The organism is Aquimarina sp. MMG016, from assembly GCF_018100805.1.
GTDB lineage: Bacteria > Bacteroidota > Bacteroidia > Flavobacteriales > Flavobacteriaceae > Aquimarina.
Genome location: NZ_JAGJEA010000014.1, coordinates 57,672 through 115,342 on the forward strand (window position 1 = coordinate 57,672; position 57,671 = coordinate 115,342).

Annotated in this window: 37 protein-coding genes (2 of these 37 cut by a window edge); 16 read left to right on the forward strand and 21 right to left on the reverse strand. The window is 34.2% G+C overall.

Going from position 1 to position 57,671, the window contains the following annotated elements; all coding sequences use genetic code 11:
* Window positions 1-380, forward strand: the 3' portion of a protein-coding gene (gene accD / locus J8M14_RS19775) for an acetyl-CoA carboxylase, carboxyltransferase subunit beta (RefSeq protein ID WP_211076559.1). It extends 481 nt beyond the left edge of the window; the window shows 380 of its 861 coding nt (coding positions 482-861); the start codon falls outside the window, past its left edge; the stop codon is at window positions 378-380.
* A 72-nt stretch (window positions 381-452) separates the two neighbouring features.
* Here the strand turns inward: accD and J8M14_RS19780 are convergent, their stop codons facing one another.
* Entirely contained in the window at window positions 453-1,280 is an 828-nt protein-coding gene (locus J8M14_RS19780) for a hypothetical protein (protein ID WP_211076560.1), read from the reverse strand.
* Window positions 1,281-1,444: 164 nt separating this feature from the next.
* Between J8M14_RS19780 and rpsO the strand changes: the two genes are divergently transcribed.
* The 3 genes from rpsO to J8M14_RS19795 all read left to right on the forward strand — a co-directional run bounded on the left by rpsO (window position 1,445) and on the right by J8M14_RS19795 (window position 6,085).
* Window positions 1,445-1,714 carry a 30S ribosomal protein S15 gene (gene rpsO / locus J8M14_RS19785; RefSeq protein ID WP_201918398.1) on the forward strand — a complete coding sequence of 90 codons (270 nt, stop codon included), beginning with the start codon at window positions 1,445-1,447 and terminating at the stop codon, window positions 1,712-1,714.
* A gap of 229 nt (window positions 1,715-1,943) precedes the next feature.
* Window positions 1,944-4,145: a polyribonucleotide nucleotidyltransferase gene (locus tag J8M14_RS19790; RefSeq protein WP_211076561.1), complete on the forward strand. Its 2,202-nt coding sequence runs from the start codon at window positions 1,944-1,946 to the stop codon at window positions 4,143-4,145.
* Between the two features lie 161 nt (window positions 4,146-4,306).
* Window positions 4,307-6,085, forward strand: a complete 1,779-nt coding sequence (locus tag J8M14_RS19795; RefSeq protein WP_211076562.1) for a polysaccharide lyase 6 family protein — start codon at window positions 4,307-4,309, stop codon at window positions 6,083-6,085.
* Window positions 6,086-6,144: 59 nt separating this feature from the next.
* Here J8M14_RS19795 and J8M14_RS19800 read toward each other — a convergent pair whose 3' ends face one another.
* Entirely contained in the window at window positions 6,145-6,984 is an 840-nt protein-coding gene (locus tag J8M14_RS19800; protein WP_211076563.1) for a hypothetical protein, read from the reverse strand.
* A 189-nt stretch (window positions 6,985-7,173) separates the two neighbouring features.
* Between J8M14_RS19800 and J8M14_RS19805 the strand changes: the two genes are divergently transcribed.
* The 4 genes from J8M14_RS19805 to J8M14_RS19820 all read left to right on the forward strand — a co-directional run bounded on the left by J8M14_RS19805 (window position 7,174) and on the right by J8M14_RS19820 (window position 11,666).
* On the forward strand, window positions 7,174-8,199 hold the full coding sequence (locus J8M14_RS19805; protein ID WP_211076564.1) for a hypothetical protein: 1,026 nt from the start codon (window positions 7,174-7,176) through the stop codon (window positions 8,197-8,199).
* A gap of 115 nt (window positions 8,200-8,314) precedes the next feature.
* Window positions 8,315-9,577 carry a hypothetical protein gene (locus J8M14_RS19810; RefSeq protein ID WP_211076565.1) on the forward strand — a complete coding sequence of 421 codons (1,263 nt, stop codon included), beginning with the start codon at window positions 8,315-8,317 and terminating at the stop codon, window positions 9,575-9,577.
* A gap of 120 nt (window positions 9,578-9,697) precedes the next feature.
* A complete protein-coding gene (locus J8M14_RS19815; RefSeq protein WP_211076566.1) occupies window positions 9,698-10,255 on the forward strand; it encodes an RNA polymerase sigma factor in 558 nt (185 codons plus the stop codon).
* A complete protein-coding gene (locus J8M14_RS19820; protein WP_211076567.1) occupies window positions 10,245-11,666 on the forward strand; it encodes a hypothetical protein in 1,422 nt (473 codons plus the stop codon). Before J8M14_RS19815 ends, J8M14_RS19820 begins: the two co-directional genes overlap by 11 nt.
* A 63-nt stretch (window positions 11,667-11,729) precedes the next feature.
* Here the strand turns inward: J8M14_RS19820 and J8M14_RS19825 are convergent, their stop codons facing one another.
* The gene (locus J8M14_RS19825; protein ID WP_211076568.1) at window positions 11,730-12,395 is read right to left on the reverse strand and encodes a hypothetical protein; all 666 of its coding nucleotides are present in this window, start codon (window positions 12,393-12,395) and stop codon (window positions 11,730-11,732) included.
* A gap of 170 nt (window positions 12,396-12,565) precedes the next feature.
* Here J8M14_RS19825 and J8M14_RS19830 point away from each other — a divergent pair, with 170 nt between their 5' ends.
* The 8 genes from J8M14_RS19830 to J8M14_RS19865 all read left to right on the forward strand — a co-directional run bounded on the left by J8M14_RS19830 (window position 12,566) and on the right by J8M14_RS19865 (window position 21,586).
* Window positions 12,566-13,534, forward strand: coding sequence for a hypothetical protein (locus tag J8M14_RS19830; protein WP_211076569.1), 969 nt, complete (start codon window positions 12,566-12,568; stop codon window positions 13,532-13,534).
* Between the two features lie 161 nt (window positions 13,535-13,695).
* Window positions 13,696-14,559, forward strand: a complete 864-nt coding sequence (locus J8M14_RS19835; protein ID WP_024772554.1) for a sigma-70 family RNA polymerase sigma factor — start codon at window positions 13,696-13,698, stop codon at window positions 14,557-14,559.
* Between the two features lie 209 nt (window positions 14,560-14,768).
* The gene (locus J8M14_RS19840) at window positions 14,769-15,182 is read left to right on the forward strand and encodes a BLUF domain-containing protein (RefSeq protein ID WP_211076570.1); all 414 of its coding nucleotides are present in this window, start codon (window positions 14,769-14,771) and stop codon (window positions 15,180-15,182) included.
* 51 nt (window positions 15,183-15,233) lie between these two features.
* Complete coding sequence (gene rpe, locus J8M14_RS19845) at window positions 15,234-15,896, forward strand: ribulose-phosphate 3-epimerase (protein ID WP_211076571.1); 663 nt, start codon at window positions 15,234-15,236, stop codon at window positions 15,894-15,896.
* A gap of 9 nt (window positions 15,897-15,905) precedes the next feature.
* Entirely contained in the window at window positions 15,906-17,030 is a 1,125-nt protein-coding gene (locus J8M14_RS19850; RefSeq protein WP_211076572.1) for a helix-turn-helix domain-containing protein, read from the forward strand.
* 83 nt (window positions 17,031-17,113) lie between these two features.
* Window positions 17,114-18,883 carry an FG-GAP-like repeat-containing protein gene (locus J8M14_RS19855; protein ID WP_211076573.1) on the forward strand — a complete coding sequence of 590 codons (1,770 nt, stop codon included), beginning with the start codon at window positions 17,114-17,116 and terminating at the stop codon, window positions 18,881-18,883.
* A 151-nt stretch (window positions 18,884-19,034) separates the two neighbouring features.
* Window positions 19,035-20,003, forward strand: coding sequence for a YpdA family putative bacillithiol disulfide reductase (locus tag J8M14_RS19860; RefSeq protein WP_211076574.1), 969 nt, complete (start codon window positions 19,035-19,037; stop codon window positions 20,001-20,003).
* A 74-nt stretch (window positions 20,004-20,077) separates the two neighbouring features.
* The gene (locus tag J8M14_RS19865; protein WP_211076575.1) at window positions 20,078-21,586 is read left to right on the forward strand and encodes a CRTAC1 family protein; all 1,509 of its coding nucleotides are present in this window, start codon (window positions 20,078-20,080) and stop codon (window positions 21,584-21,586) included.
* Window positions 21,587-21,709: 123 nt separating this feature from the next.
* Here J8M14_RS19865 and J8M14_RS19870 read toward each other — a convergent pair whose 3' ends face one another.
* The 18 genes from J8M14_RS19870 to J8M14_RS19950 form a co-directional block, all read right to left on the reverse strand.
* Window positions 21,710-22,423: a Bax inhibitor-1 family protein gene (locus J8M14_RS19870; protein ID WP_211076601.1), complete on the reverse strand. Its 714-nt coding sequence runs from the start codon at window positions 22,421-22,423 to the stop codon at window positions 21,710-21,712.
* Window positions 22,424-22,498: 75 nt separating this feature from the next.
* The gene (locus tag J8M14_RS19875; protein WP_211076576.1) at window positions 22,499-23,362 is read right to left on the reverse strand and encodes a zinc-dependent peptidase; all 864 of its coding nucleotides are present in this window, start codon (window positions 23,360-23,362) and stop codon (window positions 22,499-22,501) included.
* A gap of 287 nt (window positions 23,363-23,649) precedes the next feature.
* Window positions 23,650-24,534, reverse strand: a complete 885-nt coding sequence (locus J8M14_RS23170; protein ID WP_247672712.1) for a glycosyl hydrolase family 17 protein — start codon at window positions 24,532-24,534, stop codon at window positions 23,650-23,652.
* A gap of 36 nt (window positions 24,535-24,570) precedes the next feature.
* The gene (locus J8M14_RS23175; protein ID WP_247672713.1) at window positions 24,571-26,136 is read right to left on the reverse strand and encodes an MFS transporter; all 1,566 of its coding nucleotides are present in this window, start codon (window positions 26,134-26,136) and stop codon (window positions 24,571-24,573) included.
* A 9-nt stretch (window positions 26,137-26,145) separates the two neighbouring features.
* Window positions 26,146-27,630, reverse strand: a complete 1,485-nt coding sequence (locus tag J8M14_RS19885) for a glycoside hydrolase family 30 protein (protein WP_211076577.1) — start codon at window positions 27,628-27,630, stop codon at window positions 26,146-26,148.
* A gap of 3 nt (window positions 27,631-27,633) precedes the next feature.
* A complete protein-coding gene (locus tag J8M14_RS19890; protein WP_211076578.1) occupies window positions 27,634-28,923 on the reverse strand; it encodes a glycosyl hydrolase family 17 protein in 1,290 nt (429 codons plus the stop codon).
* A 28-nt stretch (window positions 28,924-28,951) separates the two neighbouring features.
* Window positions 28,952-32,413 carry a hypothetical protein gene (locus J8M14_RS19895; protein WP_211076579.1) on the reverse strand — a complete coding sequence of 1,154 codons (3,462 nt, stop codon included), beginning with the start codon at window positions 32,411-32,413 and terminating at the stop codon, window positions 28,952-28,954.
* A gap of 123 nt (window positions 32,414-32,536) precedes the next feature.
* Entirely contained in the window at window positions 32,537-34,918 is a 2,382-nt protein-coding gene (locus tag J8M14_RS23340; protein ID WP_211076580.1) for a carbohydrate binding domain-containing protein, read from the reverse strand.
* 120 nt (window positions 34,919-35,038) lie between these two features.
* On the reverse strand, window positions 35,039-35,881 hold the full coding sequence (locus J8M14_RS19905) for a glycoside hydrolase family 16 protein (RefSeq protein WP_211076581.1): 843 nt from the start codon (window positions 35,879-35,881) through the stop codon (window positions 35,039-35,041).
* 11 nt (window positions 35,882-35,892) lie between these two features.
* Entirely contained in the window at window positions 35,893-37,365 is a 1,473-nt protein-coding gene (locus J8M14_RS19910) for a glycosyl hydrolase family 16 (protein WP_211076582.1), read from the reverse strand.
* Between the two features lie 10 nt (window positions 37,366-37,375).
* A complete protein-coding gene (locus J8M14_RS19915; protein WP_211076583.1) occupies window positions 37,376-40,558 on the reverse strand; it encodes a glycoside hydrolase family 2 TIM barrel-domain containing protein in 3,183 nt (1,060 codons plus the stop codon).
* 383 nt (window positions 40,559-40,941) lie between these two features.
* Entirely contained in the window at window positions 40,942-43,719 is a 2,778-nt protein-coding gene (locus tag J8M14_RS19920) for a triple tyrosine motif-containing protein (RefSeq protein ID WP_211076584.1), read from the reverse strand.
* A gap of 253 nt (window positions 43,720-43,972) precedes the next feature.
* Window positions 43,973-49,126 (reverse strand): glycosyl hydrolase, encoded by a 5,154-nt coding sequence (locus J8M14_RS19925; RefSeq protein ID WP_211076585.1) that lies wholly within the window; start codon window positions 49,124-49,126, stop codon window positions 43,973-43,975.
* A 693-nt stretch (window positions 49,127-49,819) separates the two neighbouring features.
* Window positions 49,820-52,087, reverse strand: coding sequence for a beta-glucosidase BglX (gene bglX, locus J8M14_RS19930; RefSeq protein ID WP_247672718.1), 2,268 nt, complete (start codon window positions 52,085-52,087; stop codon window positions 49,820-49,822).
* Between the two features lie 146 nt (window positions 52,088-52,233).
* Entirely contained in the window at window positions 52,234-53,868 is a 1,635-nt protein-coding gene (locus tag J8M14_RS19935; protein WP_211076587.1) for a family 16 glycosylhydrolase, read from the reverse strand.
* A 49-nt stretch (window positions 53,869-53,917) separates the two neighbouring features.
* Window positions 53,918-56,008: a hypothetical protein gene (locus J8M14_RS19940; protein ID WP_211076588.1), complete on the reverse strand. Its 2,091-nt coding sequence runs from the start codon at window positions 56,006-56,008 to the stop codon at window positions 53,918-53,920.
* A 17-nt stretch (window positions 56,009-56,025) separates the two neighbouring features.
* Entirely contained in the window at window positions 56,026-57,498 is a 1,473-nt protein-coding gene (locus tag J8M14_RS19945; protein WP_211076589.1) for a RagB/SusD family nutrient uptake outer membrane protein, read from the reverse strand.
* Between the two features lie 4 nt (window positions 57,499-57,502).
* Window positions 57,503-57,671: the end of a TonB-dependent receptor gene (locus J8M14_RS19950; protein ID WP_211076590.1), read on the reverse strand. 2,870 nt of this gene lie beyond the right edge of the window; 169 of the gene's 3,039 nt are visible here — the last part of the coding sequence; its start codon lies beyond the right edge, outside the window; it ends in the stop codon at window positions 57,503-57,505.

The following is a 57,671-nucleotide window of genomic DNA, read 5'->3' on the forward strand; positions in this document are numbered from 1 at the left end:
TTTCTAAATCAGGAGGAGCTCGTATGATGGAAGCAGCATTATCTTTAATGCAATTAGCAAAAACTTCAGCAAAACTTGCACAATTAGCAGATGCCAACATTCCTTACATTTCATTATGTACAGATCCAACAACAGGAGGTACAACCGCTTCATTTGCTATGCTAGGCGATATAAATATTTCAGAACCTGGAGCATTGATCGGATTTGCAGGACCTCGTGTAGTACGTGATACTACAGGAAAGGAATTACCAGAAGGTTTTCAAACTTCTGAATTTGTTTTAGAACATGGGTTCTTAGATTTTATAACTCCACGCCAAAACTTAAAACAAAAAATAAATCTATATTTAGATTTAATTCTAAACAGACCTTTGGCCAACTAAAAAATGTATTCTTATTATAAAGAATGAAAAAACCGCCTAAAATCAGGCGGTTTTTACTTTTATAAACTATTCTTATAATCTAATCTCTCTTTCTTCTCCTTCACTATTGGTAAATACAGCCAAATTATCACACGATCCATCTCCATAATCTAAAGTTCCACTAAAATTAGTCCTTATTAAATCTACCATTCCACTGACTAAGAACCTACAACTAGCCTCACGACGTAGTGCTGTGGTTATAATTGTACTATGTGTATTACCATTAGCAAAATTAGTTTCCCACGCTCCAGTGATTAAAAATACATTATCACCCCAATTACCATTAAACACACCTTCTACCCATTCTCTAGTTTTGTTTCCGGTTCTTGATGCCTGACTGCCGTCAACGAAAGTGACAGTAAAATCAAGGTTCATAGTATACTGAGGATTACCATTGTTATTAGCCTTCTGCCTGGTAACCGTTTTTGATCCTTCAAATTGAATATCATCGATAGAAAAATCTTGCAGACTATAATTAATAGTTTTAGACATTGCATCAATATCAATTGTATAAGACATAATTATTTTTCCTTTTACAATATGATCACTTCTTACTTCACATCCATCGGATCCAAAATCCAGAGTTACAGTTTTCGAAGTACTGGTTATTTGCACATCTATTGTTGCACAATCCGGTAAATGAGGATGTATTGGTGATTTATTTTCACTTTCTTCATACTCATATGTTTGTAGAACAGCATCACTTAACACTTCGGAAGCATCATCAATTTTAGCAGACAATTCTGCATCTTTAGAATCTATTTCTCCTAATACGTTATCAATATTTTCACTATCATCACATCCCACAAAAACCACTAATAAGAATGCAATCAAACTAAATTTAAAAAAATTGTTCTTCATTGTATTTAATTTTAATGTTACATCTATAAGACTAAACACTTTAGAAAAGGTTTAATTCTAAAACATTTTTTATCAAAAACTATTTCTAACACAATAAAGTATTATATTTGCACGCTAATAGCAGAATGCTATGTATACATAAAAATCATTTAAATAATATTGGAATGTATTTAACAAAAGAAATTAAAGAAGAAATCTTCGCAAAACACGGAAAAGGAAAAAATGATTCCGGTAGTGCAGAAGGTCAGATTGCATTATTTACCCACAGAATTACTCATTTAACTGAGCACTTAAAAAACAATCGTAAAGATTTTAATACTGAGCGTTCATTGGTAAAACTTGTAGGTAAACGTAGAGATTTACTAGATTATCTTAAGAAAAAAGATATCATGAGATACCGTGCAATCGTAAAAGAATTAGGATTAAGAAAATAAGAAAAGAGAGGCTTCGTGCCTCTTTTTTTATTTTATATAGAAGTTTATTAATAAAAACATTCAAACCATTTGGTAAGAATGATGCCTTAGTTTTTCATTGGTCGTACATCAACTACAACAACACAACCTTGTCCGTCCGAGTAAGACGGAAACCAATGTTTAATTAAGCCTGAGATATTTCTAGCTGTTAATATATGGCATAGGATATACAGGTTTGAATCAAAAAATTATGATTCCACAAGTTTATAAAGAGGTTATCGACTTAGGTGACGGAAGACAAATCACCCTCGAAACCGGAAAATTAGCAAAACAGGCTCACGGCTCTGTTGTTGTTCAATCAGGCAAGTGTATGTTATTATGTACAGTTGTGTCTAACTACAAACAAAGTGATGTAGATTTCCTACCCTTAACAGTAGATTACCGTGAAAAATTTGCTGCCTCTGGCCGTTACCCTGGTGGTTTTTTCAAAAGAGAAGCCAGACCAAGTGATGGTGAAGTACTAACAATGAGACTGGTAGACCGAGTATTACGCCCACTTTTTCCAAAAGATTATCACGCAGAAACTCAAGTGATGATTCAACTAATGTCTCATGACGAAGATGTAATGCCTGATGCAATGGCTGGATTAGCAGCTTCTGCGGCAATACAGTTATCAGATTTCCCATTTGAATGTGCTATATCTGAAGTTCGTGTAGGTAGAGTTAATGGTGAGTTCATCATCAACCCAACCAGAGCTCAATTAGATGAATCAGATATCGATATGGTTATAGGAGCTTCCGCAGACTCTGTAATGATGGTAGAAGGTGAAATGGATGAAATTTCTGAAGAGGAAATGGTAGAAGCTATCAAATTTGCACACGAAGCCATTAAAATACAATGTGCTGCACAGATCAAATTGGCTGAAGCTTTCGGTAAAAAAGAAGTTCGCGAATATGATCCTGAAAGAGAAGATGAAGAATTAGCAAAGAAGATTCACGATATGGCATATGATAAAGTATATGCTGTCGCAAAAGCTGGATCATCTAAAAAAGAAAGAGGTTCTGCATTTGCTGAAATAAAAGAAGAAATAGTAGCTACTTTTTCAGAAGAAGAATTAGAAGATTTTGGAGATTTAGTTTCTAAATATTATGCAAAAGCAGAAAAAGCTGCTGTTCGTGATTTAACTTTAAATGAAGGGCTTCGTCTTGATGGTAGAAAAACTACTGATATAAGACCTATCTGGTGTGAGGTAGATTATTTACCATCCACTCATGGTTCTTCTATATTTACAAGAGGAGAAACTCAAGCGTTAGCTACAGTAACTCTAGGAACTTCTAGAGAGGCTAATCAGATTGATATGCCTTCTTATGAAGGAGAAGAAACATTTTATTTACATTATAACTTCCCTCCTTTCTCAACCGGTGAAGCAAGACCAATCCGTGGTACTTCTCGTAGAGAAATAGGGCACGGTAATTTGGCTCAACGTGCATTAAAAGGAATGATTCCGGATGATTGCCCATACACAGTACGTGTTGTATCAGAAGTATTAGAATCTAATGGTTCTTCTTCTATGGCTACAGTATGTTCAGGGACTATGGCATTAATGGACGCAGGTGTACAATTAAAAAAACCAGTTTCTGGTATCGCAATGGGATTAATTTCTGATGCAGATTCTGGAAAATATGCTGTATTATCTGATATTTTAGGTGATGAAGATCACCTAGGAGATATGGATTTTAAGGTAACTGGAACTGCAGATGGTATTACCGCTTGCCAGATGGATATAAAAGTAAAAGGGCTTTCTTATGAAATCTTAGTAAATGCTTTAAAGCAGGCTGCCGATGGTCGTTTACATATTCTTGGTAAATTAACCGAAACTATTGCCAATCCAAATGCTGATGTGAAAGCACATGCTCCAAAAATGGTTACCAAAACTATTCCTGGAGAATATATAGGAGCACTTATCGGACCTGGAGGTAAAGTAATTCAGGAATTACAAAAAGAAACAGGAACTACCATTGTAATTAATGAAGACCCTGTTACTGAGGAAGGAAATGTAGAAATTCTAGGTACAAACCAAGAAGGAATCGATGCGGTATTAGCAAAAATCGATTCGATTACATTTAAACCGGCAGTAGGAAGTGTATATGAAGTTAAAGTTGTCAAGATGCTAGATTTTGGTGCTGTAGTTGAATACATGGAAGCTCCGGGTAATGAAGTTCTACTTCATGTTTCTGAATTAGCTTGGGAACGTACAGAAAATGTGAGTGATGTGGTAAATATGGGAGATGTATTTGATGTAAAGTACTTTGGTATTGATTCTAGAACTCGTAAGGAAAAAGTTTCTAGAAAAGCTTTACTTCCTAGACCTCCAAGACCAGAAGGCGATAAACCAAGAGGTGATAGACCTAAAGGTGATAGAAAACCAAGACCTGGTAAAAAAGAGAACTAGTAATAATACACCGTTATTTATAATAAAACGCCTTCAATTCAGTTGAAGGCGTTTTTCTGTTTTTACAAAAAAATATTGATTTTTCAAAAATGAATGGTATATTTGCTTGGTTAACCAAATTGGTTAACCAATTAAAACAGAAAAAGTAAAGTCCTAAAATCATGAAAAAAAAAGTAAGCAATTTTATGCTAACCTTAGCCTTCATAGCATTTTGCTACCAAGCATCTGCACAAACTGTAAATAATAATGCAGAACTACAAACAGCAATCACCAATGCATCTGCAGGAACGACCATTAGCCTAGCAAATGGAACTTGGACAGACATCATAATTAGCATAAATAAGACTGGCACCTCAGAAAACCCTATAACCATAAAAGCAGAAAATCCTGGTCAAGTATTTTTTGAAGGAAATTCCAGAGTAAGTATGGGTGGGGCTTATATAATTTTTGAAGGAATAATTTTTCAGAACCCATCTGGATTGGTAACAAGTAGCGACAGAATAGATCCAATTATAGAATTTAGAACTTCAAGCAGTAATGAATGCAACAATTGTACTGTAACTAATATAAAAATTGATGGTTATAACGGAACTATATCACAAGAAAAAGATACATTTAAGTGGATTATCGTTTATGGGCAGTTTAATGAAATTAGTTATAGTTCATTTATTGGTAAAAACGGTGTAGGCAGTATTATTAACGACAATAGAAATGCTACTTCTACCGAATTTGCGGAGCCAGACTTCACCAAAATTCATCATAACTATTTTGCAGATCGAACCCCTGTAAACAATGATATTAATGGTCTTAATGATCAGGATGCAATCAGAATTGGTAATAGTAGCACTTCACTTCATCCTTCTAACACCGAAGTATATGACAACTTTTTTAATAATTGGTCTGGAGAGGTAGAAATCATCTCTAATAAAAGTGGGGAGAATAAATATTATAATAATACCTTCAGAGATTATCAGGGAACCCTCACTCTTAGACACGGTAATAATTGTGAAGTATATAATAATTACTTTTTTGCTAATAACAATTCTTTTTCGGGAGGTGTCAGAGTTATTGGCGAAGGTCATAAAGTATACAATAATTATATAGAAGGAGTAAACTCTGATAAACCTGGCGGATCCAATTCCAATGCAACCGGTGGTATAAACATCTCTAATGGAAGATTAAATACAGCTCTTAATGGCTATTATCAAGTTAAGGATGCTGTTATTATCAACAATACATTTGTAAATTGTAATTACGCATTAAGAGTTGGAACTAAAGTTAAAAGTGACTTATCTCTAGCTCCTGAAAATGTTGTTGTTGCCAATAATATCATGCTCAACTCTAGTGACAGTGCATTACAGGAAGTAACATCACCAATCGGAACTTCTATATATGAAGGAAATATAACTCAAAACGGAAATTGGGACCTAACTAATGGAGTTAACAATAATCAAACGGTTAATTCCGGTTTGTTACAACCAGGAACAGATTTTTATCGATTAATTAACGGAAGTGATGCAATTGATTCCGGGATAGGAACATATTCTTTTTTAACAAAAGATATACTAGACGGAACAAGACCTACAAGTTATGATGCAGGCGCAGAAGAGTTTGAAGCCAATGGAACTAGGTTACCATATGTAATTGGAGATGTAGGTAAGAAAATAGGGTTTGGTGCTCCAGAATTTATATTGGGAATTGAAGACAACTCTTTAAGCAGTAAAGGCATTACTATATATCCTATACCAGTAAAAAACCAAAATCTTTTCATTAAAGCAAAAAACAATGTTGGTTTAGTCGAATTATATGATTTAAATGGAAGATTGCTTCTAAAGGAACAAATTAAACACACTAACGGTAACATAAACACTAAAAACCTAAACACAGGTGTTTATCTAATCAAAATTCAAAATACTTATGGGCGTTTTGTGATTCAGTAAATATAAAATCTAATATATAAAAATGCCTTCTGAACTAATTTAGAAGGCATTTTTTAGTTCTAAAAAAGTTGAAAAGCTATACCAATATTATGCGAACCAATATTTTTACTTTCATTATATTGTGTATCAAGCAATGTAGATTCATATAAATAACTAAGCACAAATTGTTTATACTTGTAACTACTCATAGCTCCCAAAACACGACCATCTTCAAAGTTAACTGAATTCAACCCCAAGAAAGTACCGAAACTTATAGAATTATTTTTATTAAACTTATACTCTATTTCGCTTTCTAAAAGAGCAGTAAAAAGAGGATTTTGATTAAATACTTCATAGTTTTGAAGCCGATCTGACTCATCAATATTCTCTATGGCAGACAATTTCTCTTGATAAGAACCAAACTCATAATTAAATATTGTTTTTAATCCGATTGGTCGAAACTCAAACTTGGAGGTTGAAACTCTATAATTCACTCCCCCGCTTAAACCCAAATTATAGAATTCATAATTTTCATTGAATCTAACAATAGTAGGATTATTATTTACATCAAATTCTTCTCCTTTAAATGTATATTTCCCATAAGATCCGCTAGCTCCATAAAATAAATTCCAATTTCTCTTGGTAAAAGATTGATATACATTAAATGACGCCATCGTCTTTTTATCTACTTGCTCTTGCCTAAACTGTTCGTGATTGGCAAAATCCAGGTTAATAGAACCATATACCGCTGAAGTATCTTCTCCATAATAAATAGGTTTTGCTACATAAGAATTAACAGAACCTACAGTGGCAGAAGTGAATTTTTTATTAAATACAGGTGCAATTCCACCACTACAGGAAATCAAAACTTGAGACACAATCCAACCCGCCAACAACCAAATCTTGAATACTTTTTTCATAATTAAATTGCTTTTATTGTTTAGTTCTCAAACTTAGCTTCAATCTCTAAATCCTACTCTCAAAAAACACAGAGATTGAAACTATTTTTTGCGATTATCACAAGATCTCTTCCTTCTTATTTAGAAAACTTAGACGCAACCATTTTTACACCTTCTGTCTATAAGGGTATAACAGTTAAAAATCAGAACATGAAAAAAATATTATGCCAGATTCTATTAATTACTCTTGCTTCTTGTGTAAATGAGCAATTTGACCTATTCGATAATATTGAAAAAATCGATGTTAATTCTAAGCTATATAATGATTTACAAAGCATAGCGGAAGACTCTGAAACAGTATGTCTAACTTTTATCTATCCTTTTAACATATACTTATATAACGAAAATGGAGAGATTGCAGAAAGTAAAATTGTATCAAATAATATAGAATTTATTGAGCTTTTGGGACGAATGCCTAATGAAAATGCAATAGGATTAAGCTATCCAATCTCTGGAACTACCGAAAAGGGAACTACCATTACCATTAATAATAATTTTCAATTGAAAGAGGCAATTGAAGGTTGTATTGAATCTCAAATCATAACCAATTGTAATAATATTTTAGAGGAGAATTGTATCTGGAAAATAAATTCATTAACAGAAAACGATAGGTATAACGAATCATTATTCGATTTTTACCCCAACGGAACTGGAATATTCTATGATCAAGGAAATGCATATAGAACATCTTGGATTGCACTATTCATAGAAAAAGAGTTACACATAAATATACATCTAGAAGATGATTCTGAAGCACCTCAAAATTGGAATTTTGATTGGAAAGCCAACATTGTTGATGAAAACTCAATTGAATTATTGCAAAACGATCAAAAATATCTAATAAGAAAAGAATGCAACATTGTGAATTCTTGTGATTATGTAGAATTCAAAGAATGCGAATTAGAAGGTTCTGAAAATATAGCTGAGTTTATTTTTGACAACTATACAGATTGTATAACCTCTTTCAGACAAGATATGGATCCAAATGAATTAGAATTATCGTTTCATAAAACGATTCTGGATGCAGAACAAGACACCCATAGACTAGACACTTCGGCTTACACAAATACTTTTAATCCCCAAATCATCTTTGTGAGAATCAAAAATTGGACTTCAGAAACATTTGAGATTATTAGAATCGTTTTAGTTGCCGAATCTTGTAATCAAACTGAATAAAAACAAAGCACCCATAACCAAACACATGAACACTCACGATTTATTTAACAATTTAAAAACGCAACCTTTTGCAAACCTCTAGTCTATTGGTTAAAACATTTTAAAACTAAAAACCATGAAAAAATTCTTATTAGTTTTCTTAGTCCTAATATCAGGGTGTACATCACCAGATAATACAGCCACAATTATACCTAATACGGATACTATTCTAACAATATTTGTAGAAAATGATGTAGTTTCTTTAGACAAGTATAGAATGTTTTATTCGGTTAAAGGGATAAATGGAGAAGACCTGGGATTTGGAGAACTTTTAAATTCTGATACTATAGAATTAAAGAACTTATCATATACAGGAGAAAAAATTGCAGTAACGATTTTCTCCGTATCTGAAAACACTATAAATACAATAAGAGTAAGGAGTTATCTTGATGTTTCATTAGGTAAATCAATTACATTATATAATAATATACCTTTCCAAGACTCAACCACAAGTCTTAAAATAAATAATTTTCCAACAGATTTTGATGAGATTATAATAGCACGATCCGGTCATTTTTCTCCAGCTAATTTCATATTTGAAGAACCAATATCATATCAATTCTTAGAAGTTCTTCCTTTTACTTGTATAACAACTAATTTATCTAATGATAAACCACAATATCAAACTTTGAATTTAGAAAGTAATAGTGATCAGATTATAGATCTAAATAACAATATTGCAATGGAAAATGAGCATACCATCACTTCTACAATTGAGTCTATAGGTAATTTGGAATATGCTATTCGTTTACACGGTCTACAAGATAATAACCTTACTTCTTTTAATGATTACGTACTATATAGAGATTTTGACCCTAAAATAGTATCTAATAAAATGGAAGTATATACTCCATCAGTATTCCAAGATTTTAAACTAATATTAACCGCCAAAAGTGACAATACAAGTTACATACAGCGTACGGTTGGAGAAATCCCCACAACATTCGATTTTATCAATCCACAAATTACTGTGAATAATAGTACTTTTGAGAATATGTCCATTTCATCAACAGGAAGCAATGTTTCATATATAAATTCTTTGTGGAAATGGAATCCAATAGATTCTAATGGAATCACTTGGGAAGTAATTTCTCCAGCATCTATAAATACTGATTATAGAATATATGAAATCCCTGATTTTATTTTGCAAGAAGTAGACTCTTTAAGAGATTCAGAACCTCTATCACTTATATCAGTATCATCAGTATATGCAGATGATTTAGAATATTCTCAGGTAATTGATAAATTATTTATTACACCATTTCGATATGGGACACCACAAACTACATCTTTATTTCCTAAAACTTTGGTAAAAAAAATAGATATTAATCAATTATAATGAAGTACAAAGAATTAACCTACTAAATTAATTGCGATATTCTTACTCATTTTACTGTTTTTATGAATCAGCCATATAATCTAAAAAAAACAGACTTAATAAATTAATATTTATGAAAGATTGGACGAAAAAAGATTAATTAAGGAGTGTCAAAAAAATAATCGCAAAGCGCAAAGTGAACTGTTTCATACCTATAAGGATAGACTTTTTGCTTTGTGCTTAAAGTATTGTAACAATTTTGATGAGGCGGAGGATAATCTGCAAGACTCTTTTTTGGCTATTTTAAAAAAAATAAATCAGTATAATTTTAAAGGTTCTTTTGAGGGTTGGATGAAAAAAATAACTATTCATAAAGCTATAGATAGGTATAAAAAAGACTTCGTAAAAAATATAGATTTAAAAGAAGAACTGATTCAAGATACTAACATCGATTACGAAGAATTTAATTTTTCTCTGGACGAACTCTTAAAATTAATACAAGAGCTTCCTTCTAAATATAGATTGGTTTTTAGTTTGTATGAATTGGACAATTATTCTCATAAAGAAATTGCAGAAATGCTACAGATATCCGAGGGAACATCAAAATCTAACCTGCATAGAGCAAAAGTTTTACTAAAAACAAAGGTAGTTTCTGTGTCTGCACATAAAAAAAAAACATTGATAAGTAATGGATACTAAAAAAGATATTGGAAAAGCTTTTCAGGAACGGTTAGAAGGTTTTGAAAAATCTCCAACTAAAACCTCTTGGGAAAATATTGAGGTCAAATTGGATAAAGAAAAAAATGATCGATTTACCTATTGGATCCCAATGAGCCTTGTCGGTATACTTTTTTTAGTACTATTAATCCAATCTATTAATTATCCATATAAAACCTCTCCACAAAAAACAACCACAGACTCAATTACCGACTCAGAATCACTAGAGGATAATAACAAAGAAGTAACAAAAGGCAAAGCTTCAAAAAAGATAGTACCAACTAAAGATTCATCAATAAAAAATCAGGAATCTTTAATCAACATAAAATCTAAAAAAATTACTTCGACTAACAAGGACAAAGAATCGGTATACAACAATACAAACTCGTCTTCCGACCAATTAAAAAATGTCATAAAATATAAACTTGCAGAAAAAAAGAATGATGTATCAAAACAAAAAGATGCAGAACACTTAAATTTCACTCAAAGCAGTTCAGCTTTTATTCAATCAGAGAAGATCATAAATAATCAAGATCGAAATAAATTAAAGTTAACTGATACTTCTAAGGCAAGTACTTATACTATTGCAAAAAATGATAATGTCAGAAATATTGATATTCTGCCAAGTTTTAATAAACCATCAGATACATTATTCAAGTCGCAAGAAAAAGACTCTATTATAGCAGCAAAAAAAGCTGAAATTATTGATTCCATTTCTTCAGTTCCAAAAAAGAACAAAACATTACAAAGATTTAGCATTGGAGCACATATCATTCCCGCTTACAATATTGTTCCTGCGGGATCTCTTATCAACAATGATCTTGCAAAAAACCCTAATCAAGGAAATATAAGTATAGGCTATGGTATTCTTTTTACTTCACATTTTGGGAATAGATTTTCCTCAAGAATTGGGTATAACAAAATAACATTAAAAAATGAGATTAAAAATATTGAAGCTAGCTCAACCACCGCAATCCTAGGAAGTATTGGAATTCAAACCACCCCAGAAATTAATGAAATTATAAATAATGCTGAGTTTATAGATCTTTCTCAAAAGATCAATTATCATGAGATTTCAATGGAAATGGGTTATGAATTGATAAATAAAAAAATAAAAACTTATGTAGTTGGTGGGGTTAGTCTGCTCATAGAGGAAAACACTAAAATTTCAATTATTGACCCTCAAAGCATTACGATAGGCAGTAATAACAAGATATCTAAGACAAATTTTAGTTTAAATTTTGGATCCAGCCTTCAATACAACGTATTCAAAAGCATTAATCTCTACATAGAACCAATGATTAAATACAATTTACAGAATGCTAGTAATAATTCAGAGAGTTATAATCCTCTATATTTTACTCTTCAAACTGGTTTTTCTTTTCAATTTTAATAAGAAGCAATAGTCACCAAAAATTATTTTTTTTGAAAATAATTTTTGGTGACTATTATAAAATCAACTCTTAAATTGCCAATTTATAAAAGGTAAAGATCTTTTAGAATTCCTATTCCACAAACCTAGCTGAATGCCTCGCTGATCATTACTTTTATTAAATAGTCCAATTTGCATACCCACCCCCATTTTTGTAATTTCATTTATTGCTCCAATCTGTATTCCTTTATAGTGATTTGCCATATTTCCTAAAGCAACAGAAAGTCCAATCCCTGCGTGCATCTCATTTTGCATGAATGCTATTGATATCCCAGAATGCTCCTCAATAGAATTTCCCATAAATGCAACTGCTATTCCATTCATTTTTTGCAAATATTGCCCCCCAACTGCACCTGAGAAACCATCTACTTTGATATACCTTAGACCTCCTCCGGATAGGTTAATTCCATAAACTTCTTCTATGATATACTTCTCTTCTACCCCTCCAGTTATATAAGATCTTGGAGCCATAAAATAAAGTAAACCTAATCCAGGAGCTTCTGCTCTTATGCCATAAGTTCTAGTTAAAGTCAGGTCTTTAAGAATTCCTTTTGGTAAAACACCAAGAGAAACTCCATAGATATCAGAATTTTTACTGTGATATGTCCAAACGGGAAAATATTCTTTTCGATCTTGTCCAAAGGATGATACATAAATCAATACCAAGATTACTATCAATTTTGTTTTCATTTTTATTGTTTTTAAAATTCCACAAGTCAAAACTATTGCGATAAAAACAAGTTAAAACGCAATTAGCACAATTGGATAATTATTTTTTTGCGATTTTCGCAAAAAATAGCTTAATTTTCTACCTTACTTTGCTTTGCACTTTTTTCAATTTACCAATCACTAAGCAAAAAATGGGGTCACAAAACTTTTTAGATTTAATCAAAAATTCGCTTCCTGATAAAGCTTCTTTAATAGAAGAAGTTGCTACAGTACTAGATATTAGCTATGACGCGGCTCATCGCAGAGTGAGTCAAAAAAGCAAATTATCTCTCGAAGAAGGAATTGCTCTTGCCAAATATTTTGGTATATCCATTGATCAATTATTCACTAATGAACAAGAACACATCGTAGCTGTAAAAAAGACTGCACCAGTTACAGATATGGATAGTTTGCTGGCATATTATATTAATTCCTATGAGTCTTTAAAACCGCTAATCAATAACAAAGAAGTAGAGATGATATATTCTGCCAAGGATCTTCCTATATTCTATACTTCTGATGATAATCTACTTTCTAAATTCAAAATGTATGTTTGGTTAAAAATCATGAATGAAGGGCTAAGTGATGTAAGCTTTACTGGTTTTAACCCTTCTTTATCACTTCTGGAAGCAGCAAAACGCCTCGGTAATATTTATAATGACCTTAACTCTATTGAGATTTGGGATATTACTACCATCAATAGTACATTAAAACAGATACATTTTTATTTTGAATCTAATGCCCTTACTCCAAAAGACGCTTTGGAAGTATGTAATGATCTTGAAGAATTAATTAATAAAATTGCAAAAAAAGTAGTTCATCAAAAAGATACTTTCAAATTATATTATAATGAATTACTCTTAATGAATAACAGAGTTTTGGTAAAAACTCCTTCTGAGCGATCATTATACGTTCCATTTACAATCCTATCTTACTATAGAACTAACGATGTTATCACTTGTGATCAAGCCGAAAAATTCCTAACAATTCAAATGAATGGCTCCAAACTTTTAAGCACAGTGGGCGAAAAGGAAAGGAATCTGTTTTTTAATAAAATATATAAGAAAATAGATGCTTTGAGATCTCTTATTACAGCAAAAAATATCCTGGAGTTTGAATAGTATGTAAGTACTTAGGTTACAATTCGACTAAATAATAAAAATCGCTGTGAAAAAGAAAAGTTAAAATTAAATTATCTTTTTTGTAACATTTCAGTAACACTTTACGTATAAGTAAATAAAAGCCCTAAATATTCACATATTAAATTTCAAGGACAAAATAGATGAGACAACTTAAGATTACGAAGCAGGTAACGAATCGTGAGACTGCATCGCTGGATAAGTATTTGCAAGAAATAGGAAAAGTAGATCTTATTACTGCAGATGAAGAAGTAGAATTAGCTCAGAGAATTAAGGCTGGTGATGAGAGAGCCCTTGAAAAATTAACAAAGGCAAACCTGCGATTTGTAGTATCTGTTGCAAAACAATATCAGAACCAAGGACTTACTCTTCCTGATTTGATTAATGAAGGTAACTTGGGATTAATAAAAGCGGCAAAACGTTTTGATGAGACTCGTGGATTTAAATTTATATCATACGCTGTATGGTGGATTCGTCAGTCTATTCTGCAAGCATTAGCAGAACAATCTCGTATTGTACGTTTACCATTAAATAAAATTGGATCTATAAACAAGATCAATAAAACATATGCTTTCCTAGAGCAATCTCATGAGCGCCCACCTAGTGCTGAAGAAATTGCTAAAGAGTTAGATATGACTATTAATGATGTAAAGGAGTCTATGAAAAACTCAGGACGTCATGTAAGTATGGATGCACCGCTTGTAGAAGGTGAAGATTCTAATCTTTATGATGTATTAAATTCTGGTGAGTCACCAAATCCTGATAGAACACTTTTACACGAATCATTAAGAACTGAAATCGAAAGAGCTCTAGAAACATTAACGCCAAGAGAGGCTGATGTAATTAGATTGTATTTTGGTCTTGGAGATCAACATCCAATGACTTTAGAGGAAATCGGAGAGACTTTTGACCTTACTCGTGAACGTGTAAGACAAATTAAAGAAAAAGCAATACGTAGATTAAAACATACATCTCGTAGTAAAATCTTAAAAACTTATTTAGGATAATTTTTATTTTTCCTAAATTGCGATTACAAACAGTTTTATAACATAACTGTTCGTTTTTTGATTGATGAATGACCTCCGGAGTGATTACCGGAGGTTTTTTCATGTAAATATTTCTTCTTTAACAATCTAATTATTACAGAAAATGCAATAAACTAGTCCAATGATTGAAAAAATCGTATTTTTATTGTACTAGCAAAATCAAAACAACCATGACCAATAGGCATACTATAACTTATGTAAGTACTGCTTCATCAGAATTGACTGATAACGACATCCTAGATTTAATGATTTTTGTCAAACTCCAAAATAATATAAATCAGATTATGGGAGTCTTGATTCATTCTGAAGGAAACTTTTTTCAAGTGCTACAAGGAGAAGAAGATGTTATCAAAAAATTGTTTGCTAAAATAAAACAAGATTCCAGACATTATAATGTAATTAAGATGATAGATAGAGAAACAAAGAACACTTCTTTTTCATCGTATCACTCTTCTTTTACTGTCATCAAAGATGGTTCTGGACATACAGAACTGCAAAAGTTTCTTGACAATGAAAAAATAAACAATCCTGAAAACTACAAAAGCATCTCTTACCTTGCTCAAAAATTTATGAAGCTCGCTTAAGATAGTTTTTAAAACTTTAATAGTATTTTTGCTGAAAACAACACAACTTTTATGGCTTCAAAATTAATTGCCCCTTCTGTATTAGCAGCGGATTTCGCTAATTTACAACGCGATGTAGAAATGATTAATAATAGTGATGCAGATTGGTTTCACATTGATATTATGGATGGAGTTTTTGTTCCTAATATTTCATTCGGTATGCCTGTGCTAAGAGACATCGTCAAACACGCTTCAAAAACTATCGATGTTCACCTTATGATTGTAGATCCTGATCGATATATTAAAACTTTTGCAGATCTTGGGAGCAACATTCTAACCGTTCATTATGAAGCATGTACACATCTGCATAGAACATTGCAAGCTATAAAAGCTGAAGGAATGAAAGCTGGTGTTGCTATTAATCCTCATACTAATGTAAGTTTATTAGAAGACACTATAAATGACATCGATTTGGTATGTATTATGAGTGTAAATCCAGGATTTGGGGGACAGTCTTTTATCGAAAATACTTATAAAAAAGTAAAACAACTAAAAGAAATCATTACTCGCAACAACGCCAGTACTATGATAGAGATTGACGGAGGGGTAACTAGCAAAAACGCACAGCAACTGGTTGAAGCTGGAGCTGATGTGCTGGTAGCTGGTAGTTTTGTTTTTAAAAGTGACAACCCTACTCAAACTATCAAAGAACTAAAGGAGATTGTGAATATGTAATATTTGATTATGCAAGGGAACCCAACACCGTCTTTTGATACCTGGACATCTATTTTCCTCCTGGTTAGTTCACTAGGGTTCTTCTTAAGTTTCATATTGAGCCTTAATAAAAATGGCAGGAAAATTAACTTGCCCATAATTTTACTTATACTGGGGTTTTCTTTTATCTTATTTCAGTATGTGTTTTTTTGGACAAATTATAGATTAACACATCCCTATCTCTATTTTTTTGACTCTAGCTGGTATTTAGCTTTTGGGCCTTTACTATATAGCTATGTTACACGTTTTTATAATAACACTTTCAGAGCAAAATGGCTTCATTTTGTTCCTGCAGTTTTGTCTTTTCTAATACTAGCCTACTATTTATTTAGATCCGATGGATTTCAAAATATTCAGGAATATAGAGAAGAAACCTTGTTTTACTTCTTTGGAGTTTCTAAATCGCCCTGGCCGGCAGCTATTTCGTTTATCATTTACTTAATTACCATAAAAGATTTTATTGCTTTTCATAAGACTAAAACTGCTTCACAATATGAACTGGTAAGAAAGAAGTGGTCCTCTACATTAATCAACTTATTCTCCATATTTTCTCTAGCTTATATTAGTTATTATGTTCTGGTGCAGTTTTCATTTTTCAATATACATTGGGATTATGCCATATCCTTCTCTATGAGTTTTGGTATATATGCTATAGGATATATGGTATATAAAGAACCATCTATTTTTAATGGTGAATTATTAAAAAACATATTTCTAAAGGAAGATAGCAATGGAAAACTGACCGAAACAACTAAAGACGAATTCTATAGAAAACTGATTTCACATATCAATACTAAAAAACCATATCTGAATAATGATTTAAGGTTGGTGCAACTAGCTGATGAAATTGGTTTCTCTAGCCATATGCTTTCTAAGCTAATCAACGAGAAAGCCAATAAGAATTTCAATCAGTTCATCAACGAATATAGACTAGAAGAAGCTAAAAAATTGCTTTTAGAAGATGCTGAAGCCAGTATAAAGACTATTTATTTTGATGTTGGGTTTAATAACAAAGCTACTTTTAACAATGCTTTTAAAAACAAATTTAAATGCACTCCTTCAGAATACAAAAAGAAAGTATTAGAGGTATCATAAAAAAGTAAAGAATTATAATTCTAAACTTGTTTTTCATAAACTTTGGGGAAATTTATTCTTATAAATCTTAAAAACCTAGGCTTATGAGAACTCTAATTTTATTCTTTTGTTTCAGCGTTTCAATTACTGCTTTTTCACAAAAATTCACATTAATTACTGACACTGACAATCCAATCGTTTCTGACACGCCTGTGGCTGCAACTTTTTTTGGTATTGCTTGGACTGATATCGATAATGATAACCTTCTAGACCTATTTTATTCCGGAACTATTTACAAAAACTTGGGTAGAGGTAAATTTGAAGCTCTCACTACAGATATACCAAATCCACAAAATACGTTTTTATCTAGTTGTAGTTGGGCGGATTATGAAAATGATGGTGATCTGGATTTGATCTATTCCAGGTTTACTGCTCCTTCGACTTTGGTTACTCGAATTTATTCTAATGATGGCACTGGTCAATTTACTGAAGCTAACACCATACTCAACAATATCAATTCCGGAACTTGGAGTGCACAATGGTGTGATTATAATAACGATAGCTTTCTAGACTTTATCCTCACCTTTGCTGATGGTTTTTTAAACCCCACCAGTTTTCCAAATCGATTATATCGAGGTAATTCGGATGGCACCTTTACAGAAGTCACTGAACCTTACGAGTTTCTTACCACCAAAGCTGCATATACTGTATCCAGTTGGATTGATTATGACGAAGACGGCGATAGAGATTTGTTTATCGCTAGTGGCCCGGCTGCGGGACCAGCAGGTATTTTGCCAGATTTTTTGTTCAAAAACCTTCAAATAGAAAATGGCGCCGAAGGATTTGAAAGGATTCCAACCACAGAACTTTCCTTTTCCAATGATCCACAAGATGGGCAGTGCTATAATGCTGTCGACTATGATAATGATGGGGATCTCGATATTTGTTTGACTAATTTTGGTGGAGTGGTGAATAAATTTTATGTAAATGAAGATGGTACTTATATTGAAACCCCTACTCCATTTACTCAGGTCAATGATAATAATTTATCTAATGTTTGGGGAGATTTTGATAATGACGGAGATTTAGATGTTTTGATCACTGATTCCGGATGTCACGGTAGTGGTTACTTTAAGAACAATGGTGACGGCACTTTTACCGAAAGTGGAAGAAATATTATTAACCTTGATACTAGAGCCAACTCTACGGGAATCACAGTAGGAGATTATGATAATGATGGAGATCTGGATTTCTTTTCTGTTGGAGCTGGAACTAAAGCGCTTTTTAGAAATGATTTGAGATTCAAAAATCGATTCGTTAATATCAAACTTGTGGGTAATCCTTCTAACAAAGCTGCTCTAGGTACCAGGTTAGAACTAACAGCAAGGATAAAAGGCGAAGAAATAACACAGAAAAGAGAAATCTCTGCTTCTAATTCTTTTATGGGGCATAATAGCTTACGTGCTCATTTTGGGTTAGGTAAAGCATCCAAGATTGATAAACTAGTTATTTACTGGCCTTCAGGAAATGTTGATACCCATACTAATCTTAGAGCAAATAGATTCTATACTATAGAAGAAGGTAAAAAACTGAATTTTCCTAGAAAAGAACTTGAAGAAGACACTACAGATTCCAGTATTGTACTATATCCAAATCCTTCTAAAAATTCAGTTAAGATTACGATTAATGAACTAGAGGTCAACAACCCTATTTCAGTAAATATGATCGATACCTCTGGTCGTATTATTTCAGAAAACACTTTTGATACTAAAGAAGAGATTGTATTGGATACATCTTCCTTACCTAAAGGAAACTACTTTTTAAGTATTGCTATAGATGAAAAAAGTATAGTCAAAAAGCTAGTGATTAAATAGATTGTACTTTTTTATCTAATAAAAGGCAAGTTTCTACCAAGAAGCTTGCCTTTATTAGTTATCAACCTCTTAAAAATTAGTAGTTTTATAAAGTATTTAGTGTTGTAAGTATATAAAATTATATCCGTCAACTATATTAGATATTTTCTTAATGAAACATATAGATGTAATTATTATTGGCGGTGGGCCAATTGGAATAGCCTGTGGTCTTGAAGCCAAGAAAAATGGAATAGAATACTTAATCATTGAAAAAGGGCCAATTGTTAATTCTCTTTTCAATTATCCTATTAATATGCAATTTTTTTCTTCTTCAGAAAAACTGGAGATTGATGATATTCCTTTTATTAGTAAAGAAGCAAAGCCAAAGCGAAATGAAGCTCTGGAATATTACCGAAGAATTGTTACATCCAATGATCTGAATATTAATCTTTTTGAAAAAGTTATTACTGTCCAAAAAAGAGGCGATATTTTTCATATCGAAACCGAAAAACAAAAATATACTGCTTCCCATGTAATTGTTGCCACAGGATTTTATGATTTACCCAATACCATCAATGTTCCTGGAGAAAATTTATCCAAGGTTTCTCATTACTATAAAGATCCTCATTTTTATGCTAAACAAAAGTTAGTCGTTGTGGGAGCTAGCAATTCTGCTGTCGATGCAGCTTTAGAATGTTATCGCAAAGGAGCTGAAGTTACCATGATTGTTCGTAGCCCTGCAATTGGAAATAGAGTTAAATACTGGGTTCGCCCTGATATCATCAATAGAATTGAGGAAGGTAGTATCAAAGCATATTTTAATGCCGAAGTAAAAGAAATTCTTCCTAATCAAATTATCATAAAAACTCCTGAAGGTGATATCAGCTTAGAGAATGATTATGTTTTAGCATTAACAGGATACAAACCTAATTTTGATTTCTTAAAAAGCATTGGAATTCAGCTTTCTGATGATGAAAAATTATATCCTCAATATAATGAAGATACCATGGAAACCAATTTAAAGAATTTGTACCTGGCAGGAGTGATTTGTGGTGGTATGGATACACACATCTGGTTTATAGAGAATTCTAGAATTCACGCTAAAACAATATTGAAGTCAATTTTAAAATCAAAAAAGTAAAAAATTATAATTCTAAACCTTTTTTGATGCTTCTTTGTAGAATTTAGCTCTCATTAATACTAAAACCTTATTTTGTGAGAACTTTGACCTTATTTTTTTGTTGTGTTTTTATATCAAAAACTTTTGCTCAAGACTTTACTTTAGTCTCCGATGAAAGCAACCCAATTGTTTCTGAAGCTCCTATAAAGGGAACTTTCTTTGGTACATCCTGGACAGATATCAATAATGATAATAAACTTGATTTATTCTATGCTGGTACTATTTTTAAAAATCTAGGTGAAGGAAAATTTGAAACCATATCAACAGACATTCCTAGTTCTAAAGAAGTAGCACTGAATAGTTGTAGTTGGGCAGATTATGAAAACGATGGTGATCTGGATCTTATATTCTCCTGGGTTATTCCAAAAACTAAAGCAGAAACTAGAATCTACAAGAATAATGGTAATGGTAAATTTACCGAAGTCAAAACTATCCTGAATGATATAGACTCAGCTACCTGGAGTACTCAATGGTGTGATTATAATAATGATAGTCATCCTGATTTCATACTAACATTTGCTGATAAGTTCTTAGGCAATAGTCATTTCCCAAATAGATTATATAAGGGAAATAAAGATGGTTCTTTCACCGAAATAAAAGAATCTTATGAATTTCTAACAAAACTTGCCCCATATACGGTTTCTAATTGGATTGATTATGATGAAGATGGAGATACCGATTTATTTATCGCGAGTGGCCCTGCAGCTGGAGTAAAAGGTGCAGCGCCAGATTTCATTTATAAAAATTTACTTACAGAAACTGGAAATGAAGGTTTTCAGAAACTAACAAATACAGAACTTTCTTTTTCTGAAGAAAAACAAGATGGGCAATGTTATAATGCAGTAGATTTTGATAATGATGGTGATCTTGATGTAAGCCTCACTAATTATTCCGGAACCGAAAACAAACTGTATATAAATAACAACGGAAAATACGTAAAATCTGAAGCTCCTTTTACTACTACAAATACTAATAATTTATCAAATACCTGGGCTGATTTTGATAATGATGGAGATCTGGACATTCTCATCACTGCCTCTAGCCCAAAAGGCAGCGGTTATTTTATCAACAATGGGGATGGGACCTTTACAGAAAATGATTCTAATTTAATTAATGCTGTTACCTCTGGTAATTCTACCGGAATCACTGTGGGAGATTATGATAACGATGGTGATTTGGATTTCTTTGTGGTAGGCGGATCTAAAAAAAGCCTATTTCAGAATAATCTAAAAAACGATAATGGTTGGGTGAATTTTAAATTAATCGGCACAAAATCCAACAAAGCTGCCTTAGGAGCTAGATTACAATTAACTTCCAACATAAACGGAAAAATTGTCACTCAGAAGAGAGAGATTTCAGCTTCAAATACATTTATGGGCCATAATAGCCTTAGAGCCCATTTTGGATTAGCCAACAGTAGCAAAATTGATGAATTAATTATCAATTGGCCTTCAGGAGCTATGGACACATTCAAAAATTTAGATATCAATAAATTTTATACTCTTGAAGAAGGAAGCAATACTCCAAAATCATCTATTGAATAAAAAGTTATGGATAATAAGAGTTTATTGAATAATTGTTGGTGAGCAAATAAGCTACTTTTTATCAAAAAAAGGCAAGTTTTAATTAAAACCTGCCTTTTACTATATACATAATTATATGATTTTCTAGTCTCCGCTAAATCTTGATAAGATACTTAAGATATACCAAAATAATAACATTAATGAAGCGAATAATCCAAGAGAAGCAGCTACATATTGATCTTCAGAATATTTATGAATCATATTAGAAGTTTGATATAAAATAGATCCGGCAGCTAATGCAACCATACCCACACTAAACCATAATCCAAGGTTAAAGCCAAAAAGCGTTCCTGCAATAATCAATCCCATAGCAATAAAAAACCCAATAGTCAGAATAGATCGTAAAAAGGAAAAATCTTTTTTAGTTAGTAAAGCTATCGCGGATAACCCGGTAAATAATGCTAAAGTAAGTATTGCTGCCTGATTTAGGATATCTCCTCCTCCATTTGCAGCAATCATCATAGCAACAAAAATCAACGGAATAAAGATAAAAGCTTCAGCAACTACATAAAGTAACAGTGCCATATATTGTTTCCCTCTATCGTGACTTTTGATAGCCATTTTTTCTGCATAACTGGTCACTAACATAAAACCTCCCAGCATCAATAACCAAGTCCATCCTTGAGTAAGAGATAATGCAAATTCTAAAAGTGGTGGTATTTGAAAAAAAATAGTTTCTACAATAATAAATAACAAAACCGCCATCGCAAGATGAGTATACGTCTTTTTATAAAAAGCGACTCTTCTTTCATCAGTCAGCGACCCTACCAATGGCATTGGTTGTTGTAATCCTTCCATTTGTTCCATAATACATAAATTGTTTAGGTCATAAATATAACTTTTTTCTGTAAAATGATTTGATCGAAACCTAAATTAGTCTTCAAAATATCTAAAATTAAGCATCTGTTGTACGTAACTATATATTATGGGGAGATTTTCTTTTAGTTCTTTAGGAGATTCCATAAAAACCTCTACCAGAACTGCTATAAATTCAAACTTATCTGTAAAAGCATAATCCCTTAGCACATTAGTTTCTAACACCTTATTCCTTACATCTTCTGATCCAAGATATTTCTCTAGTTCCAAAAATGTATCATAAAATATCTCTGCACTGATATCATTACTTTTTATAGCATTATAATGGATCGCATGTGTAACTTCGTGTATTCCTAAATTAACTCCATCTTCTTCGTGTAAGTTTCCACTCTGAAAATGTTCCCATGAAAGCACTAAAACCTTTGACCTGGGATTAAACTCTCCTTTATTTTCTGTTTGATTTAGAATTGAAAAATATGAACTAGGATATAAAATAATAGTATTTACATAATCGAGTAAATAATTACGCATTCCAAATGTCAACTGAATTACGCTCATTGTAATCTCCATACGCATTTCATCACTAATTACCAGATCTTCTCTACTAACAAACTTGGTTGTCTCCAAAAACCGAACTACTCGATGTTCAAAATACTTTTTCCTTTTTTTATCTAGTTGATTATATAACTTATTGGTTTTAAGAAAAGACTTAAACTTAGTGGGCAATTTCTTAATCGGAACATAAAAATGAATAAAATAAGGCTTCTTATAAAACTTAACATAAAGTGTCTCTAAATATCTGGACACATAATATCCGCATATCAAAAGCATAGCTATCAAAAAAAGAATACCTAAGATACGATATGATCCAGTATCTGGAGATTCCTGAATCCTAATAAAATATAATATAATAAAGTTCAAAAGGGTATGTGTAGGTTAAATCAGCTACAAAATAGTGTTTTTATAACAAACACCATATTAAAACACTTATCTAACGTGAAGTATAGGTACAATAGTATCAAAACCAGTATATAAAACACAATTAACAAATAAATTGTTGGATGTCATCCATATCGAAAGTAATTACTGCAATTAGGATTTGAGTACTACAAATACAACCAAAACAAAAAAATAGAAACCAACAGTTTTATTTTTATTATTTAAAAACAATATCTCATCTATTGTTGATAACCTTAAAAAAGATTCTACTAATACTTTAACTGTTCATACTTATCCCAGATACCCCAATATGCTCCAACATCTCCCTCGGATCCTACTTTCCAGGATTCATCAAATGACGAAAAATAGAAAATATCTATACTATCTTCTTCAGACCATTTTTGTGTATTGATAAAATATTTAATTGCATTTTCTTCAGAAGGGAATGCTCCTTCAAGATTGGTTCCTTTATTGGGCCATCCAGTTTCAGAAATAATAACTTTTTTCCCATTTGCGGCGCGTAATGCTCTTTGATACATGTCTTTCATGTATAACAACGCATAATCTTGATCACAACCTTCCCAAAAAGGATAGCAGTTTGCTAAAATAATATCACACGCCTCAGTTACTTTAGGGTGATCGGTAAACTCATAATATGCATCAACATAACTAACTGGAATACCGGAAATTGATTCCTTCGCCTTATAAATGTAGTGTAATAGTTCTCCCTCTGTTAAATCCCCTCTATATAGTACTTCATTTCCAACCGCAGCTATATCAACATAGCCTTCATTACATAGTTGAATAAGACTCTCTATTTCCTTTACATTCATATCGGTATCATCACCTAACCAGGCACCTACAAGTGTTTTAAGTCCATATTTTTTAGCAATTTTAGGAATAAGTTCGTTACCTTCTATACACGAAAACGAACGTATCCATTTGGTATATGGGCTAATAATTTCTATCCTTCTTCTAATCTGTTCTTCTGATAATTGGTCTCCAGGTTTTTGTCCTTCTACATAAGCACTAAAACACAAACCATGCATGCCTTCTTCTAAAACCTCTTTAAATAAAGATCGTAAATCATCAATACTTTTATTAGCATACTCTATTGATGCTAATGACAAAAACTTTTTTCCTTTATAAGACATATTAAGTAACTATTTATATAAGATCTCAAACTATTATTAAAGCTCGCCCCTGCGATTTACCAATTCGATTTTTATATCTCTAGCTCGCTTTTCAGTAAGACTATATTTCCACATTACCCATACTGCTAATGCGGCAGTTACCGATGGAACTACTATATCTGCAACTCTAAGTCCATTCATGGTTTCTAAAGATTGCTCAGTAACATTAGGATCAAATCCAACAATACTTAAAATTACTCCACCTAAAACCAGTGCAATGGACTGCCCAATTTTCACCATCAACCAATAAATAGCTCCAAAGGTTCCTTCTTTACGTGGCATTCCATTTTCTAATTCATCTAAGTCGCATACATCTGCAGTCATAGACATCATTAATGTAAACAACCCTCCCATTCCAAAAGCAAATAATGGTATTGGTACAAATATGAGCCACGGCACTTCGCTTCCGGGATCTATACTAAACCAGGACATTCCTATTGTATCCAATATTGGATTTAAAGATTCAAAAATGGAACTTATTCCAGCATTTAATGATCTACCAAATCCTGTTTGATTAAATTGGTTATTAAGCTCCTTATCAAAACCCCACCATTTTAAAAGGTAACCAACTATTGACAAAACAGTTGAAATTATAAAAGCTTTTTTCTTCCCCCATTTATTAGCCATTTTCGAAATAATTGGGATGACAATAAATGCTGTAATTATAGCATTCATAGTATTAAACCAAGCTGGCCAAGTACTGGCTAATTCATAACTGCCATTATACATATAAAATACAATAATGAAAACTCCAAATGCAGCAACAAGTTGGAATCCATTAAAGACTAAGAATGTCGCGCCACATAACTTCATAAACGGTTTGTTTTTAGAAACCTGAACAATTCCTGCAAATAAGTCTTTCATGTTAGCAGCAAGTGTTTTGAAATTAATCTCTTTTCGATTTTCCATATGCGAAGAATCGATACCTTTACAAAATAACGCTGGTAAAATTCCAAAAACTATACACATTGCGCCTACAATGAATGCCATTGTACGGACTCCTTCTGACTGTGTATTAAATGTATTAGAGTCGGGAATAATAACATACAACCATGGCACAATCATCCATGCAATTTGCCCCATAGTGTTAGAAAATGCCATTAAACGTGTTCTTTCGTTATAATCTGATGTCATTTCATATCCTAGTCCAACTAATGGAGTGGCAAACATAGTGTTACCGATAAGAAATAGTAGTTGAAGTATCATGACATGCCAAATAATATATGATTGAGAAGCATTATCATCAATTTGCCACATTAAAAAGAAAAGTATACCGCTTATGATAGCTCCAACAAAAATATAGGGTCTTCGACGGCCCCATCTGGATTTAGTATTATCCGAAATGAAACCCATTATTGGATCCGTTATCGAATCAAATATTCTAGGCAGCCCACCTAAAAGTCCAGACCATAAAGGATCAACTCCCCACGCCGTTAATAGAAAGAATTGAATAAAAACCTGAAGCGTTCCAGGCAATATATTTAATATAAAATGACCTGTACCGAAAGCAGCTTTTTGACCTACGGGAACTTTATCTTTTGCGGCAGTTTTAATATTTGACATATTCAGGTTTTAGTTATTAATTACTATGGTTTGTATAGCTTGCGAGCTAATAGAAATCACTTTATTTTTTTCTTTTAGACTAAGAGAAAATTGTTTAGACTTTTTTGTTGGGTTGAACACCACAACGACTATAGAACCGTCAGAATTTATAGCTCCCGTAGTCATAAGTTCTTTATCTGTGTGTTTTACTCCAATTACTTTGGCTTCAGGACGAATGTATTTACTGAAGTGTACCATAACATAGTAGATAGGCGTTAAGTAAACCTCATCTTTTTCAGGATCTACAATAATGGGTGCAACACACCAGTTTTTAAACCAATTTGGCCCTCCTTGTTTGTCCAGAACCATATTCCAATCAACCCATCCATCTACCCAATTATTTAAGCAACCGATAATATCTCTTGCATATCGATATACCGGTACATATTTAGGATGTAGGTGTTTATCCTTTTCGGGAGCCCAATCCCATCCCCAATCTGTAGCTTCTTTACTCCAGTACCAGGCATCATCTTTCCACTTAGGAATCTCGGAGTCTACACAAGCTTCTGTTTGAATTAAAAGTTTATCCGGTGCTTTGTTGTGAGCATATTGCAACTCATCTGGATAATACTCATAAGTGCTATCATACCAGTGTATAGCGGTACCATCATAATATTTTGAGGAGGCTTCATTTTTGTACATCACATCTACCCATTCTTTTAACTCTCTTCGGTTTTGATCATACCCTAATATGACTATATCTCCTTTTCCTTCTGCCTCTAATTTTGGTCCTAAATGATTTTGGACAAAATCGGTCATTTCTTCAGGAGAAAAATGCATACTTTCCCAATTATTATCATTTCCGTGCGGTTCATTCTCTACTGTAAATCCCCATATATCAATACCTTCTTCTTTGTATGCATCTACATATTTAGAAAAGAATAATGCCCAGGTATCATAATATTCTGGTAACAACTTGCCTCCCACCCAATTGTTATTATCTTTCATCCAGGGAGCTGCAGTCCATGGAGAAGCAAAAATTTTAAATCCGTCTTTTGAAATCTCCATTGCTTCTTTGATCATTGGGATTAAATCGTCTTTATCTTCCTGAATAGAAAAATGTTTTAATTCTTTATCCCCTTCTACAGGTGTGTAGGAATAATTGCTAAGGGAAAAGTCACAAGAATTCATATGAGTCCTTGTAAGAGAATAGTTTGCGCCATCCTGATCAAAGTAAGCTTTTAAAATTCTTTGACGATTTTCTTTTCCCAACTTGTTTAACAAGTATGCTGAAGATTCTGTAAAAGCTCCTCCAAAACCAGTTATGGTCTGATATTCTTTTTCCAGATCTAAGCTTATTTTGGAAGCTTCAAGGCTATCAGAAAACTCGGTGATAATAGTAAGTTTATTACCATTTGCTGAAGTTTCAATAACTTCCACTTGTAACTGCTCCAGGTTTTTGTTACAACTCATACATATCAGAATAAATAAACAATAAGCCTTTAGTGATTTCATGCTCTAATGATTTAAAGTGATCTCTTTTTTGACAGGAGGTAATTGCACTTCTAACAGCAGGTCTTCCTTATTACCAGCATAGGTTTTTGTAATAGGATTTCCATTGCGAGTGAGTCCTTTAAAAATCCCATCGTCTACCAAATCCCAAAGCGCATATTTTGCTTTGCCGTCAACCGTAAATAATCCAAAATGATTTTCTGATCCTCCAGGGTTTTGTGCATCTTTCCAAGGTTCATCAAATGCTTCAAAATAAAAACACGACAGGTTATTTTCTTCAGTCCAATTTCTCATTAATTTGTGAAACAGCGCTTCTTTGTATTCGTCTGTAGCTTTGGATCCTTCGGGTCCATAAAAACCATTAGAAGCACTTGCCCAGCCTGTTTCTCCTATATGAATGGGTTTATTAACACCTAGCCCTTTGATATAACTGGCAACACTATCTCGCTGCGATATGGCATAAGTAAGTGCACGTTTCATAGCGACATCAATTTTTTCTAAACTCGATAGTTCAGTTTCTTTTCCAAACACACCCCAAAAAGTTGGATTATAATGGGTGTCGTGCATTGGATACGTATGTATTGATAGATAATCTACAGCTTTTATAAGGTCTTCGAGAGCTTTTACATGGTATTCGTTGGATCCTCCTCCCCAGGAGGCAAAATTATCAGAACTTGTAATCCATAAATCCTTGGGAAGTGTTGACTCTTTTTTCAGGTGTTGCAAATGATTTACCCATTTTAAGATAACATCTGGTTGTACATAATATGAGGTTGTCCATTTGACCATGGCCTCGTTTCCTACTGCTATTACTTTTACTATATCCGGATACTCCCTGGTTAGCGCAACTGCTCTATCAATTTCTTCGGCATTGTACTCGCTTTCTTCATAATGATTTAGTGGTTGATCGGTCCATGCGTTTTTACAATCTATCCAGGCACCCAGCATCACATACATTTCAAAATCAGCATCTTCCTTTTTTAATTCCCGTATTGCCTTTAAAACATTTGAAGCATGAGGTAATCTTACATTATAAGTTCTTAAAATTCTGATTCCCATCGCAAAGAGGATTTTTATATCTTCTTTAAACTCTTCAACAGTGGGTTGTATGTCACGGGTATTTTTTCTGTATCCTCCATATGACATGGCTAAATACTTCGGGTTTCCAAGAATATCTTTTGCTGTCACTTCTTTTTTGATTTGGGGTTGGTCTTGTTTTTTTTGTTTCGCTTGACCACAAGAAATTGCTAGTCCTGTAACTATGGCAAGTATTGCTATTTTTACTATCAATTTCATGTTTTCAGCATTTTTTAAATACTATAATCTATCTTAACTGATCTTCTTTTAAATTCACGGTAATTTGAAGAATGTCTCCTGATCTACTAAAAACCTGTTTGCTCATCTTGGTATTTACCATCAAGTCCTCAAATCTGGTAGCTATATTGTTTTTATCAATCAACTCAATACTGTTTTGATTTGCAATCTGAAATACAACAGGTACCTGACAATAAGTAAAAGCCAATTGGTTTTTGGACAATGCTATTTCTTTATGATTCCCCAGGACATTTACATATCCGAATGTTTTTTCATTCTTTAAAAACTCTGTTTTACGCAATAAACCTTGGTTAAAGCTTAGCTTACCGTTTTTGACAGAGACTCCTAATTCTCCAAAACGACTTAAAATATCTTCTTTTACCTGACCGGTCATTCCTGGTTGTTGAGCTCCTCTACCAAAAGGAGTATGAGAATAAGGGTCTGTAGGAAATGCCCCATATAAGGTCGGAGATTTGTGAACTCCGATCCCTTCATTAATTTCATAGAAATGTTCTAATAAGTGCCCAATAATTACTTCATTTTCATTATTGTTAATCGCCTGTATACAACATTCCTGAACGGCTAATAATAATTTAGAAACCATATGCCAATAAATAGATCCTAACCCTTCATAACCGTAAAATGTTCCTGATCGTCCTGTAAATGCCTTATGATTAAAAACATCTTCGAACGCCTGAAGTACTTTTTGAGAATCTAACGTTATGAGGGGTTGATACTTGGTTTCAGAAAGTTTTTCTAATGCTACACGTACATCGTCAGCATTTTTAAAGTTTCCATTAAAATGATATTCACCATTCACATCTTTTTCGATAATCTCAACATTACCATCATTCAATAATTTTTGTAATAGTTTTGATGACAAAACTACCCTTTCAGGAATAGTGTTTCTCTCTAAAAAGCCTTTGAGTTCTTTATTTGGATACAGTAAATAGCTGTATTGGTCTTCTCTAAAAAGCTTACTGTTCTTTAAGCTATTTAATACATCCAGTGCTTCTTTTGCGGTAAGATAACCAGAGCTTAAAACGGCTACCTGACCTTCAAGCATCTCGTCTAAATAGGAAATGGAGACAGCATTATTCTTTACTGTCATTAAGTTATAGGCGTGATATAGATTATCTTTACGCTTATTGGCTTTTATAGAATGTTCTAGATATAATCTACTTATGGCAACAAAACGTATCAATTTATCTATCGACAAAACTGTTTTCTCACCTGAGAAAGCATAATCATATATTTGGTTCCTAAAGACACTACCGGCTTTGCCCAAATCATCTAAAATTACTTTTCTATCTATATCACTAATAGATGAAGAAAGAAGGTGTTTATTAAGTTCGAAAGTTTCCAGAACTTGAGTGAACATATCCATCATTTCAATTGATATTGATACTTCTTCCACAGTAGTGTCTTGTAATAATTCTTCAAAGAAATTAAAAAACCTGTTTAGGTAACATAAGGTCACCATAGAGACTCCATTACCAACCAGAGCATTATTTGCATCGTTCCATTCAGGTCTTTGCGTATTCATCCAGATGCCTCCTTCAGGAATGAAATTAGATAGTTTAGCTAAAGAGGTAGCTAGTATTTTTTCTATAAAATTAGTCTTTACAATAGTGTTGTTTTTATCTCGTAGCAAAGCTCCATCTGCTCCTAATACTGATCGTTCCTGACGAATCTTCTTATCAGATTCTTCATCAAAAATAATGGTGTCCTTAGGATTTTTAAGTAACGATTCATATGGTTTTATTTTATAAGGAACATTGGCATAAACAAATACATCTTGAGTAAAATAGTTCTCCAATTGCCCGGGTTTATAATTACTTATAAACTCTAAAAATTTTAACAAATAGATAATTTGATGGTCTCCCCAATAACCAATATAAGACCAGGGGTCGTCAGGTTCAATAGTTTCCCAATCAAAACCATCTTTGATCACTCTGTATGGATTATAACCATCAAAGGTGGAAGCATTCAAAAATTTATGAATCATGCTATCTATAAACTCTGGATAAGAAATTGCCAAAGCTTCCCAGTTCTGGAAAATATCTCTCCAGTTACCCTCGTAATCCAAAATTTTGGAGCCATCAATTTCGCTTTGTGTATTAATAGAAAACTTGTTCCAGGGACGACTTGGATCCCCGTGACGACGACTGAATTTTAGCGGCATATATTCTGAACATAGGCGCTTAAAGTCGGTATCGTCCACTGTATTGGCGACCCTACAAAGTTCTTGAACCGTAAATATATCCGGTAGTTGGCTTAAAAGATCTTCAAAACTGTGTGCTATTTTTTTATTAGCATTCCTTAGATAATTATTAAAATCCCATTTTTCTATTTTGTAATTGTCATCAAAAATTCCGCCACGCATGATATTAAATAGCGTATTAGAATAATGTCTAGTATCTTTTTGGCTATCTGCAGAACATTGAATCCCATCAGATGCAGCTACTAATTCGATCAGTTGAGTTGTTCCTAAGGAAATATCTTCATTCACTTTATCGAACAGTGATACGTCTTCTTTGATTTGTTTTAACAAACGGGCTATATCAGAATGATTTTGATTTACATCAGCAACAATTATCCATTCTTTAGAATTGTCAGAGGACAACTCTATTTGAGATATCACAAAATAGGCTCCTTTTTCCCCTTTGATATCAGTTTCTTGATGTACGGGCTGACCACATCTAAAATTATTGAGTTGCAACGAAGAAACCAGATATTTAGGGTTTTCCAAACCAATGGACCAGGCTATATTAGCTTTTAGTGCTTCACTTGCTTCGGCTTTATCCACCAGAATAGCGCTTAAAGCATAGATTCCTAATCCGGAAGAATCTTCCAGCTCATTACGTTTGTATGCATCTACCAAATTACTTGATTGATTTTGGAGATCGCTACCAATACTTGCAGGCATAATATTTTGAACTCCATCTAAAACCAATACTCCTACAGCTTCGTTAGAAGTATTGGTAAGTTTTGATTTTTTTATAAAACCGAACTCATTGCTGGAATTCCATTGATAGCTGAAGGTTAACTCTAGGTCATGATTAACTTCTTCAAATATAATTTTGTTTCCGTATTTGTTTTTGTATAGGTTTTGGGTAGTATTATATTTACCCTCAGACCTTACAGAAAAAGGTTCCCATATATACGTTTGACCACCTTTATTAACCTCAAATATTGATTTGCTTCCAGTGATATCATAAGATTCGGTTATTTTATCATCTGTGTAATAAGGAAATAATGCATACTCAGCATTTTTTCTTCCAGCAGATATACCTCCATTACTGGAGATAAACATCCAATGATTATAGTTACTAACTATACTCATAAAAAAGGGACGCATCCTATCAGAATTAGAGATCATAAAGAACATTTCATTATTTATATCAATGTAGTTCAGTTTGACTTCTTTATCTTCTGCTCTTTCTGACGTTAATACAGAGTTCTTTATCATTTTTTTTATCTACTTTGATTTAAAAGATTAATCCTCAAATCATTTATTTTTAAGGTTCAAAGAAAGGTTGAGTGCACTATTTCTCGATCTTTTGTTATTTTAAACTGATAAGATCATTTGATATTAATTCGGCGTAATATTAAAATCATCTATATAAAAGGTAACGTCTGCCGGCGTAGTACCAGGATCAACATTACCAGGTTTTACTACTAACATAGTATATACAGATTCGTCTGATGTATTAGGAAATGCATTGGTAGATAAGTCAAAGGACATTTCTACCCAATCGTTTGCTGTTGTTAGGTTTTGAGCATAAGGTGCTGGATTACCAATAGCACCTCCTTCATTAGGGATAGCAACAATCTCCAGACGTATCTCTTGGCTTGGTAAGGTCGAATAAATCTTGAAGGTAATAGTAGCATTGTTTGTAAAGGAACCAGTTTCAAAAATGTTTTGAAACCCGCCAAAACCGTCTGCACCGGTTAGCTTTGTAAACTGATACACCTTATCAGATGTATTTATTCCTCCAGAAACTGGATTATCTAAAATTTCTTTTGATTGATTTGACCCAAAAGAAATATTAAACCCTTCGCAATCTTCAAAATCTACAGGGAATGAAACCACATCCATAGTTGGTCCTCCACTACAGCTGCCGCCACTCAGGAATAATGCCACGTTATCTATATTTACGATTCCTAACTGATCTCCCATATCAAATAATACACGACCATCTGCTGCCCCAGGAACACCCATAAATGTATACTCAAATCTTGTTGGTGTTGTTGATAATACTGGATTATCTAATCCAGGTGTTTCATTAGTGTTTGCATTGGCAAAGTCAGGATTACCGCTACGGCCGACTCCTGCAATAAGTGTTCTACCATTAGCACTAGCATCAGTCCAAGCATCAAATGATAGGATATATGTTTGACCATCTTCAATATTTAATTGTTGACTCAAGTTTACCGAAAATGGAGTGCCGACTGCTCCTACATTTACTTGATAGAACGTATTGTTGCCTTCTGTTACAACAGGTGCCGGAGGTCCTCCAACACCGGAAACCCAAGAATCACTACCTCCTTCAAAATCACCATTCATTAATAAACCATCATCAAAAACAGGATCAGGATCACCAGCATTGAGTGTTAGATCATCTAAATAGTACGTTCCTCCATTTGTAATTGGACTATCAGATTCATCATTATCTGGCTTTATAACTAATTGGTTATATGCCGTTGGTGCTGCCGGTAAATTGGTAAATGAAAATTCTACTTCAGTCCATTCATTAGCATTCTGAATCGTTACAAATACAGGACTAGGGTTTCCTATACTTCCATCATTTGGATTTGCCAATAATTCAAATCGGAAGACAACGTTTGCCTTCGTAGAGTATACTTTTAATTTAAAGATATCTGTAGTTGTAAGATCAAAACCGTCCGCAAATGTATTTTGAATTCCTGCAAAGAAATCTGAACCCGTAGGCTTATCTACTTTTAACACAAAATCAGAAGTATTTATACCAGTTTTTGATGGATTTATTGTTAATTCAGAAGTGATCATAGATCCGAAATTATCTTCTGAAGGGAACGTAGCACAACCCTCAAAATCTAACGGAAGAGATGTAGCAGCTATCGGAACGTCATTACACCCATCGGTAGGGATTACTTCAATAAATGTAATATCATCGACATAAAAAGTTCCTGATACTGAAGCGTCTGCAAAACCAACAAACAAGTCAAGGTTTTTATATTGTCCGGTTGGAACAAAAGGCTGCCCATTTTGCGGATCTCCATTAATAAAACTTCTAACCGCATCCGTGGAGAAATTAAAATCTAATAATTCCCAACCTGTTCCTCCATGTGCAGTATTTACTTCTACATCACGTGCTCCACTAACTCCTCCTGAGAATTTAACTAACATATTTCCCGGTTGCGAAGAGAATAATTTCAATTGGATTGTATTATTTGCTCCACTAAAATTAATGGGGGTATCTAAAGGAAATGTTACTCCCTTAAATTCTACTCCATTAGATACGATCTCCCCAACATTTGAAGCCGTATCATTAGCCCCCGATAACTCTGGGTTTGCAATCACCTGAAATTGTGTATCAAATACTTCAACCGATCCATAGTTTACACCTGAGTCATCAAACCTAATAGGAATATTAAGTGGTAATGGAATATTTATGAATATTTCATCTTCAAAAGTGCCTTCTGCTCCAGCTACATTTTTTGCGGTTAGTATAACAGTATAACTACCTGTTTGGTAGACTTTGGTTGGATTAATTTCAGTAGAAGTTGTTCCATCACCAAAATCCCATTCGTAACTATCTGCATTCTCTGAAAGGTTGATAAAAGATACAATCCCTGTGTCCTCATTTATAGTCTGTGTAAAACTTGCAATAACCTGTGGTAAGTTGGCATCGTCATCATCTTCACAACCAAAAAAGGCAACGGATATAGCTAGAAACCAGATTATATTAGTTTTTTTGATCAATTGTTTCATGAGTTATCTTATTGTTTTAGAGGTTATCTGGAACTCGCCAAATAGTCATTTCGATGTGAATCAAAACTCTTCCAATTGGTTCGTTTCATAATTTTTATTAATTAAATTAGTTCACTTTTATTATTGATATACACGTACATAGTCTACGACCATGGTTTGTGGAAAAACTGTTTCTGCATTTGGAGGTCCTGGTAAGTTGCCTCCAATAGCCAGATTTAAAATAATGTAGAACTGTCTATCGTTAAATACCCATGTACCTTGTCCATCAGTTTCTTCATTCACATCTTCAGGAGTGATCTGATAATACAATACATCATCTATATAATAATTTATATAGTCTGCTCCCCATTCTATGCCATATATATGGAAACCAGTATCCACCCTATCATTTTCTAAGGTGTACGTTTTTGATATGGAATCTTCACCTGAGTACCCAGGTCCATGGACCGTACCAAATATTTCCGTTGGAGCATCACCAGTATTCTCCATAATATCTATCTCCCCTATCTGTGGCCAGATATTACCATCACTATCATCGCCTAATAGCCAAAATGCTGGCCACATTCCCTGACCAAAAGGTAGACGTATACGTGCCTCAAAACGACCGTAGCGTTGTTGAAATTTTCCTTTAGTCTGTATTCTTGCAGAGGTGTATTGTGCCCCATTAAAATTCTCTTCCTTTGCGGTGATCAATAAAAATCCGTTTTCAACAGTAACGTTTTCAGATCTGTCTGTATAGAATTGTAGCTCATTATTTCCCCATCCAGGAAGACCTTGTTCTGAGCCATCGCCGATGTCAAAATTCCAAAAAGAGGTATTTATTTGACCATCCACATCAAAATTATCTTCTGCCACCAAATTAGTGAATGTGACCACTGTTTGATTTTCATCGGTTGTACAGCTCATTATAAAAAGGCAGGAAATAACAAGAAATCCAATTATCTTATTCAAATTCTTATCCATTTTTTATTTTTTTATTCTCTGTAGAAGTATACATTATCGATTATAAAAGAACTCCCATTTGATACAAAAGCTACTCTTGCTATGTTATTTAAATTAGGAGAACCAGGAAAAATTGCCGTTGCTTCTGTAAAGCCATTTATAGGTATGTCTATGCTTACCCAAGTACCTTCTATTAATTCTGAGCTAGGTATAGTAAACCCACCTCCTGTGTCATCGCCTCCACCATCTGAGTTATCTGCTCCAAAGTCAATTAACTGAACTGTAAGAGCTGGATTTGCTGAACTGCTCAGTTGTACATCTAAATGAAGGTGTGTCATCGCAGATACATTATTTGTTCCATCCCAACCAAGTCCCACAAAAGTTAAATTGTCGTAAGTAACAATCTGATCCCCATTGAAGCTTTGTGTTTGGATTTGTACATTATCATCATTAAATGCAGCAAAATTCAAATTATTAACACTGGTATAGGCATCACTAAATATGGATATAACATCTCCGGGATCTCTCACTGGTGGTACATCCGCACCGACAAAACTTCCTAATACTTCTAAATTTAAGGAACCTTGTGCTAAGACACCATCAAGTTGTGCTGTAATCATTGTGGTACCCTCACCAACTATTTCAATTAGTCCAAGTTCATTAACAAACGCAACACCCGTATTGGAAGACGAAAAATCAAAATAACTAGGTGCCGAACCTACCGTGACGTTGTCACCGGTTCCTATATTAAAAGTTGCACTTAAACCATCAATTTCTTTTGTTGACCCAACAAATAATTGTTCTGATAAATCTTCTCCTGAAAAAATAGCGGGTCTTAACTGGGCGATGGTACCTAAATTCTCAAATCGCAGTTCATCCATCCAAAAAGTAAACCCTAAATTATCATCAAATGAAGTGCCTATAGCAGGGTCATCATTTTGTAATACATCATAAGAGCCGGCAGAAAATACAAACATTCCTTTTTCTTGTATTAGCTTCGAAGGATCAGGTATTGGTATAATGTATTTTCTCCAATCTGTAGATAGCCGAATACTCGGCCCGTTTACTGCAAATTTATTATCTTCAAAATCGGTTCCAAAACCTACTAGGCCAACGGTTGCAGTAATGGAGCCCCGAGCCCAAAAAGTCAAAGCATCGTAACCCGTCAAGTCTCTTCCTTCTCCTCTGTCTAGAAATATTCCTCCAACAAAACTTCCGTTTGCATCTCCTGGTGCTGGCACATCAATTCTGATAGAAGAGTTCCCTTCAAAAGCTACATTATCATCTGTGCCAAATCCTTCTGGGTTGGCACCAAGTGCAGGGTCAAATGATTTAAAAAATTCGTCTGTAAGACCTACCGGACTATCTGTGTAAATATCTGCAGTATTTGGAAAGGTTGCAAAAACCGCTTCGTCTGAAAGTCCTCTTTCACAACCAGATAACATCATTAAAACCAATATTAAAGGGCAAATGGTTTTTAAATTGATATGTTTTCTATTCTTCATTGTCATTGTATTATTTTCCTATGTTAATATGTACATATGTTCGTATCTCCCATTCGTTACCATCATCAAACCCTACAGGACTTAATCTAGGTTCAGGTGGGAATGTGTTTGGCGGAACTGCAGTTGGCGAATAACGAGGAGAAAATTCATTTAAAGAACGCCAAGTACCTCGAATCCCGATTCTAGTGTTTGGTAAAATAAACCAATCGGGTTTACCAATAGATGTCGATATATCTAACATTAATTGTACTGGATATGTTAGGTTGAAATCTCGATGATAATCATAAGGGCCCCAATCGTTTATTTGAAACGTATGTTGAAACATCCATTTTTTGTAAATCACACGAATATCTCCTCCAATTCTATCAATTTCTCTTGGATCACTACCATTTGCCTGACCATTACCTGCAAATAAGTTGGCTATTAAGGCTAAATCCGGATTTATTTTGGATACAATTCGTGAACGTGCTTCCCATAAATCTTTAGCAGGTACAGAATTAGGAAATGCAAATATGGTACGATCCGCTAAAAAACCAATATGCGCATCCATCGTTGTGGGAAGGTGCCAATACACAAAACCTAAATTAAACGCAAGTTTAGCATCTTCTGATCTATCACTATCCCATTGATAAAACCATGAGCCAGGAGTTGGATCATACGTAAATAATATTTCTCCTGCTGTCGTTTTTCTATTTGCTCTTACTACAAAAGGATCGGCAAGGATGTTTCTTAATCTTGCTGTTCCACCAGCATCATTTGGTATAGCATCTACCAACGGATCTTGCCATAGAAAGTTAGGAGCTATTTGCCAGTTTCCAATTGAATAGGTAAAACCTGTTAGAAAACTATTTTGGTTTCCACTTCCATTATCTCTTAGTTTCCAACCTGCAAATGATTGTGTTTGATCCGCTCCTCCATTTGCTACCAACCCAGTAGTAGCGCCTTGTGCATACCAATTAAACTTGCCTTTAGAATACGTTATTTTTGCTTTAGCACCCCAATTATCGCCTGAATTTACCTTATCCTCATACACCACATAGTTTCCCGATTCACCTCTTATATCTTGATATTTAATATCATTTAGTGGGCTACCTGCCCATATCCCTCCCAGTGTAACACCAAATGCGCCAAAGTCTCTTTCTACTACTAGAGTAGCTCTTTCGGTTGGCCAGGGTGGAATTACACCACTTCTTACTTGATTTGCATCTAAAACACGACTTCCGGTTTCATCTAATGATATATCCGTCTCGAAATCTCTATGGTAAATACCCGTGATATCGAATTTTTTTATGTTAGTGCTATACTTTAGCAATGCAGTAGGGTTAGCGCCCCACCATATTTGGGGGCCGAATGCAGCCTTCAAACCATTTAAACTGCCCTTACCGTTCAGTTCCATACCTAAAATTTCACCATTGTAAATATCTAAATTTGGTCCATAGTTCGCTTCTGGATACAAACCAAAAAAATCTCCTTCATAGCCCCAATGATAATGCCCTGTTCTATAAAACCCTTTTATATCAACAATTTTAGTATTCCATTCGTATTCTGCATTATAAACACGTAGCCTATTAAAATCAGCTATTTCAACATCTAGATCATTTCCTCCTTCTACACCTTGTACTACAACTGGTCTACCTACACTTTCATAAAACAATTCATTAATAGGATTCTCTGCAACATTACCGAGGATATTAAAATTTACATTGGCTCGCATACTCGGTGAAGGCCTTCCTTCTACACCAATGTAGTAGGACTGCATATGATCGAATCCTTGTTGATTTGGAAATACATTTGCATTTGGATCTTCATTTTCTGGAGTTGTGATTAATTTACCTCCAGTGTTAAACGTAGTAAATTCAGCTCTTAGTTGACTTAATCTTATTTTTCCTCCCCTCTTGGCTTCTAATGCAGCTTTATCCCCTCTTGCTTTTAACATTCCATCCATGATTTGAATGTTATTAAAATAATTATTAATAAAATCAAGGGTCATTCCATTGTCATATGGGTTCAGTGCATGTGCTTCTTTTAAGGCATAGTATGCAGCACGTGGATATAATTCATACAGACCTCTTTCGTTGGTTGGTCCTTTGGCACAAATACCAAACCACTCTTCATTCATATTATTATCACTTTCTTTAGCCTGATCCCGATTATAACCTCCATTGGCCCAGGACGCAGCATTGTCATGAACATCTAGGTTTTCGGTTTGCTTATATTTCCACCAACCGTCACTAAACTGAAAAGTAAAACCACCAATTGAGTTCCCGGCTTTTCCTAGCCCTGCTGCATTTTCATAAATTTCTTTCCAATTACCTAGATTGTAGTAGGCTTGAGAATATTGATCTTCTTGATTGTCTCTGGCATTGAATGCATCTGCACCGAATTCGGAAAATAAAACAGGGAGGTTTAATTCATCTCTAACTCTTTGAAATGCATCTCCAAAAGAAATTCCACGATACATATTAGTTCCGTAAATGTCTATATCTGTACATTCTTCTTTTACGATGTCTAAAAAACCTAAATCCCCATTACAAATAGCTACGGGAGTATCAGGGTCTATTTTTTTAACCTCTTTGGTTGCATTGTTAAAAGCTCGATAAAGAAATCTTGCCGCTAACCTACTAGTATCATCTTCACCGACAGGTATATCTTCTGTCTCGGCACCAGACCAAAACAAGTGATAGTTATTCTCGTTACCTATCATATACATTAATAATCCAGGAGTTCCTTTATAAGTATTCGCCATATCCCTGGCTTCTTTCATTAAGACTTCTTTTGTATCCGGATTTGCATAATCGGTTTGTGGTACCCAAGCGCCATTTATGGTTAGTCCATAAGCTCCAAACGTAATATTGAGCATAGTATAAATACCATAATTCTCATAGATGTATTTAATCCACTTGGGTTTTAGATTATACGTACGAATGGCATTAACCCCCATATTCTTTAATAAGGACATTTCACCGTCTATTGCAGCTTTAATAATATCATCAGACTTTGCCCAAATTCCGGAATCAGTTATAGTAGAGCCAATTGGGACATAATCCCAATTCACACCATTGACTATGAAATCTTTTCCGTTTACTACTAATTTTATCCCTTTACTATCATTCACAACTGATACTTGATCAATCTGTGCGCTTCCAGTTATGGTAAACAAGAAAAGTATTAGCCCTAGAAAATTGCTTTTCATCATATAATTATTTTGAATTGATCTTTTAAGTAATATTAAATGCTATACAAATCATTTAATCAGGAAAAGTTCTTTAAGTACAATATTTGTAAGTTTTTATCTTTTGATTTATCGATAAAACTACATTTATAGGTTTAAGAGTATATAATTTTGTACTTCAATTGAGGTTGTTAAATGTATTGTTAAAAATTATGATATCATTAAAAAAAACTCAACGAAAAATATACATCGTAAGAATTTAAGGGTATTTTTAACAATATAATAATGCTGAAACCCTTTTATTTAATAGATGTTACGATCTATACAAGTTTTTATAAAATTTACCTAAAAATATACCCATGTATAGGTAATGTAGAGTTATGTTTAACTTATGTATAGATATTTTAGATCTCAAGAATATAACTCACTAAGTTATCTTCATGTGATAGATTCATTTTTTTGCGAAGTCTATAACGTTTTATTTCAACACTTCGGGTTGATATGTTGAAGAGTGGTGCGATCTCTTTGGATGATAAATTTAAGCGTAAATATGCGCATAGTTTTAGGTCATTTGAAGATAAACCCGGATGTATTTTTTTTAATTTTTTTAAAAACTTTTTATCCACTGTATTAAACGCTTCTTTAAAAGACTCCCAATTATCATTTTCGTTTAAGTTTTTGTCGATGATATTTAGCACTGGTTCGATAATGCTTTGGTCTTGAATCTTAGTAAGTCGATTTTTTATTTGTGTTAAAAGTGCATTTTTTTTCGCAACGTCTACTGTGTAAGCAGCTAATTCTTTACTCTTATTCCTAAAATCTTGTTTTAACTGTTCGTTTTTAATTCTTATAATTTCTTTTTCGTTTTCGACCCTCGTCAATTCTATATCACGCTGATTTTTTTCAATTAATTTTTGTTGCTTTTTTCTGTAATATCGTTTGTACATCATATGCATAAAAAATGAAAACAATATCGTAGCCAAAGCATAAAAAGCCAGCATTAGATTGGAAATATACCAAGGTTTAGCAATCTTAAAAGAATAGCTAGCAATATTACCTGAAATCTTATTCCCTATTTTGGATCTCACATTAAATGTATAATCTCCAAATGGTAGGTTCTCGAAGAATATTGTTGGATTCTCAGACCAATCGCTCCAATCATCATACATTCCTAACAACTGAAACTGATATCTTGGCTTTGTATATTTATTATATTCCGGAGCATAAAAAGATATTGTTAGATTGTTTTCTGTACTTTTAAAATCTCCTTCTAAATCTCTGTCCACCAGTTTTATTGCCGCTCTGTTCTTTTTATTACTCCCATTGATGACGTCTCCCAAATGAACCTTGAAATCTCTAATATGCCATTTACTAATGTCAATAGTTATATATCCCGAACTAGTACCTAATAAATAGGTTTTTCCGTCCTCAAAACTCATAACACTTTCATACCCAGCAACACTTTTTCGTTCTTCCTTTGTTATAGGTATATTGTTAATTTTTGGAGTTTTTGTGAGCGTACCCTGAGTTACAAAACTTATATTAGAATTTGTAAAAATCCATAAATTCTTATCTTCATCCAATATCAACTTACCAGAAACATACTCATTTTCAGAATACAACGTGCTCAATAGGCTATCTTTAGTAAATCTTTTTTTGAGGTAATCATATTTAAACACACCGTTTTTTGAGGCATATGATATATTATCATTATATTTTATAAGTCCAGAGTTTGAACCTTTTATCAGGCTATCAATAGCAATTCTTTTTGTTTCATAAAAACTACTATCCACCAATACATTAAAAATACCTTTGTATTCATGATTTACAAAAACTTCATTTCCTGCAACCTCAAAATATCGGGATGAATTATTAAAACCTTTAATTTTATTTCTTGATTGCCAACTATTGTCCTTTTTTTCCAGAACATACAATCCATCATAGTTTCCTTGTAGAAGAAGATTTGAAGTATTTTTCAACTTACTTATATTCCAAGTGCCTGCAACATTAGTTATTTTTTTTGCCTGATCGTTATCTACGATAAATGTCCCTGCATTATGACCGCAAAATAATATCTCGTCGATCTTTTTTAGACACCAAACCTGACCCTGAGTACCTTTGATAAACTTAAAATTGTCTTTGCCTTCCAGTTTTTTATAAAAAAGACCTTGATTAGTTCCAAGATATAAATTGCCGCCCTGAATAGCCGAAGCATAGACACTTCCTAAAACCCCTTTGTGATCACTATATATTTTTAATGATGAGTTTATATTAATATAACTAACACCATTGTCAAGGCCTAACCAAATATTACTGTCTATGTCCTCAAAAAGTGATAAAATAGTATTATTTAACAATCCATTATCCTGATTTATTTGATATAAAAAGTCTCCTTTTTCGCTAAGATAAATTACCCCGTGGGATATTGTTCCTAATACGAAACTTTGGTCTTTTAACTGTATTGCATTATAAACACTCACCTCTGATAATAGGTCATTTGCACTGACATCCCATTTTTTCAAAGCATCGTTTTCAAAACTATAGAAGCCAAGATCTCTGGTTAAAATCAACTGGCCTTTACTGGTGTCAAAAACATTAACAATTTCATTATTTTTAACGATATCATCCTCTATAAACAAAATGTCCTTACCATTCTCAATTTTAAATATACCTTTATTAATAACCTGAAAATAGATGTTTTGATTTACCTTAAAGCTTTTAGTTATCGTATTGTTTGCATCTATGATATTAACTGATTCATCTTTAGTATCATATATATAAATTCTGTTTAAAGATTGAAAAACTATCCAATCATCTATATTTATGATATTCCAAAACTCTTCATCCTCTATTAATTTGGTGTTTGTTTTTTGGGATAGAGAGGTATATTGCAAAACTCCAAAATCATCTCTTTTCCAAAATCCAAATTCCATATAGCAGCCCGTATAGACTCTGTCATCTACAACATTAACCGATCTCAGAATAGTTTCATTTGGAGATGCATACAAATTCCACACAGCACCATTAAATTCTAATAATCCATTATTATTTGCAATGTATATTAGCTTGCCTGGAGACTGGGAAATAGCCCAATTCTGATTTTCCGCGTTATAATCTTTGGGTGAATAGTTTTGAATAGGAGGTAACTCTTGTGCTTTGGTCAAAGCACAAAAAACAACCATAAGAAAAAGTGATATTACTTTATTGAATCCCAATTAACTAAAGAAATATATTACTATTACAATAATACAAATTATTAATTCAACTGAAGTTTTACCTCTAAATCTAGAATTCGATAACACTGAACAAAATATTTCATAGCTACATAAGGCAAAAAAAAATCCTGAAAAACATTCTTCAGGATTTTTATTTAGTAACAGCACCTAACAAATGGGTGACTATTAAAGATAAGTTTTAGGAATTTAATATTGACTATTAATCTTTAAACACTTTGTAGATTGTTACATCCAATTCTCCATAAACCTTTATCAAATATAATCCTTTGGATAAAGAGTTGACTGTAATATCCATCGATGACAATTTTGGGTCAACTTGTCTTGAAAGAACCAGTTTACCACTTATATCATAAACATTAACTTTGTTAACATTATCCATATCCGACAATGTTATTCTATCTTTCATTGGGTTAGGATAAATTGATATTTTAGTATCTATGTCTTTTACTAAAGATTTAGAATCGTTGCAGTTTCCTACAATGAAATCATTTTTCACTCCCGAAGTATTATTCTCTCCTCCTTCTGGCAAGCTATATGTGTAATAGAAGTAGATTTTTTGGCCTTCAATTGCATTAATCTGAAAAGGAACTCCAGGTTTGGTATAATAACCTGGATAACCACCATTAGGATTCGTGCCATAGTATAATATCAAAATTGTATTTCCTAACCCAGGTCGCGATGGCATAAATGTTAAGGTTGGATTGGACAGATCTGCTGACACTTCAGTTGTAAAATCACCATTAGCAGCAGTTAATACACAAGTACTTGGAGCTTCATTTACGGTAACCGTAGCTGTAGCATTCACAGGTCCGTCAGCAAGGTTTATGGAAAAAGTTCCAATATTGGTTGCATTGTAGAGCCCAGTAGAATCTATAACTCCTCCTGTAGATGACCAAACAGGTGTTGATGGATACACATTTCCATATTGATCTAATGCTGAATAAGAGAATACGATTGTCTCATTAACAAATATTGATGATGAACCAGGAGAGATTTGTAAACTTGTCAATATTGGAGGGTCATTAACTGTAATAGTTGCTGTAGCTGAAACTCCTTCAACTGAAGCCGTAATCGAAAAAACTCCGGTTTGGGATGCAGTATACAAACCATTAGTATTTATTAAACCTCCATCGGTAGACCATAATGGTGATATAGGAAAGGGGTTACCGAATTGGTCAAGCCCATTTGCTGTAAACTGTAAAGTACTTCCATTCGTAACAGATGAATTTTCAGGTGATAAAGTAATAGAACTAAGCACAGGTGCAGGAGGAGGTCCGCAATCACCTACCTGAAAACTATGCATTTCAGCGGCAGTATTTCTTTCTCCTCCTTCCGGCACACTATATGTATAATAAAAGTACACGGTTTGACCTTGATTAGCATTTATCTGAAAAGGTACTCCAGGAGTCACAATATATCCTGGATATCCTCCACCAGGGTAGGTGCCATAATATAAAATAGCAATAGAACTACCTATATCAGGTAATCCGGGTTCAAAGGTAATTGTAGGGTTATTTGTATCTCCAGAAGCGCTATAGGTGTAATCTCCACTTATGGGGGCTCCTGTACATACTCCTATCATACTAGAGACCGTTACGGTGGCAGTAGCAGAAATGTTACCATCAGATGCCTGGATAGTAAAATTACCTGGAGCTGTGGCAGAATAAACACCTTGTCCATCAATTATTCCTCCGGTCGCTGACCAACTTACATTGGTTGACATCTCGTTTCCATTTTGATCAAAACCTTCTGCCATAAACTGTTTTGTTTCATTAACAGAAAGAATTACATCAGAAGGAGATATTGTAATGCTAGATAACACCTGAATATTATCTGAAACGTTAATAGAAGCTGTTCCTGCTATCGAACCGCTAGTTGCCTGAACCGTAAAACTTCCTTCTGAAGATCCAGTGTATAATCCATTGATATCAATGGTTCCTCCGGTTGCCGACCAGGTTGGGGCAATCGTAAAAAGGTTTCCAAATTGATCATAACCTACTGCTGTAAACTGTAGTGTTTCATTGATCAGTATATCGTCAGAAGCCGGAGTTACCATGATACTTGATAATACTGGTATTTGGGGTTCATTTATGGTCACATTACAGGTGCCGGAAATTTCACCAACAGAAGCTGTAATCGTACACATCCCAGCTGTAGAAGCTGTATACATCCCATTGTTTTCAATAATACCACACGAAGCACTCCAACCTGGAGAAATTGCAAACGGGTTTCCATATTGATCAATGCCTTCTGCAAGGTATTGCTGAGCATCTCCAACTATCAATGTACTGTTTAATGGAGTTACTATAATGTTAGTTAACACCTCATCTGTTGGCGGCCCTATATATTCAAAAGTCATCTTCCCTAAATTGAATCCGCCATTGCCAATAGCAACTCGTATCACCTGTTCACCAGCTACCAAGTTTACATCTTCTGTAACTACATTTTGCCATACGTTCCAATTTGACCCAGTAAATGGTACTGAAATATTGTTACTAATCTTTACACCATCACGTTCGAACCAAAATGGCCCTCCTCCATTAGTATCTCCTGAAGCATATCGTATGGCAACCCTATAACGCCCCGCATTTGCAGCATTTATAGTATACTCCATCCATTCACTTGGGCCTATCCAACCCACTGTAAAACCTTCATTATTGGTGTTATTAGCATCTACTCCTTCGGTTGATCTAAAATTACCTTGATTAAAAGTATCATTATCAGAATACGTAATACCTTGACCATTTCCTCCTTCAAAAATGTCAAAAAGACCAGCTTCAATAGTTCCCGGAAGATTAACAGGTGTTCCTCCATACGCAATCTGAGTACCAACCTGAATAGATATTACATTAGAAATGGCAAGATCATTCCCGACATAAGCTTTGGCAAATACTTTTGGAAAACCTGCCGAAAGAGCTCCTGTATTCAATATATAGGGGGCAGAGGTATCAGTACCTATTAATCTTTCTCCTATATAAAACTCTACTTTAGTAACACCAGCTCCGTTTACCTCAGCAATTAAATTTGTATTACCACTTACTGGGACCACTGATGCGTCCGAAGATAATGTTACTGAAACATCAATATCTCTACTAGTCGCCATACTATTTGCAGGAACCTTCAGATTATATCCATCAGAGAAATTGACCACAATTGGAGCATTACTATAGTTATGTGCAACATAGGTTGGTATTCCATTATTCATAAATACTGAAGCAATTGGGTAATCTGCCGTAATTTCTTCCGCTACTTGACCAAGAGAAGCCATCGTGTGTAACCAATGATATGTTTGCGCATCAGAAACGCCTACTTTAATTCCTCGATCTGGATAAGCCCTGTATAGCGATAATGCCTGTTCAGGGTTTGTAAAGGAAAGAAATTTCCAATAGGTATCATACCATAAATTTACATTGGGTGCATTGCTTAATACTTCTGTATTTTGTGTCATTTCCTGCCATACCCTATCTACATAATCAGTTCGATGTCCGAGATACAACGAACCTCCATGAATTGGATACAATTGTATTCCATAGGAAGCCGCAACATCCTCTGTCCACCAGGTACCATTATCATATCCACTCGCCCAAACTCTTGCAACCATTTCATAGGCGTATTCCGGTTGAAAACTGCGTTGTTCTACATCAAACCAATATTCCTGAATGGTTGATAATTCTGTAGTATATAGATAAATTCCAAGATCTCTTAACTCACTATTATTCGTTATTGTTCCCCAATGAATCAGTGCAGAGTTAAACTGCATCGATTCTGAGGTAGATTCTTGATCATTACCCAAAGGTTCAGAAGAAAAGCCATTGGCCCAGCTATGTCCGGCATAAGGACTAAAATTTCTCAGAAAAGGAAACATTGTATCTGTTCTTGAGGGATTAGCGGCATCTCTTACCAATAAATTAATCATTTCTCCCCATTGTGAAGCCCAACCTGGATTAAATTGTTCAATAGCAGCTGCAGCGTGAATGAAATACCCCCAATGAAAATGGTGATCATTAAGATTTACATCTTGTCGATGACCAGCTGGGTACCCCAATAGAGCACTCCAATCTGAATTATAATAGAAAAGAAAAGCTACTTCTCCGCTTTCAGCAGTCAACCAGTCTTCTAATCGAGTTTTAACTGTATTCACCAAAAGATCCCTTGCCTCGATATTTCCGATTTGATCTGCTATTCTAGCAGCTTGTATCAAGCGGTTCATATCCTGACCCTGATTATATGAATCCGTCCATAGCGGTAACCCATCATTTTTTATTTGATCAATTTTCTGAGCTAATGTACCAGGATCAAAACCATCGGTATACTTTCCAAGATCCGGTAATGTAGGCAGAATACCACTAAAGGTGTTTTCTACAATAAAACTATTGGACACCATAGTTTTTATTGTACCTCGAACCGATGGATATGTATTTCCTGTTGGCTGAGAAGAGTCAGATGCTAACCGATCCCATTGATGAGGGAGTAATCCTTGTAACACGTTAGAATTGCTCCCTTCTTTTATATCTGGAGTTACGGTAAAGGTGGTTCTCACTTTACCTGTACCTTCATTATAGCTCCAGTCAACTGTAGTTTTATCCGGAAATACATATGCATATTGCTCATATTCCACAATAGCTGCATTTATATCAACTCCAAATGGTAAAAGCACCATTGACCAATAGTTTTTTCCGTTTAATGTTGAAGTATAAATTCCGTTACTTCCTACCCAATTGGATCCTGTAGGAGCAAAAACTACATAATTAGAATTATTCATATTGTTTTGAATAATCAGTTTATTTCCATCAGTAATTACTCCATTACCATTAAAATTTACAGCTACTTTGGCAGGTCCTGCCGTGTTACTTTTTTCAAAATATACAAATGGTGAACCTATATTGACAGTACTATAAAACTGATCTCCCCAATTCATCGTAACACTCCAATCTGAATGATCTGAAACCGTCGAAGACGAAGTACTAAGACCTTCTGTACCTATAACAATGGATTCTACGCCACTCATAGGTTCACGATATTCTTTAGCCTTAGAAGCTAACGGAATAGTGTAATTGACATTGAGCCCTGTAGATAAAGATCTAAAGGATAACGGATAATTAAATGCTTTTGCTCCATGATCTGTTTTAATCATATCTGACCACCAATCATTTGTTGGAACTGGTTTTGAAGCTACTGTTCCGGAAAGCCAAGGTGTTCCCGAAGGAAAACTATTTCGCCCCGCAGCATCTACTCCCGGAAAAGTAGTTGTATAACTACCGTTTCCAACAGGTACAATTTGACATTGAAGATCAAACGAATTAGACAACCCCAAGCAAAGAAGTGAGATTACCAACCATATTCTATTTTTCATTTTACGTTGAGTTTTATTAGATTTCATTTTTAATTTCTTATTTATATTTCCATTCATTACATATTTATATTCAGTACTCTAGATATCGCTTCCGTTATGGAAAATCCATACAGCTCTTAATGAAATTCACCATTGCCTTTAGGGTAGGCTTAACGGAAGCCAATATCATTATCTATGAAGCATAAGGTCATAAGTAAACTAATTTTTCACTTTCAAAATCACTATAAACATGATTTGAAAATCGATTTAAATTGTTTTCCTAATACTTTCCCAAGAGCAATACTAAAACAACCATAATAAGTCAGAGTATAGCCCAAAAAACCTTTCGTTTTGGGTCAAAAAAATGCTTGTAATATTAAGGTATCTGATCTGCATGCGAACTCATGTTTTATTCAGTTACCTGTGTAGAGCTGTATTTACTTCTCCTTGTTTTGACATCACTTCCTTATTTTGATATAAACGATTTAAAATTGTTTTGGAAACATATTTTTCATCAACATAAGAATCCCTATAATCTCGGTCAATTGCAAGGTTTAGTTACTATATAAATGACATATTAAAGGTCAATTTTTATCATTTTTTGGTTCCGGTAAAATGTATAAACCAGTTGATCCATATTAAAATCATCCTTCCATAAACCGGAAGTATCAGAACTCCCGGAGGAAGAATGATATGGTTAAAACTTTTTTAATTTTATTCTAAGTCAAAATTTGATTTTATAGTATTATCTGAACTGCCTCCAACAAAAACTTCAAATTCTCCTGACTCTATAAGCCATTCTCCATTATTATCGTAGAAACCTAAAGTTTCAGAGTTAAGTTCAAAATTCACAGTCTTAGTTTCTCCAGGTTTTAAAGAAATAATCTCAAAACCTTTTAGTTCTTTTACAGGCCTGGTTACACTGGCAAAAAGGTCTCTAATGTATAACTGAACCACTTCTTTACCGGCTACATCTCCTGAATTAGTTATCTCCACGGATACTTTTATTTCGGGGCTGTACGATGAAGAGTTTACTTTGTTTACGATAACGTTTTCGTATGTAAACGAAGTATAACTTAATCCGTGGCCAAAAGCATACAAAGGTGTGTTCTTCTGATCAGAATAATGTGACCAGAATACAATGTCCGGATTTGGTTCAACCGGTCTTCCTGTATTCTTATAATTATAATAAATAGGTATTTGTCCTACATTACGAGGAAAGCTCATTGGTAATTTTCCGCTAGGATTATAATCCCCATATAAAACCTGCGCAATTGCATGACCGCTTTGCGACCCTAAATGCCACGCTTCTACAATTGCTGGGATATGTTTATCTGCCCATGTGATCGTTAATGGACGACCATTATTTAATACCAAAACGATATTTTGGTTCACCTTATATACTTCTTCTAAAAGTTCTTGCTGTACTCCCGGTAAACCCAGTTCAGTTCTACTTCTTGCTTCTCCACTCTGAAATCCTATTTCGCCTAAAACCATCACTACCACATCTGAGCTTTTAGCTACATCAATAGCCTCTTTAAACTCACTTTTATCCGTAGTATTGATTTTAGTTTCTGTCACAAATCCAGTTTCACCCAAAGACACATCAGCTCCCTTGGCATATACCAATGAATTCTTATCATATTGTTGCATCGCTTCGAATACAGAAACCGCTGTATTATCATCAGCAGCAATTCTCCAGCTTCCTAATGGGCTATTTTTATCATTTGCCAAAGCACCAATTAAAGCTATTTTTTGCCCTTCCTTTTTAAGTGGTAATAGTTTTCTATTATTTTTAAGAAGAACAATAGATTTTTTAGCCATATCCAGTACTGCTTCATGATTAGCTTTACTACCGATCACTTCTTTTTCTCTATCATAATTACAATACTTATAGGGATCATCAAATAGTCCCAACTCATATTTTACTCTTAAAATTCTTCTTACAGCATCGTCAATAACTTGCTCTTCTACTTTTCCTTCTTTTACTAAAGAGGACAAATTCTTTATATATAAATAGGACTCCATATCCATATCAGATCCTGCGTTCACGGCTGTTTCTGCAGCACTACTGCCATCTTTGGTATAACCGTGATTGATCATTTCTTTAATAGATCCCCAATCAGAAACTATAAACCCATTAAACTGCCAATCACCTTTAAGTATATCTCTCTGTAACATTTTATTTCCTGTAGCAGGAATTCCATTCAATTCATTAAAAGAATTCATAAATGTTCTTACCCCCGATTTGGTGGCGGCTCTAAACGGTGGAAAAACAATATTATTTAATGTCGAAGTCCCGATATCAACGGTATTATAGTCTTTTCCTGCTTCAGAAAATCCGTATCCGGCAAAATGCTTAGCACAAGCAGCAATAGTATGACTTGCGGACAAATCTTCTCCTTGAAATCCTTTTACTCTTGCTTCGGCAATTTTAGCACCCAGAAAAGGATCTTCTCCGGCTCCTTCCATAACTCTACCCCATCTGGCATCTCTAGAAATATCAATCATAGGAGCAAACGTCCAGTTGATTCCTGCTGCCGAAGCTTCTAGTGCTGCTATTTCTGAAGACTTCTGGATAGCTTCCATATCCCAACTAGCAGATTCTGCCAGTGGTATTGGACTCATAGTTTTATATCCATGAATTACATCAAAACCTATGATTAAAGGAATGCCAAGCCTTGATTCTTCTACCGCAATTTTTTGTACTGCCCTCACATTCTTTACTCCTCTTACATTCAGCATTGAACCCACCCAACCTTTCCGAAGGTGCTCATATTTTTTTGCAGCAGCTCCATCTTTCGGGGTTGGACCAGTAAGGTCCCAAAAGCCGTTATACTGATTCATCTGCCCTACCTTTTCTTCTAGGGTCATAAGAGAAAGTAAGGAATCTACCTTTTTTTCAATATTTTGGCTCATAAGTGGAGAAGTTCCTAAAATGCTACTTTTTACATTATTATCTGGTGTATTACAACCAAACATGAATAACATAAAAATAATATTTATAAAAACTATACCTTTATTTTTAATCATCAATCTATTATTTATGAAATTTTTAATTTAGAGAAACCTATTTAGCATTAGTGTCTTTCCAAAAAAATAACTTAAAATTAAACTCTAATTCTATATTATTGATAAACTCTTACATAGTCAATTTCCATGGAAGATTCTGTAAACCCAGAATCAATTGTACCTCCAAAACTTCCTCCCATTGCCACATTAAGAATTAAAAAGAAATCTTTATTATAAAATGGTAAATTTTGTGTGTATGAATACCTGTGATATTCGACTCCATCAATAAAGAAAACAATATCACTAGATGACCATTCAACAGCATAGACATGAAAATCCATTGACGCTCCAGGAACGTCTGTAGCTTTGAAAATAGGGTTACCACCCGAGTTCCCCGGAAAATGAAGCGCACTAGACACAACATCTTGATTATTACCCACGTGTTCCATAATATCTATTTCTCCACAATTTGGCCAACCTATATCTGGTATATTAGCTCCCAACATCCATATTGCCGGCCAAGTACCTCCTCCAGCAGGTAATTTTGCTCTTACCTCAACTCTACCATAAGTAAATTCAAATAAGTCTTGTGATTTAATTCTCGCCGAGGTATATCCCCCATTTTCAGCTATGGCTGTAATCTTTAATAATCCATTTTCGACAATAACGTTACTAGGATCGTTGGTATATGTTTGAGATTCATTATTCCCCCATCCATTGGTTCCTGTACCCAAATCATAAGTCCAGTTTGTAGCACTTGGAGCTCCATTTATATCAAATTCATCTGACCAGATCAATGTATCGAAAGGTGGTTGTACATCATCTCCTGTATCTACTTCTTCAGAAGTAATGATAAACCACCAGTCAAACTCATTGTTCCCGTCTGTGGTTCTTAAAATCAATTCATTTGGTGGTTGTTGCGCAAATCTAAAAAGTTCATATCTATGATTTCCACCTGTGTAATAACCAATGAATCCTGTTCCTGTCAAATTGAGTGTTTCTAATCCTCCAGGTGCACTAACTGACCATCCACCTGTATAATCATCTAATGGATAGTTTTCAATATCAGCCCCATTGGGTGTAATACTATGTGACCCTAATTCATCAATCAAATTAATTCTTCCGAAAACGGTTCCGGATGGATCTTCTGTAGGATCATCATTTTCACTATTTGTAATATGAGTAAATGTCCCATCGGCACTAAAAATATAGCGATCATCATACATACCTACACCGGCTTTATCATTTGGTGGTGCGGCAAAGAACTCCGCTGGTACGTTAGCTCCAACAGGTCCGAGTCCAAAATGGCCGGAAGCTTCGCTTTTGATTCTCCAAGATCCAGTGGTTAGCAACGTTATCAACTCTATTGGCGGTTCATATAATACCAATACTTCCACATCAACAGAAGTACTAGATGATATCCCTCCCGTACCGACTGCTATAACAGTTATTGTATAGGTACTTATCCCTGTAACCGAAAAGTCATATGTTTTGTTTCCAGATGGTGATACTTCTTCATTACCATTAAAAACAAATTTGTAAGTGATTGCATTATCGGCAGTAGCAGAAAAATTTACTGTTCCGCTTCCGTCTCCATTTGGGTTATTAGCATCAGCTCCTACAATATCTATGGAAACCTGAATATTAGAAGGAGCGATAATTTCTCCTACAGATGCATCATCTTCCTGACAACCGAATAGTAATGAATTCAATGCAATAAAAATTCCTAAACTATATTTTAATTTTTTCATGTGTTTATCTTTTATTATCGTCAATCCTATATGATTCTTCATAAATAAATCATCTTATAAGTTTATACGTCCAGTATACTCCTCCTCCTATTTCAATAGTTACTTCCATAGTATTATTATCAGTAAGAGTAATATCATAACTAATCGATTCTGGAACAGGTACACCCGGTAATTCTCCGCCATTGACTACTTTTGGCAATCCGAGATAAGCACCCGATCCATTTAAAGTAATTGTGTTTGTTCCTTCATTGTAGGTATATGTAGCCACACCAACCCCATCGTGTGGAGACACTGGTGTTCCGCATTGATCTGATGCAACGCCTTGCCAGGCTTCTAACCAAGTTTCAGCGCCTAAAACGTTACTAAAACTGCCATCCGGTGAAAAAACATATTCGTCATCAAAATAACAAGCTCTAGTGGTAACGTCATCCAAGCTATTTGCAAAAAAATCGCCACTTCCAGGCCCCGGGCCTACTTTAAAAGCTCCCGCTTCTGGCGCCAGTCTCCATGTGCCCGCTATGACCGGTATTTCTCTTATAAGCTGATATGTCCAGTATACCCCTCCTCCAATTTCAATAGTTAACTCCATTCTATTGTTATTATTAGAAAGCGATACATTATAAGTAATGGAAGATGGAACAGGAACACCTGGTAATTCACCACCATTAACCACTTTAGGCAACCCTAAAAAAGCGCCTTCGCCATTAAGGGTAATTGTTCCCGCACCTTCATCATATAAATATGTTGCTGATACTGATCCATTATGTGGAGCAACTGGTGTTCCACATTGATCTGGAGATACTCCTTGCCAACCTTCTAGCCAAGTTTCAGATCCTAATTCATTACTAAAGCTTCCATCAATAGAGAAAATATAAAAATCGTCGAAATAACAAGCTCTTGTAGTTACATCATCTAAGCTATTAGAAAAGAAATCTCCATTTCCAGGTGCTGGCCCTACTTTAAAGGCCCCAGCTTCTGGTGCAAGTTTCCAAATTCCTTCTAATCCAGAAGCTGGTTCGGGTGGTTTATGAAAATAAACATTATCAATAAAAACTATGGCATTGCTCGAAGGTGCTCCAACATAGATTAATTGCGCAATATTAGCTCTGGTTGTTAATCCAGTGAAATCAGATAATGGAATATCTAAACTTACCCACTCGCCAACAGCTGGATTAGATATTGTAATTTCGTGCTCTACATCATCTCCTCCATCAAAAACTCCATTTGCCCCAAAATCAACCAATTTAATTTTAAACTCTGTTAAATTTGGTGACCAAATATCAGTATGAAAATGAGTCATTGAACTAGCATCTATGGTAGTAGTTGTGGTCTCTATTCCCGCAAAATTAAGAGCACTATACTTTTTAGTAGGGTTTCCATCAATAGCAACATCTTCAAAAGTAGTATCTGACCAAGGTGTACGCCAAGTATCTACATTTACATCTGTATATGCATCACTAAACATAGAAATCACATCTTGAGGTGATCTGGCCGGTGGAGTTGGAGCTGCTACCAGAGGTTCAAGAATTTCGGTTACTAAAAAATCCTCGGTATATTCTGTGGTTTCGATAGCTCCTCCCTTGGCAACCACCCTAATAGTATACATTCCTGATTCCTGATATATATAAGAAACCGTTTCCCCAATATTAGCGGTTAATGGGACGTCGTTTCCCGGTTCACCAAAATACACATCAAAAGACATTGCAAAATCTGCATTTGCCGTAACATTTACTTGTTTAGACACAGCTGCATCATTTTCAATAGTAACCACTAAATTTTCTGGTGGATTAAAAGACACCACTACTTCTCGGGTCGCTTCGGTTTTTAAACCGGTAATTCCATTAGCAATTAACTGTAAGGTATATGTTCCTTCTGTATAAGAATGTGTTACACTTTGTCCTAACTGTACATTAACAGTTTCTGTAGTATTATCACCAAAAGAAATATCAAAGGATACTACTCCCTCTCCATTAGGAGTAATTGTCACCAAGCCCGAATTATCCTGAGCAATTTGTAAAAGTGCTGTTACATTTTTTGGGGCATCAACATTGTTTAAATAATCAAAATTATCATCTTCTGTACAACCAAAAAAGAATGATACGAGTAGAGATAAGCTGAATATATATTTTAAAAATTTCATCTTCTTCTGTTTAGTTTTTAGTATCCTGGATTTTGTTGCCATCTATTTCCGGCTAATTGAATTTCTATCAATGGTATCGGAAACACTTCATGTTTCCCAATACTAAAGCCCGTTATTTCCTGAGCTGCTCTACCTGTTCTAACCAAGTCAAAGAATCGATGTCCCTCTCCTACTAACTCAACTCTTCGTTCCTGCAGAATAGCATCTGTAAGTGTTGATCCGGTAGCTGTTACATCGGGTAATTGCGCTCTTGTTCTTACCCTATTTAGGTATAACTGAGCTTGTGTATCATTGCTCGCTGGTTTTCTGTTATGAGCTTCTGCCGCCATTAACAATACATCCGCAAATCGGATCGCCCTGTAGTTATTAGGATTGGTAAGATTGGCATCTCCTGTATTTAAATCTCCTTGGCGTGCTATATATTTCCTATTATAGTATCCAGTATGCTCAAATCCCGTAGAGAATGTAGCTCCCTGAGCAGCTGCCCAAGCATCAATATCTAAAATTGCTACATCTCTTCTAATATCTCCATCTTCAAAAGCATCAAAAGCTTCCTGAGTAGGCACATTAAAACTAAAACCTGAATCGAATAAAGGTCCGGAGTAGTTTCTTATTCCGTTAAAACCTACTGCTACATTTCCTTCACTACATTGTAAACAACCAAATCCCGCACCTTCTTCATCTGAATATTGTATCTCGAAAACAGATTCAATATTGTTTTCACCTTCTTGTTCAAAAATCGAATTATAATCTGTCACTAAATCATATGGCCCTTCGATTACAAGATCCAGAACATCCGCAGCTTCTGTAAATTTATCTTGATATAAATATACTTTTCCTAACAGTGCTCTTGCCGCTCCCTGCGTTATTCGACCAATTTCAGCCTGAGTTGCGGGTAGATTATTCGCAGCAAACAGTAGATCTTGTTCTATCAAGGTGTACACTTGCTCCTTTGAAACTCTATCAATTTCAGTCTCCTCTCCAAAAAGAATTCTTTTGTCAATTGCTAAAGGTACATCTCCAAACCATTTTACTAATTCAAAATAATAATATGCCCTTAAGAAACGTGTTTGTCCTATAACCTCTTCTTTACCTGGAAAATCAATCTTATCCTTAAACTCCATGATATAATTAGCTCTATTAACTCCCGCATACATCCACGACCATATATCTCTGAGCTGCTGATTTACTGGAGTATGCATCATATCATCAATTTCCTGTATCCCAGGTACATCGGTAGCACTTTCTCCACCTGCCAATGTATTATCTGAAGCAATTTCACCTAACATCACATTGATATAGGTAGATTGTAATAAATCATAAGCTCCTATCAAAGCGCTCTGATAATCTTCTTCGCTATTAAAGAAATCTTCTGAATTTTCATCCTCGGAAGCTACATCTACAAAATCGTCGCTACAAGAAGTAATCCCTATGAATATCAATAATATAATAAGGGTTGCTGATTGAATATTGTATTTTACCTTTTTCATTTTTTTAAAATTTAAGGTTTACTCCTAATAAATATGTTCTGGGTACCGGATAAAATCCTTGGTCAATCCCTGCTCCAATTGGACTTGCAGTGTTTGGATCTGGATTAGATTGATACGCGGATGGATCATATCCACTATATTCTGTGAATGTATATAGATTATTTACTGAAGCA

Coding starts and splice junctions, on each gene's coding strand:
- J8M14_RS19780 (WP_211076560.1), bottom strand. CDS start 1,280: ATGAAGAACAATTTTTTTAAATTTAGTTTGATTGCATTCTTATTAGTG.
- rpsO (WP_201918398.1), top strand. CDS start 1,445: ATGTATTTAACAAAAGAAATTAAAGAAGAAATCTTCGCAAAACACGGA.
- J8M14_RS19790 (WP_211076561.1), top strand. CDS start 1,944: ATGATTCCACAAGTTTATAAAGAGGTTATCGACTTAGGTGACGGAAGA.
- J8M14_RS19795 (WP_211076562.1), top strand. CDS start 4,307: ATGAAAAAAAAAGTAAGCAATTTTATGCTAACCTTAGCCTTCATAGCA.
- J8M14_RS19800 (WP_211076563.1), bottom strand. CDS start 6,984: ATGAAAAAAGTATTCAAGATTTGGTTGTTGGCGGGTTGGATTGTGTCT.
- J8M14_RS19805 (WP_211076564.1), top strand. CDS start 7,174: ATGAAAAAAATATTATGCCAGATTCTATTAATTACTCTTGCTTCTTGT.
- J8M14_RS19810 (WP_211076565.1), top strand. CDS start 8,315: ATGAAAAAATTCTTATTAGTTTTCTTAGTCCTAATATCAGGGTGTACA.
- J8M14_RS19820 (WP_211076567.1), top strand. CDS start 10,245: ATGGATACTAAAAAAGATATTGGAAAAGCTTTTCAGGAACGGTTAGAA.
- J8M14_RS19825 (WP_211076568.1), bottom strand. CDS start 12,395: ATGAAAACAAAATTGATAGTAATCTTGGTATTGATTTATGTATCATCC.
- J8M14_RS19830 (WP_211076569.1), top strand. CDS start 12,566: ATGGGGTCACAAAACTTTTTAGATTTAATCAAAAATTCGCTTCCTGAT.
- J8M14_RS19835 (WP_024772554.1), top strand. CDS start 13,696: ATGAGACAACTTAAGATTACGAAGCAGGTAACGAATCGTGAGACTGCA.
- J8M14_RS19840 (WP_211076570.1), top strand. CDS start 14,769: ATGACCAATAGGCATACTATAACTTATGTAAGTACTGCTTCATCAGAA.
- rpe (WP_211076571.1), top strand. CDS start 15,234: ATGGCTTCAAAATTAATTGCCCCTTCTGTATTAGCAGCGGATTTCGCT.
- J8M14_RS19850 (WP_211076572.1), top strand. CDS start 15,906: ATGCAAGGGAACCCAACACCGTCTTTTGATACCTGGACATCTATTTTC.
- J8M14_RS19855 (WP_211076573.1), top strand. CDS start 17,114: ATGAGAACTCTAATTTTATTCTTTTGTTTCAGCGTTTCAATTACTGCT.
- J8M14_RS19860 (WP_211076574.1), top strand. CDS start 19,035: ATGAAACATATAGATGTAATTATTATTGGCGGTGGGCCAATTGGAATA.
- J8M14_RS19870 (WP_211076601.1), bottom strand. CDS start 22,423: ATGGAAGGATTACAACAACCAATGCCATTGGTAGGGTCGCTGACTGAT.
- J8M14_RS23170 (WP_247672712.1), bottom strand. CDS start 24,534: ATGTCTTATAAAGGAAAAAAGTTTTTGTCATTAGCATCAATAGAGTAT.
- J8M14_RS23175 (WP_247672713.1), bottom strand. CDS start 26,136: ATGTCAAATATTAAAACTGCCGCAAAAGATAAAGTTCCCGTAGGTCAA.
- J8M14_RS19885 (WP_211076577.1), bottom strand. CDS start 27,630: ATGAAATCACTAAAGGCTTATTGTTTATTTATTCTGATATGTATGAGT.
- J8M14_RS19890 (WP_211076578.1), bottom strand. CDS start 28,923: ATGAAATTGATAGTAAAAATAGCAATACTTGCCATAGTTACAGGACTA.
- J8M14_RS19895 (WP_211076579.1), bottom strand. CDS start 32,413: ATGATAAAGAACTCTGTATTAACGTCAGAAAGAGCAGAAGATAAAGAA.
- J8M14_RS23340 (WP_211076580.1), bottom strand. CDS start 34,918: ATGAAACAATTGATCAAAAAAACTAATATAATCTGGTTTCTAGCTATA.
- J8M14_RS19905 (WP_211076581.1), bottom strand. CDS start 35,881: ATGGATAAGAATTTGAATAAGATAATTGGATTTCTTGTTATTTCCTGC.
- J8M14_RS19910 (WP_211076582.1), bottom strand. CDS start 37,365: ATGAAGAATAGAAAACATATCAATTTAAAAACCATTTGCCCTTTAATA.
- J8M14_RS19915 (WP_211076583.1), bottom strand. CDS start 40,558: ATGAAAAGCAATTTTCTAGGGCTAATACTTTTCTTGTTTACCATAACT.
- J8M14_RS19920 (WP_211076584.1), bottom strand. CDS start 43,719: ATGGTTGTTTTTTGTGCTTTGACCAAAGCACAAGAGTTACCTCCTATT.
- J8M14_RS19925 (WP_211076585.1), bottom strand. CDS start 49,126: ATGAAAAATAGAATATGGTTGGTAATCTCACTTCTTTGCTTGGGGTTG.
- bglX (WP_247672718.1), bottom strand. CDS start 52,087: ATGTTTGGTTGTAATACACCAGATAATAATGTAAAAAGTAGCATTTTA.
- J8M14_RS19935 (WP_211076587.1), bottom strand. CDS start 53,868: ATGAAAAAATTAAAATATAGTTTAGGAATTTTTATTGCATTGAATTCA.
- J8M14_RS19940 (WP_211076588.1), bottom strand. CDS start 56,008: ATGAAATTTTTAAAATATATATTCAGCTTATCTCTACTCGTATCATTC.
- J8M14_RS19945 (WP_211076589.1), bottom strand. CDS start 57,498: ATGAAAAAGGTAAAATACAATATTCAATCAGCAACCCTTATTATATTA.